The following is a 57,671-nucleotide window of genomic DNA, read 5'->3' as shown; positions in this document are numbered from 1 at the left end:
TCTTCAAAGAAGTTTTAGCATAAAAGAATACATTTAGAAAAGCCGTCTAAAAAACAGACGGCTCTTTTTTATAATATATCCTTAAACTTACTTGCTTTTATGTCTAGCTGGCGAGCTGCTGTTTCGATTCCTGTAAATTCTTCCATGGCTTGTGTAATAAGCTTTTGACTGTTTGCGATACCTAGCTGAGACCGGTGGGTTACATCACTGATTCTTTTTATTTCATTTGAAATACCTTCAATGTGCGAATTAACTTCCTGAATGGAATCCTGTACGCGGTTGGCTAATTTACGAACCTCTACTGCAACCACATTAAAGCCTCTTCCATGATCACCAGCGCGCGCTGCTTCTATAGCTGCATTTAAAGCTAATAGGTTGGTCTGAGTCGCAATTTCTCGAATCGTTTTAACAATATCCTCTATTGAAGCCGCTTGCTTTTTTAATGAAGTTAAAATTTCTAGGTTCTCAGTAGATTCATTAACAAGCTTCTCAGTAGCTGATGCTACTTCTCCGCTCTTATTGATCCCCTCTTCAGCGCGGTTAAGCAGTTCTGCCGCCATCTGTTGCAATTGAGAGACGACTTCTACCGTATTTTCTTCTCTCTCTGTTATGTCAGTTGCAATCTTAACAACAGCCATAACATTACCATCTTCATCTCTTACTGGTGTATAAGTTGCTTCCAGCCAGATCAACCGGTTTGATTTTGTAACCCTTTGTATCTTTTCCTGAAAAGTCTTTCCTTCACGCAAGCTTTTCCAAAAGGCATCATACTCTTTGCTTCTTGCAAACTCTTCTGTACAAAATTGTTTATGTAACAGACCTGGCATCTCACCCTGTTCATATTCCACGGTTTTTGCAAAATTGCTGTTAGCCCAAAGCACTTTTCCCTGCGGGGTGAATTCAATCATCGCAACCGATTTTTCGATAGCAGCAAGCACTGCACCTTCATTTAACACTTGTGTACTCGTAGTGTGATTTTTCTCCATGATCAATGCCATTTCGTTTCCCCATTTAAGTAGTTTTTATTTCTAATATTATACTATTTAGTTATTCATTACTAATTATATAGCTGATTTTGGATAAATAAAAAAACCTCTTAACAGAATTTCATTCGTTAAGAGGTTCAAGCTAGTGTTAATCTACTTCTTTTCCCATACTTTCTTGAAGGATATCAAACCATTGTTCACGTGTTAATGTGATATTTGCGGCATTGACCGCTGACTGAATCCGATTCATTTGTCCGCTGCCAACGATCGGCATTACTTGTGCCGGATGAACCAGAAGCCATGCATAAGCAACCTCATCTATCGATTCAGCACCTGTTTCTTTAGCTACTTTCTCAAGGACGTTCCTTGCTTTAAGGCTTTTTTCATCCTGTCCTTTAAAAAGTTTCCCTCCAGCTAAAGGAGACCAAGCCATTGGTTTAATATATTCTTTTTGGAGGTAGTTGATCGTGCCATCAAAGAATGGCTGTTCATGCAGCACTGATAGTTCGATCTGATTTGTCACCAATGGTCCATTGAATTCACGCTGCAGCATCTCCATTTGGGGCGGTGTGAAATTAGAAACCCCAAAGTGCCTTACTTTTCCTTCTTCTTTTAATTGATGAAAAGCTTCAGCCGTTTCGTACGGATCCATAAAAGGATCTGGACGGTGAATCAAAAGAACATCCAGATAATCTGTGTTCATCTTTTGCAAGGAATTCTCAGCAGACGAGATGATATGTTCTTTGCTTGTGTCGTAGGATTTTATCTTATGGTGAGGTCTGTTTTCCGATACCAGTTTAATCCCGCATTTTGTAACGATTTGGATCTCTTTTCTTAATGATGGTTTTAGAGCAAGAGCTTGTCCAAAGATTTCTTCACACATATAATTCCCATAAATATCTGCATGATCGAATGTCGTAATGCCTGCTTCTATACATTGCTCCATAAGATTCAGTAATTCTTCAGACGTTAAGTTCCATTCAGCTAATCGCCAGTGTCCATGAATGATTTGTGAGAAAGAAAGATCTTCTGCAATTTGAATTCTTTTCATGACCGCACATCCTTTTCCGTAAATAGAGAAGAACCCTATGTTAAAGGGTTCTTTCCACTATATATTTAGTATCTGATTAATGTGTACTTCTTCTTCCCTCTTCTGAGGATAACAAAACGGTTTTCGATTCTGTCTTTCGAATCAATCGTGTATGAGAGGTCTTGAACCTTTTCACCATTTACTGATACCGCACCGTTAGTTACGTCTTCTCTTGCCTGACGCTTAGATGGAGAAATCTTTGCTTCAACCAGAAGATCTACAATGTTCATGTCTGCTTGATTCTCTACAGAAAACGATGGAACATCTTTAAATCCTTGTTCAATTTCATTTGCTGTAAGGTCGCTAAGATTCCCGCTGAATAATGCTTCAGTAATTTTAACAGCTTGAAGGTACGCTTCTTCTCCATGAACAAGTGTTGTTACTTCACGCCCTAAAGCTTTTTGTGCTTCACGCTTTTCAGGAGCTTCAGCCATTGATTTTTCAAGTTCTGCAATCTGGTCCTGAGATAAGAATGTAAAGTATTTCAGCCAATTAATAACGTCAGCATCTGCTGCATTCACCCAGAACTGGTAGAACTCATATGGAGTCGTTTTGTCAGCATCTAACCAAATCGTACCTGATGCTGTTTTCCCAAACTTTGTGCCATCCGCTTTAGTAATCAAAGGAATCGTCAATCCAAAAGCCTTCTCTTCTTCTCCGGATCGTCTGATTAACTCCATTCCGGCCGTAATGTTGCCCCATTGATCACTTCCGCCGATCTGCAGCTTTATATCTTCTTTTTGGAAAAGATTTAAGAAGTCATATGACTGTAAAATCATGTATGAAAACTCAGTAAAAGAAATACCGCCTTCTAAACGTGAATCTACAGAATCCTTGGCAAGCATGTAGTTTATTGAGAAGTTCTTCCCTACATCACGCAAGAATTCAATCATTGTCAGCTGACTAAGCCAATCGTAGTTATTCACTGTATTTGCCGGGTTACCTTCTCTTTCAAAATCAAGAAGTCTGGAAAGCTGGCTTTTAATTTTTTCTGTCCATTGAACAACGATTTCAGCTTCGTTTAATGTTCTTTCTGTCTGTCTTCCGCTTGGATCCCCAATCAGACCTGTACCTCCCCCGACAAGAGCAAAAGGCTGATGCCCAGCTTCCTGAAATCTTTTTAATGTAAGAATCGGAAGTAAGTTACCAATATGGAGACTGTCAGCGGTAGGGTCAAATCCGCAGTAGAGCTTTACTTTCCCGCTTTCAAGTTCTTGTTCAAGTCCTTCTCGATCTGTAACCTGATTAAGAAGACCTCTAAATTCTAAGTCTTGTAAAATGTTCATCTCTTTCTTTCCTTTCTCTTTTTAATGGCATAAAAAAAGTCCCTTTCAAATTGAAAGGGACGTGATTACAATCTCGCGGTACCACCCTAATTAAAAGCTCGATAAAAAAAGCTTTTCACTTCATTTCGTAACGGTTTCTATCCGTTCCTTGCTACTTAACGGTTCACAAGGAAAGCTCCAGGAGGTAATTCACAAACTGCCTTTGTGCTGGTTTGCATCAACCACCAGCTTTCTGAAACAGGGAGACATCTGCTACTTATTCCTATCTTAGCTATATCATTATTATTGTTCTTTTATTTTTACCATATGGACGAAATTCATGTCAATCTTATAATTTCAAAAAAACTGCCCATTTTCACAATTCGACCGTATGTTATACTTATACACAGGGGGGGAGTACCAAATGATGTCTCATTTTGATGGACTTAAACAAAAATGGGAGAAATTTGTCCACTTTTTGAATGAAAAAAGTATTATTCGAACAGCACGAATTACATATAACGTTACTTGGAACATGTTTTTGATCGTTACCGTTCTTCTTGTTTTGGGTGGTGTTTTCGCAGCAGGAGTAGGAGCAGGATTCTTTGCCTCACTAGTAAAGGATGAACCCGTACGCGCTTACTCAGCTATGAAAGAAGACATCTATAATTACGAGGAAACAAGTACTGTTTATTTTGATAACGATCAATACATGGGTAAACTTCAATCAGACTTGGACAGGCAAGAAATTAAATTAAAAGACGTTTCTCCATACGTAATTAAAGCAATTATCTCTACAGAAGATCAATATTTTTATGAACATAAAGGCATAGTGCCAAAAGCGATTCTGCGTGCGATGTATGAAGAATTTTCAGGAGCCGCAATCGTAACAGGCGGAAGTACGCTGACACAGCAGTTAATAAAAAATCAGATTCTTACAAATGAAGTTTCATTTGATAGAAAAGCAAAAGAAATACTTCTAGCTATGCGACTTGAAAAAGTGTTAAAGAAAGATGAGATCCTTGAGGCATATCTCAATATCGTCCCTTATGGCCGGAATTCTTCTGGACGAAACGTGGCAGGAATACAGGCAGCATCTGAAGGTATATTTGGAGTAGAAGCTTCCAAGCTTAATCTGGCACAATCCGCTTACATAGCAGGACTTCCAAAGAACCCGTTCGTGTACACGCCTTTCAACAATGGCGGTGAGCCAAAAGAAGATATTTCAGCAGGATTAAAACGGATGAAAACTGTCCTAAACCGCATGCTATCAGCTGGCTCGATTACACAAGCTGAATACGATGAAGCGATTAAATATGACATTAAGAAAAATTTAACGACTAATAAGCAATCTTCTTTTGAAAAGTATCCGTTTTTAACCGTTGAAATACAAAAACGTACAGTTGAAGTTCTCACCAAATTAGAGGCTGAAAAAGACGGTAAAAAAGTAGAAGAACTAAGCCCTGAAGAATTAAAAGAATATAAAGACAATGCACGTACTCAAATCAGGCAAAAAGGAATTAAAATTCATACCACGATCAACCAAAAAATATATGATGAAATGCAGCAGGTAGTTAAGAATGATGGTTTATTCGGACCAGCAAATCAATATGTATACAACAATAAAGGTCAGCGAATTAAACTTGAAAAGCCTCAGCCTGAAGAAGTTGGAGCGACATTAATTGATAATAAAACTGGAAAGATAATCAGTTTTGTTGGCGGACGTGATTTTAATAGAGAACAAACGAACCACGCGACAAGCGCACCTAGACAAAACGGTTCAACGATGAAACCATTGCTTGCCTATTCATATGCGGTTGAAACAGGTAAAGTTCAGCCAGGAACAATCGTACCTGATACACCAATCGACATAAATGGTTGGAAACCTAACAACTACGATAAAGATTTCGATGGTCTAGTATCTGTTCGTCATTCACTTAAGAAATCTAGAAATATTCCTGCTATCAGATCTTATCAAAGAGTAGACCATGCGAAAGCTACTGAAAAGCTGATTCAAATGGGGGTTACTACTCTTACTAAAGGTGATAGAGCCCATACTGCAATGGCGCTTGGTGCTCTTGATATTGGGGTTACTGTTGAAGAAAACGTAAATGCTTTTTCTACATTTGCAAACAGCGGGAAATTTGTTGATGCTTATATGATTGATAGAATTGAAACAAATGACGGTGAAGTTATCTATCAGCACAAGAGTGAACCGAAACAGGTTTATAGCCCGCAGACGGCCTATCTAATGATTGATATGATGAGAGATGTACTTTCATCTGGTACTGCAGCAGGTGTACCTCGAAAACTTGCATTCCAGTCTGATTGGGCTGGCAAGACAGGAACTACCAATGAAGACAAAGATTCATGGTTTGTAGCCTCTAACCCTAATGTGACATTCGGAGTTTGGATCGGATATGACACACCTGCTGATTTAGCTGGTAACACAGGCCAAAGAAATCAGACCATATGGGCTCAGCTTATTAATGCAGCACATAAACATGCACCTCAATTAGTTGACCCAGAACAAAGATTTGCGATGCCATCAGGAATTGTGCGACGTGAAATCTGCGGAATCTCTGGCAAACTTCCATCAGATCTTTGCCGAAGTGCGGGTCTTGTGACAACTGATTTGTTCAATGCCAAGTTTACTCCTAAAGAAGTAGATGATACCTTAACAAAAGGCCGTTATGTAGTTGTCGGAGACGCAAAATATAAAGCACTGCCTACTACACCTGAAGAATTTACTAAAGAGGGTGTACTTATTAAAGAAGAGTTCTTAAAGGAACTCGGATTAGAAACACTGAATAAGCTAACTCAGAAAATTGATCTCTTGAGCAACATCGTTCCTGAGAAAGAATTAAAAGAGAATGGAAAAGTCCCTTCGCCTGTTGCAGGAGCGAAAATGTCCGATGGCGTATTATCATGGTCTGCTCATGGTGAGAATGATGTAATCGGCTACCGAATCTACCATTCAGCAGATGGCAAGTCCTTTAAGAAAATAGGTTCAGTTGCAGCAGATAAAACATCTGCGAAAGTCTCTAACGGAGTCGTCTATGTTACAGCGGTTGATATTGCTGGAAAAGAATCAGCTGCTCAGACAAAGGTTCAAGTCGGGGAAAAGAAACCGCCTGCAGAACCCGGAACTCCTCCGCCACCGCCTGGCGGAGACGGAGATAAACCAGACAAGCCACAGGACCCTCCACCGCCTCCAACTGATCCAGGCACAGGAGATCCACCTCCAGCAACGACACAAGGTAATAATAAGAAAGACAAAAAACCCTCGAATTGATTCGAGGGTTTTTGTTTTCTTTTATACTTTTAGTCTTCCATTGTTGAAAGGTCACCTGTTGGAAGATCAAGCTCCCAAGCTTTTAGTACACGGCGCATAATTTTACCGCTTCGTGTTTTAGGAAGCTTATCGCGGAATTCGATCTCACGAGGAGCCGCATGTGCTGCTAGTCCTGATTTAACAAAACTTCTAATCTCTTCAATGAGCTCGTCGTTCGGTTCATAGCCAGAACGCAAGGCGATGAATGCTTTGATAATTTCACCTCGCACAGGATCAGGTTTACCAATTACACCTGCTTCTGCTACAGCCGGATGTTCAACAAGCTTACTTTCCACTTCAAAAGGTCCTACACGTTCTCCTGAAGTCATGATCACATCGTCAATTCTACCCTGGAACCAGAAATATCCGTCTTCATCCATATAAGCTGAATCACCCGATACATACCAGCCACCAGGAGTAAAATAGGAATCATACTTTTCAGGGTTGTTCCAAATTTTGCGCATCATTGACGGCCAGCCCTTTTTAATCGCAAGGTTACCCATGCGGTAAGGAGGCAAGATATTATCTTGATCATCAATAATTGCCGCTTCAACACCAGGGAATGGTTTCCCCATTGAGCCCGGTTTAATCTCCATCGCAGGATAGTTACTGATCAATTGGCCACCAGTTTCAGTCATCCACCAGTTATCATGAATTCGAAGATTAAATACCTTCATTCCCCATCGGACGACTTCAGGGTTTAGAGGTTCTCCTACACTCAGGATATGACGCAGAGTGGACAGATCAAATTGTTTCACAACCTCATCACCAGCACCCATCAGCATACGGAAAGCTGTAGGGGCACTGTACCATACTGTTACGCCATATTTTGCAATAGTTCCATACCAGTCTTCCGGTGAAAAGCGTCCTCCTCTTATGACACTGGAAGCACCGTTCAGCCATGGTCCAAAGATGCCATAAGAAGTTCCAGTTACCCAGCCTGGGTCTGCTGTACACCAGTATACATCTTCCTCTTTTAAATCTAGAACCCATTTAGAAGTCTGATAGTGCTGCAGCATTGCGTTGTGTACATGCAGCACACCTTTCGGCTTACCTGTTGAACCTGATGTATAATGAAGGATTAATCCATCTTCACGGTCAACCCATTCAATATCGAGATCTTTAGAGGCTTTAGCCATGCGATCATAGTAACTTACATATGGACCTTCTTCTTTCACGTCTTCTCCAACAAGAATTACATGTTTTAAGTTTGGCAGTTCATTCACAGGTACACGTTCTAACAGCGAAGGAGTTGTTACCAGTACTTTCGCTTCACTGTCTTCAAGTCTGTCTCTTACCGCACCTTCCATAAATGCTTCAAAGAGCGGACCAACAATGGCTCCTAATTTGACAGAACCTAGGAATGCGAAATAAAGCTCAGGTGAACGCGGCATAAAAATAAAAACACGATCCCCTTTTTCTACTCCTAACTGGCGCAGCATGTTTCCTGCTTTATTGGACATTTCCTTCATTTCTTTAAACGTGTACTTCTCGTCCCTCTTTTGATCTGAAAAATAGAGAGCGACTTTGTTTTTTCGATGGGATGCAGCATGACGGTCAATGGCTTCATACGCCATATTTACTCGACCTGTCTTATGCCAGGAGAATTCTTTTTCAATGTCTTTCCAATCAAATGCTCCGTATGCTGCCTCATAATCTTGTAAATTAAAATCACCTTTTATTATCGGAAGCGCTTCCAGTTTCATTGCTATTTCTCCCTTCCCTATTGAATATCTCTTCAAGTATAACATATTATCAAAATTTTTTAACTTATTAGAACTATCTATAAAAAGGCTTATGAAACCCCTTACAATGCCCCGATATCATGTATAATAGAAGGTGGAAACAATCCTAGGTGGTGTAGACATGAAACACAATAAAACATATAACTGCGTAGCATTAAAAACATCTCATGGCACAATAACCGTTGAAGGACCCGTGTCAGCCGAAACACTGAAAGGTCTTTATTTTCATGAGGATCTAAAAGCGTTCAGACCAGCTAACGAGCAGAAAAAAGCGGTTACTGAAATCGCTAAGCTGGATGAAGGAAGAATTATTATCGCAAGAAATAAAGATACCGTTATCGGCTATGTTACATACGTGTATCCTGATCCTCTTGAACGATGGTCAGAGGGCAACATGGAAAATCTGCTTGAGCTTGGAGCTATTGAAGTAATACCTGATTATCGAAATTTCAAGGTTGGCAAAACACTTTTAAAAGTTTCGATGATGGATGATGCGATGGAAGATTACATCATTATCACAACTGAGTATTATTGGCATTGGGATTTAAAAGGAACGAAGCTTTCTGTTTGGGATTATCGAAAGATCATGGAAAAAATGATGAATGCAGGTGACCTGGAATATATGGCTACCGATGATCCTGAAATCAGTTCACATCCTGCAAACTGTTTAATGGTGCGTATCGGAAAGCGAATCGACATGGATAGCGTGCAGCGGTTTGATCGAATCCGTTTTAAGAATCGGTTTATGTATTAATTCTACTGAATATAGAGAGAGAATTTATTTGGGAGTGGTATATTGTGATCGTTCAAAATATGATGCAAAAGAACACAGTGACAATTCATGCGGAAGAAACGATTGGAACAGCCCTTAAACTTATGCTTGAAAAAGATGTACGTTACCTTCCTGTTGTGGATGACAGCCGCAATTTGTTGGGTCTAGTTACTGACCGGGAAGTAAAAGATGCAAGTCCATCGATTTTTCATCAAAATGAACATCCAGAAGACTTTCAGAAGCCTGTGTCCAAGATTATGAAAGATGCAGTTTTCACAGCACATCCATTGGATATTGCAGAAGAGCTCTCAACTATTTTTTACGAACATAACATTAGCTGCATTCCCGTTTTAGAAGATAACAAACTAGTAGGTTTGGTCACGGAACGTGAAATGCTTCATGCATTTATTCAATTAACAGGAACTCATCAGCCAGGCTCTCATTTGGAAGTTGCTGTACCTAACGAAGCAGGCCAGCTGGCGAAAGTTGCCAGTGTATTAAAGGATTTTCATTTAAATATCAGCTCTGTACTCGTTTACCCTTCTCATGATGAAAAAGAGAAGATCGTTGTTTTCAGAGTGGGAACAATGAACCCTCTCCCCGTGATTGAACATTTAATAGATCATGGCTATGAAGTAAAATGGCCTCCTGTTCCAGGTGAGAACAATGGCAAATGATTCTGTCTTTGTTTATTCACCAGACCTCTTAGGCTATAAATTCAATGATACCCATCCCTTCAATCAGCTTAGAGTTCAGCTGGCTTATGAACTATTAAGAGAATCAGGCTGTCTTGATGACAGCAAGATTGTCCTTCCTAGACAGGCAACAGACGAGGAAATCATGCTCATTCATGACAAAGGTTATGTGGAGGCCGTTAAAAAAGCGGGAGAAGGAAAGCTTAGTAAAGAAATCGGACTTAATTATGGACTTGGCACGGAAGATACACCGATCTTCCAAAACATGCATGAAGCAAGCAGCTGGATTGTTGGAGCTACACTTACGGCCGTCGATTGGGTCATGGAAGGTAAAGCAAAGCATGCACTCAGTTTGAGCGGAGGACTTCATCACGGGTTTAGAGGTAAAGCATCCGGTTTTTGTATCTACAATGACAGCTCAATCGCTATTGAATATATGAAGAAAAAGTATAAAGCACGTGTACTGTATGTAGATACAGATGCACATCACGGCGACGGTGTGCAATGGGCTTTTTATGACGATCCTGATGTATGCACGTTATCAATTCATGAAACGGGAAGATATTTATTCCCAGGAACAGGCTCCATTCATGAAAAAGGTGCGGGGAAAGGGTATGGCTATTCTTTTAACGTTCCTGTTGATGCCTTTACTGAAGATGATTCATTTTTAGAATGCTATGAAAAGAGCCTATGGGAAGTTGCTGACTTTTTTAAACCCGATGTTATCATCACCCAGAATGGGGCGGACGCTCACTATTATGATCCTCTAACCCACTTATCTGTTACGATGAAAACCTATGCTGAAATACCAAGAATAGCAAAAGAAGTAGCAGACAAGTACTGTGGCGGGCGCTGGATAGCAACAGGCGGAGGCGGATATGATATTTGGCGTGTCGTGCCGAGAGCATGGTCATACTTATGGTGTGTAATGAATGATCATTTACCTGCTGGTCCGATCGCAGAGGGCTGGCTTACACGCTGGGATGAAGAAGCCAAGCATCCATTGCCTCGTACATGGGAAGATGAAGCTAGCATCTATAAGCCGATTCCAAGAAAAGATGAAATCACTTCAAAAAACAGGGCAACACTTGAAAAAAGCCTGTATTCCATTCGAAAAAGCTCATAAGAAAAGGAGGTCTCCAGCTGGAGACCTCCTTTTTGAATCCTATTCAATGTCGATTGTTGATAATCGCACGTTAAAAGAAATATTCACACGTTATATTAGATAATCGCACGTTAGCGTATATTAATCGCACGTTATTTTAACAATAAGCGATTTTCGACAAAGTCTCTTATTCCCTCTGCAAAATAGCAGCATTCTTTATTAAAAAAACTGACTCAATCAGGCAGATATCTTCCTGCCTTGAGCCAGCCTTATTTTTATAGGGATTCTATAATAGATTCAACCATATCAGATGAACGTCTTGCTGCAAGTGCAGTAAATTCACCAAAGCTCGCGGGGGCTTCACCGTTCGCTTTATCCGAAATAGAACGGATAATAACAAACGGCACCTCGTTCAAGAAGCAAGCTTGAGCTACAGCTGATCCTTCCATCTCGATGCACGTTCCATTAAATGAAGTACCAAAATACTCAACTAGATCTCGATCCGCAATGAACTGATCACCGCTTAAAACTTTACCGACCTTCACTTGTGGTCCTGAAAGATTCTCAGCTGCTGCCTCTGCCAGTTTAACAAGCTTCTCATCTGCTTTGAACTCAGAATCAAAGGCGAACATAGGAATCGTTCCCTTCGGAAAATCAGGACTCAATGCAGATGCATCGATATCATGCTGCATCGCGCTTGAGGAAATAACGATGTCTCCAACTTCAAGAACAGGGTCAAGTGCACCAGCAACACCCGTGAATAGGACATGGGTAACTTGGAATCTGTCGATCAAAATCTGTGTAGTAATCGCTGCATTAACTTTACCTACACCAGATTTACACAGTACTACTTCTTTATTATGATGTGTACCTTCATAAAACTTATTTTGTGCGAAAGTGCTTTCCCCATATATATCAAGTGCTTCTTTCATATATACGATTTCTTCATCCATTGCACCGATAATACCAATTCTCAATTCTCCCACCTCATCAAATCGTCTTTACTTGGCTGTTTTAGCAAACTTTGTTGCTTTGAAAGAAGTTGATTTCCGTTCCAGATGCTCCCTTTCCGGGGGGCGTGCGGTGAGCCTCCTGGCACTCTGCGCCTTTAGGAGTCTCACCTGTCACACTCGTCCCCCAGGAGTCTCGCACCTTGTACTCCAATCAACTTTCAATGAAGAAGTAAAATGATCTCAAGCAACAATCTTTTTGAAAAAGAACCTTCTATTTTGTAGAATCTCTAAATTGAATACGATGAGGCAATACAACAGTATGTTCTTCCACCGTTTCTTTGTTCATTAACTTTGTCAGCAATCTCATGGCTACCGCTCCGATATCATACATTGGCTGTACGACTGTTGAAAGGGTTGGACGAACCATAGTCGCAAGTCTGGTGTTGTCAAATCCGATTACTTCAATATCTTCAGGAACATTCAAACCGCGATCTTGTGCGCCATGAATAACACCTAGAGCCATTTCGTCTGTTCCTACAAAAATAGCAGATGGTTTATTATCACTATCAAGGAAAGATTCAACAGCTTCAATACCAGAATCATACGTGTATTCACCAACAAAAACTTGGCTCTCATCCACTTTTTTTCCGTGCTCTTCCAACGCTTTGCGATACCCGTTAAATTTATAGTAGCCGTTAATCGGATCCTCAAGAGGTCCTGTCACCATAGCGACAGATGAGTGTCCCTTTTCCAGAAGATTTGTAACTGCTTCATAAACAGCATTTTCATAATCGATATTTACTGAAGGAACTTCTTCGTTCATGTCTACCGTTGCTGCCATTACAATCGGAACTGGAGCACGCTTGAACTCTTCTACATGCTCTTCTGTAATCTTTCCGCCCATGAACACAATTCCATCTACTTGTTTTCCAAGCAACGTGTTCAATAGATGGATTTCTTTTTCCTTGTTCTGATCAGAGTTACATAAAATAATATTGTATTTATACATCGTCGCAATATCTTCGATACCTCTTGCTAGTTCAGCAAAGAAGATACTTGAGATATCTGGGATGATAACCCCTACCGTTGTCGTTTTTTTACTTGCTAGTCCTCTTGCTACCGCGTTAGGACGATAGCCTAATCTTTCAATTGCTTCTAATACCTTTTTACGTGTAGATGGCTTTACGTTTGGGTTTCCGTTAACAACACGTGAAACCGTTGCCATAGAAACGCCTGCCTCGCGTGCCACGTCATAAATTGTTGTATTCAAAAAAAGTCCTCCTTTTTTACTGCATGTCCGACAGCTATGTAATGCTAATATCATACGATAAAGTAGTAAAGTAGGCAACGAATAGAAGCATGTTTCACGATTTATTCAATAATTGAAATGATTTTAAAAGAAAACATACCTATTTTGTTTATTTTTGGCGAAATTTGAGTTTATCATACTCTTTTTTAATGGCTGACCATAATAAATACCGGCAGCGATTATGCTGCCGGCTAGTGGAACCCTCTATACCATCTGATTGATTTTAATATAGCCTGTTTTAACAAGTTCACTAACGAACTTTTCAAACTCGTTAATGTTCATTTGCTGTGCTGCATCCGACAAAGCCACTGCAGGATCAGGGTGTACTTCTGTCATGACTCCATCAGCTCCAATGGCTAAAGCTGCTTTAGCTGCTGGGAGAAGCAGATCCTTTCTACCTGTAGAATGTGTAACATCTACGAATACAGGCAGATGTGTTTCCTGTTTTAAAATGGGAACAGCTGTTATATCAAGCGTATTTCGAGTTGCTCTTTCATAGGTACGAATCCCTCTCTCACAAAGGATGATCTGACCGTTTCCTTGGGACATGATGTACTCAGCTGAATTAATAAACTCTTCGATTGTAGCGGATAAACCTCTTTTTAATAGAATAGGCTTGTCTATTTTTCCAGCTGCTTTTAGTAATTCGTAGTTTTGCATATTCCTTGCACCGATTTGGATAATATCCAAATACTCAGAAGCCATTTCTAAATCATCTGGATGAACAATTTCACTGATGACTGCACAGTTGTATTCATCCGCAACTTTTTTTAAGATGTTCAATCCTTCAACACCAAGTCCTTGAAAATCGTATGGAGATGTACGAGGTTTAAACGCCCCGCCACGAAGAATTCTCAAGCCTTGGTCCGTTACAGCTTGGGCTACTTCTGCTGTTTGTTCATAGCTTTCTACAGCACAAGGACCGGCAATTAGAATTGGACTTCCGCTTCCGATCTCAGTCCCTTTAACCGATATAACAGTATCCTGTGATCGCTGTTTTCTAGATACGAGCAGGGCTTTTCTATGATCATCTTCTTGCAGTTCCAGACCTGCTTTAAATATTTCTTTAAAAAGATGCTGCATCGTAGCTGTTTCAAATGGACCCTCATTTTCTGAAGCAATTAGGTTCAGCATGTGTCTTTCTCTTACAGGGTCATATTTTTTCATGCCTTGTGCGGTCTTAATCTTTCCGATCTTCTGTACAAGTTCGCCACGTTTACTGATTAACCTTAAGAGCTCTTTATTGATTTCATCAAGCTCGGTCCGTAATGTGTTTAATTCTGGATGATTCATCTATATACACCTCTGTATTTATAAAATGTAAAAAATGTGATACATTTCTAATAATTAGGCTATAAAATTATCAGTTTAAAGCGTTTAAACAATTCCTTACGTCTATCGTATCAAAAAGAGGTGCCTTCGTGGACAAAAAACTTTTATTCGCATTGGATATCGGCACTCGGTCAGTTGTCGGTATGATATTAAAGCAGCATGCAGATGGAAAATATGAAGTTATGCATATGAAAGTTATGGAACATGAAGAGCGTTCTATGCTGGATGGACAAATCCACCACATACCTGCAGTTGCTAAAGTTATAAAGAAAATTAAAGAAGAGCTTGAGCTTGAAACAGGACCGCTCCAAAAAGTTTGTGTCGCAGCCGCTGGACGTGCCCTAAAGACAGTTAAAGGAAGATCCGAAAAGGATATATCTGCTGTTTCCGTAACCTTGCAAGAAGAAGTTATACATTTGGAGCTTGCAGCTGTTCAGCATGCGCAGTTTCAGCTGGCCAGCATGCTGGATGAAAAATCTAACCACATCTATGACTGTGTAGGATATTCGGTTCTTCATTATTACCTGGATGATCAAGAAATCGGAAGCTTCATCGGTCAGCAAGGGTTAACAGCTTCCGTCGAGGTAATCGCAACTTTTCTTCCAAGAGTGGTGGTAGAATCCTTAATTAGAGCTCTGCGAGAAGCCGGCCTGGAGATGGAAGCTTTAACACTTGAGCCAATCGCAGCAATCAATGTACTCATACCCCAATCTATGAGGAAATTAAATGTGGCTCTCGTTGACATAGGAGCAGGAACATCTGATATAGCTTTAACTGATGAAGGTACTGTTGTGGCTTATGGTATGGTTCCTGTTGCAGGAGATGAAATCACTGAAGCGATCAGCTCAGAATTCCTATTGGATTTCCCGGTGGCTGAAGACATGAAGCGATCTCTATATAAAAATGATTTCGTGGAGTATACCGATATTTTAGGATTTTCTTCAAAAAAATCTAAACTCGAAGTTTTGGAAAAAATACAGCCAGCCATTGAAAATCTTGCTGAAAAAATAACGAAAGAAATTCTTCATCTGAATGCAAAGCCACCGCAAGCTGTCATGCTTGTAGGCGGAGGAAGTATGACACCAGGTCTGCGTGAGAAGATTGCAGAAAAGCTTGATTTACCAACAGAACGTGCAGCTATTCGAGGTATTGATGCTATAACATCACTTACTTCATCCATTGAACAGACGGGTCCTGAATTTGTTACCCCTGTTGGGATTGGGATAGCCGCAAGAGAAAATCCTGTAAAATATGTAACCGTTACTGTTAACGATAAAACGATAAGGTTATTCGAAGTAAAAAAACTTACGATTGGGGATGCACTGATAGCTGGCGGCGCTGACCTTTCTAAGCTATATGGAAGACCCGGTATGGGACTTATGATCAAGGTCAATGGTGAAGTAAAAATAATTAAGGGCAGTCTTGGCACCCCACCGCAAATTATTATGAGCGGAAAGGAAGCTTCTCTTTCGGATGAAATTTTTGATGGAGCTTTTATCTCCTATATTGCGGGTGTAAATGGAGCAAATGCCTCGATTGCTGCTAAAGAAGCGGTTAAAGAACATGTAGTGAAAACGATTTTAATTGATGGCGAATCAACAATTATCGAAACACAGTATTATGTTAATCAACAGCCTGTTTCTCCTGAAACTTTATTAAATGACCGGGATGAACTCATTTCTTATTTTCCTGATACGATAGAAGAAGTGATGGAGATACAAGGGTTATACCGAAAAGAAGACACCCCCACTTTCTCTGTAAAAGTTGATGGCAAGCCCGTTCAATTGATCCGCAATAAAAATAATAACATTTATTTAAATGGCATAGACATTGATAGAGCATCAAACTGGGACGATGGGGATCATCTCACATTTGAAGCAGCTGGAGACAAACAGGTAACCTTAAACGAATTACTTGATGTTCTTCAATTAAATCTCCTGCAATCCTGTTCGGTAACATTTAATAATGAAGAAGTTTCACTGACAAAGCCTTTATTCAAGTTCTATCGCAATGGTGAGTCTCTAATGGAAGATTCTATTCTGTTTCTGAATGACGAACTCAATATGGAAAGAACAAAACAGCAGCCTTTTATTTTTCAGGATATTTTTACAAGGGTTGATATTGCAATTTCCCCACGGCCGGGTGAAACATTAATTATTTTAAAAAACAAAGAAAAAGCAGGCTTTCAAACTGAGATTGAAACAGGAGATTCATTAGAATTGAAGTTCGAGGTTCTTATTTAATGGCTGATTTCTATTATCAATTGTTTTTGACACCCTTCGTTGACAAGTTGATTAGAGTGTAAGGTGCGTGCCTACCACCTGAGATGCTTCTCGCAAAGCATGCGACGAGGAAGCTGACATCGCTAGCATTTTACTTGTATACACAGGAGCAAGGGTACTTCCATTAAGCGGGACAGGTGAGACTCCGTCAGCGCGAAGCGATAGGGAGGCTAACCGCACGCCCCGCGGAAAGCGAGCATCCTGGAGTGGAAATCAACCACTTTCAAGGGCAATAAAGTTTGCTAAAACAATCTTAAAGAAAAAGCGCAGCAGTGATCTGCTACGCTTTTGTTTTTTCATTTGCCTGAGTCAGTTTTTTATTTGTGATGTTCCAATGAGAATCATGCCAAACGACTGTGTCATTTGCAAGGATCAAAACTTGTGGTGATTCATGCTTCACTCCTGTTTGTTCTGCAATTAGATTAGAGAGCGGTCTGGAGTCCTGAACATTTAAGTAATATAGCGTTTCTTCTTCATTATCAGATGCGAATTTTTGATATTCTTTAAACGCTTCATGACTAACAGGGCATGTTGTGCTGTTTTTCATAATAATGATCCGTTTTTTTTGTTCTTTAACTAAATTCCAATCCTGTTCATTCTGCAGTTGAATAAGTGACATAAATAATCTACCTCCATAATAAAAAGACAAGAAAAAAGAATCAGATTCTTTTTTCTTATCTTTTCATATTTGTTAATTACTTATCAATATTTTTGCTCTACTAATTCTTGCTCATTTGCTGGGTCATAATCTAATTGCTTCTCTTCTTGAATATCGTCTGTAATTTCACCATACAATTCAGACGCATTCTCTTCTTCTTTTGCACGCCATTTATCAATGTCTTTGCGCAGGTTAGAAGTTAAATCTTTAACCTTTGTAGCTACTTGATTCGATTGCTCGGAAACAGTACGTACAATATTTGAGGATTTCTCACGAGCTAAATGAGAAAACTCGTTACTTTTATCCTTTAAATACACAGCTTGTTCATTTAAATCACTTCGCAACTCTTTTCCTGCTTTAGGAGCTAGTAATAATGCTGCCGCAGCCCCTAACATTCCGCCAACGAGAGCACCGATCATAAAATCTTTGCTGTCAATGTTTTGATTGTTGTTATTGTTGTTGCTCATTTACACTCCTCCTCTTGAATATTGGTTTGTTGCTGAATCAACATTGGATTTTTTGAGCTTATATTTCTCCCATAAATTCAATGCTGCATTTCCCCATTGAACCGCTTGCGATATTTGCTTTGACTGCCGCTCTGTTTCTACCGTGATTTGGTCGGTAACTTTACGGACAGATTGGTTCACCTTTTGAACAGATTGACCAAAATCCTGTACTGCAGAAAAAACGTGGTTTAACGAATCAGATTTCTTTTGAACATCCTCGGCTAACTGGTTTGTTTTATGTAACAAATCGGTTGTCTCGCGCGTCACGCCGTCCAGTTGTTTTTCCAGACTTCCAAGCGTTACCGCGACATTATCGAGGGTTATTTGCAAGGACTTTAGAGCTCTTGACAAAAAATAAACGAGTACAACAAATGCTACTGCAATAATAGCTACACTGATTGAAATAATAGTTTCCATTATACGAGACACCTCCTGAAAGTATATTATTAGCTTTTCCCGAGTTTAAATCAAAGGAAACGTGTTTTATTAAGTATTCTTGGCTTAAAGCTAAATTCCTTTAATAGAACATTACAAATTGTTTAAATTAAGTTAAAATAAAGAAGATATTAAAAATATAGGGGGATTATTCTACATGAGAGATCCGCGAATTCAGCAACTCGCAAAAAACTTAATTACATACTCGGTAAACTTACAAAAAGGTGAAAAGGTTCTTATCGAAAACTTCGGACTACAAAAAGAACTAGTAAATGCATTAGTACAAGAAGCTTATACCGCTGGTGGATATCCTTTTGTATTGCTAAAGGATCATTCAGTAATGCGTGCACAGTATACGCAAGCATCAGAAGAACAAATGGAGATGATCGCAAAGCATGAAGGTGAACTGATGAGTCAGATGGATGCTTATATTGGGCTCCGTTCAGGCGATAACATCAACGAAATGTCAGATGTTCCTTCTGAAAAGATGGCACTTTATGAAAAAACGATTTTTGCTATGCACCGCAAGATCCGTATTAAAAAAACAAAATGGTGTGTTCTTCGTTATCCAAATGCTTCTATGGCTCAATCAGCCAGCATGAGTACTGAAGCATTCGAAGACTTCTATTTTGAAGTCTGCAACCTTGACTATGGCAAGATGGATGAAGCAATGACTGCCCTTAAAGATCTAATGGATAAAACAGATAAAGTTCGTATTACAGGACCTGGAACAGACCTGTCGTTCTCTATTAAAGATATTCCGTCTATCAAGTGTTCGGGCCAGAATAACATTCCTGACGGAGAGGTATTTACAGCTCCTGTTAAGGATTCAGTAAACGGAACGATTTCTTATAATACTCCATCACCTTACAATGGATTCACATTTGAAAATGTACAATTAACTTTTGAAAATGGGAAAATTGTAAAGGCTACTGCAAACGATTCAGAGCGTATCAACAAAATTTTTGATACTGATGAAGGTTCGCGTTATGTGGGTGAGTTTGCGATTGGAGTAAATCCATTTATTAAGCATCCGATGAAGGATATCTTATTTGATGAGAAGATCGACGGAAGCTTCCACTTCACACCAGGTCAAGCGTATGAAGAAGCTTATAACGGAAATGAATCTAACATTCACTGGGATATGGTAATGATTCAGCGCCCTGATTACGGCGGTGGAGAAATTTATTTTGATGATGTTTTAATCCGTAAAGATGGTGTATTTGTATTGCCGGAACTTGAGCAGTTGAATCCAGAAAACTTAAAGTAATATAAGTAAGACCGCCTAATAGTCAATTTAGGCGGTTTTTTCTTATAAATAGCTGCGTTTTAAAGTTTTACGGTACGTGTTCTTATATTTTATTACACGTTAACGCAGGAACATGTACTTTTCACGCAGAAATACTCTAGTTTCACGCATACTATCGCAGGTTTCACGCAGAACACTCCACGTTTCAAACAAATGCTTTTAGTTCCACGCAACCCCTTAAATTTCAGCTTTAAACAGTGTTTCAATTACTCAATATCTGCTAAAAATGAATCAAAAGAAGCTGACACCATAAATTTTATGGGTCAGCTTCTTTTTGCTCTTATGGAGTTGCTGTAAGTGCTTCTTCGTATGCTCTTTGGAACTTCTGGATGTCGCCAGCTCCCATAAATAGAAGAACACCATTATCGAATTTCTTAAGAACATCGATGTTATCTTCTGATATGAGCTGCGCGTTCGGAATCTTTTCTTTTAGATTATCGATTGATAGATTACCTGCATTTTCCCTTGCTGAACCAAATATATCACAAAGGTATACATGGTCAGCTTCACTTAGGCTCTCTGCAAATTCATCCAGAAAAGTTTTAGTGCGGGTAAACGTGTGCGGCTGGAAAATAGCAACCACTTCACGATTTTTATACTTATATTTTGTAGCTTCGATCGTAACTTTAATTTCAGTCGGATGATGTGCATAGTCGTCAATCAAGATTTGATCGCCAACTGTCTTTTCTGAAAATCTGCGCTTCACACCTGTAAAGCTCTTCAATTGCTCTTTAATAATATCCATTGGCAGTGTTTCGTAATGACAGATCGCGATAACCGCTAGTGCATTCAACACATTATGAGTTCCGTATCCAGGAATCTGGAACGTACCATAAAACGTATTGCGCACAAACACATCAAAAGTCGTTCCCTCATCACCGCGTTGAATATTTTTAGCCTGAAAATCGTTATGATCTTCAAATCCGTAAAATACAACCGGTACTTGAGCATGAATCTGCTGAAGATTGGCATCATCACCACATGCGATAATCGCCTTTTTCACTTGCATCGCCATCTGCTGGAATGCGCTGATTACATCATTTAAATCAGAAAAGTAATCAGGATGATCAAAGTCGATGTTTGTAATGATAGCATAGTCGGGTTCATACGAAAGGAAATGTCTTCGGTATTCACATGCTTCAAACACGAAGTATTCGCTGCCCATGCTACCTTTTCCAGTTCCATCACCGATAAGGAAAGAAGTCGGCTTTGCGGCACCAACTACATGCGCAAGCAGTCCTGTCGTTGAAGTCTTTCCGTGTGAACCTGTAACGGCAATAGAAGTGAAGTTAGATAGAAATTCCCCAAGAAAATGATGATACCTGTGAATCGGTATATTCTTTTCATTTGCTGCTTGGATTTCTTCATGTTGTTCACCAAATGCATTACCTGCAATAATGGTCTGACCTTCTTGAATGTTACTTTTGTCAAACGGTAAAACAGGAATGTTTCTCTCTTCCAGCGCTGACTGTGTAAAAATGTATTGAGTAATATCAGATCCTTGTACATCATGACCCATGTCATGAAGGATTTGTGCCAACGGGCTCATCCCTGTCCCTTTAATTCCAATAAAATGGTATTGTGTCATGTAAAGCCCTCCACAAAAAGAACACCTTCTAAAAGGCCTATTTGTATTATTATATGCCTGATTACTTGAATGGTTATATCTTACAAATTACAGGCTGATTCAAATACTTGAACCATTATAGCAAAAATAGAGTTTCATCACCATGATAGACAGATGATAAGATTCTAATAGTCCGATATTAAAAGAATACCTTCCTAATAACTTCACCAAAAGAATGAATATTTAATCCAAACCTATTCTACACGTTCAAGTCTTGGATTATGTCGATAGATTCTTCCTGCTTTTGCTTGATGGTTATCGTGCATCAGGACATTGTCGCCTGTAAATCCGATATTGATCTTTAATAGATTACTGCCTACCCCATATATATCTACAGGAACTTTTTGCTCTTCAAATTGTTCGATTCTTTCTTTTTTGAATCCTCCGCTTACAACGATTTTCACATGATGAAAGCCTTCTTCATCCAGAGCATTGCGAAGTGCAAATATCAACTCAGGGTTAACGCCTCTTGGGTCAAAAGAACCGAGCACATCTGGGTTTCTGAAAAAGTATTGATCGACCATCGTACGTGAAGTATCAACCCTTACCCCTTTTAGCGTGTCCCCAAACTCTCTTGCAACTTTTAGAGCATCTGTAATAACATCGTTGTTGTAATCGACAAGAGAGATAAGATCATCTTCAGGATATTTCGCATGATATGCTTTCGTAGCCTCAACAATATCGCCATTAAAAATCTGTATAAGAGCATGTGGCATCGTACCCATACCTTTTTTGCCCCACCATTCGTTCATTGCATGAGTAGCTTGTGCGGTTGAGCCTCCGATATAGGATGCATACCCATCTCCAGCCTGCTGAGCAAAGTGATCGTCTCTGTCACCCATAAAAATCACAGGCTTTTGAATACCGGATTTACTCGCAGCTTTGACTACATTATAAACATTCGTAGCTACCGACGTTCTTCTGGCTAGGATTCCATCAATCATCCCCTCAAGGAAGCCAAAATTCTGATAGGGTCCTTTTATAGTGAGTACTGTTTCAAAAGGTGAAATTTTATCTCCATCTTTCAGCGAATAAATTTCTAGCGACTCAGGATCTTTTGCAAATGTCTTTATAAGAGCGATCGCCTCATCCGAACCGCATAAAACTGCATCACTTTTTTGGAAAAACTGCATGGTAACCACATTATCAGGTTTAAAAGATTCTACTATTTCACATGTTTTAAGAAAATAAACAGCAGAGAACCAACCTTCTCTGATCCGTTCATCAAATTTAAATGTTTTATTCGTCAGCCGCTTGATTTTTCCCTGCAGCTTTAATTCTATTTCTTTCATCTATTTACTCCTCATGACTTTTTCATGGTTAATAACAGAAGGGAACTATTCCCCACATTATAATAGCCGACAAGTCCCAATAACTCAAGGAAATCATTTATGATGAGCTTTTCAGTGGATGAGCCCTTCATCAGAAAATAGAAAAACTGGCGGACAATCCGCCAGTTTATTCTTTCTTTAATACTCTTTATAAAAGATTGTTGCTTATGTTTTTTTTCTTTCACTTCATTGACAGGTTGATTGGAGTGCAAGGTGCGAGACTCCTCGAAAATGAAAATCACATTTTCTTCGTGCGATGTATCGCTGCTCAAGCGTTCCTTGTCCTGCGGGACGAGTGTTGCAGGTGAGACTCCTAATGGCGCGTAGCGGCAGGAGGCTCACCGCACGCCCCGCGGAAAGCGAGCAACCTGGAGCGGATATTAACCACTTTCAAAAGCATTAGAACATCAGCTAACTTTAATCTACTTGACTGTATAAACGATTCTCTAATTCTTCTTGTGTAAGAAGAACATGTCTCGGCTTGCTTCCCATCGCCTCAGAAACTAACCCGAAGCTTTCCATCATATCAACAAGTCTAGCTGCTCGGTTATAGCCGATTCTAAACCTGCGCTGCAGACTGGAAGAAGATGCTGCCCCTACTTCGATCACATAGTAGCAAGCTTCTTCAAAAAGCTCATCTTCAACCTCCGTTGTTTGCTGATGCTGAATGAGTTCCTCGCGTGTAAATAGATAATCTGTTTTATATTCTTCTTTCACATATCGCGTAACTTCTTCAATCTCTTCATCTGATACGAAGGTACCTTGAATACGGACTGCTTTATTCGATCCGTTTTCCATGAATAGCATATCACCGCGGCCCAATAAACGTTCTGCACCGCTCATATCTAAAATCGTTCGTGAATCGATTGCAGATGAAACTGCAAATGCTGTTCGTGTTGGTACATTCGCTTTTATCAGACCAGTAATTACATCTACTGACGGACGCTGAGTCGCAAGAAGCAAGTGAATGCCGCAAGCTCTCGCCTTTTGGGCAATTCGGCAGATGGCTTCTTCAACTTCCTGTGGAGATACCATCATTAGATCCGCAAGCTCATCAATTACGACTACAATATAAGGCATCTTGTTCTGATAGAGTCTCTCTTGCTCCATCTTTTCGTTATAGCGTTTGATCTCTCTGACACCCTTTTTTGCAAACTCTTCGTAGCGTCGTTCCATTTCTTCAACAGCCCATTTTAACGCGGCAGTTGCTTCTTTTGCATCGGTTATTACCGGTGTAACAAGATGAGGTATATGATTATAAGGCGCAAGTTCAACCATTTTAGGATCAACAAGCAGCAGCCTTACTTCATCTGGTTTTGCTTTGTATAGCAAGCTTACTAAAATGGAGTTAATACAAACACTCTTCCCTGATCCTGTCGCACCAGCAATTAAACCATGCGGCATCTTTTGGAGATCAGTTACAACAGGCGCTCCTGAAATATCAAGACCTAAGGCAACTGTTAAAGATGAAGCTGAGTCTCTAAAAACCTCATGCTCAATAATTTCTCGCAAGAATACCGCTCTGCTATGCTGGTTCGGCACTTCAATACCTATTGCGTTCTTACCAGGTATTGGCGCTTCAATACGAATATCTCTTGCGGCAAGGCTTAACTTAATGTCATCCGTTAAATTTGTGATCTTATTAACCTTGACTCCAGGTGCTGGTTGAACTTCAAATCTAGTTACTGCGGGACCTTTCGTCATGTGAACAACTTTTGCATTCACATTAAAATTATCCAATGTTGACTGAAGAGTATGTTTTTGTTCGTTCAGCCAAATATCGTCGTCTTCTAGGGATACAGCCGACTTGTTTAAGAAAGACAATGGAACATATAACTGCTTGTTCTCATTTACCGTCTTTTCTGGTCTTGATTGAAAAGCAGACGGTTGTGGTCTCACTGTTGTTTGTTCTTTTATAGGCTGGGACATGCTTGTCTGTCTGTCCTTTTTAAGCATCAGTACATTAAAAGGAACATACTGTCCGCCGCTTCTTGGTGTTTCACGTTTTATAACTGGAGCTGTTTCTTGTTGTACTTCTCTTTCTTGTTCAATTTTTTCTTGGTGCACTGGTTCAGTTGAAGATACATCATTTAAGTTGTGTCTTTTATCTTCCTGCTGAATTGGCTCTTCGAAGATCTCTGGCTTTTCTTCCTGATGGAAAACTTCTGCTTCCTCAGTTAGCAGTTCTTGTTCTTGTTCTAAGTCTTGCTCTGGTTCTAATTCAAATAGAGGTTCTGCTGCAAAAGTTTCTTGAACAATGAGTTCTTGATCCACAAAATCTTCATCAGGAGCTACAGGTTCCAATACAACATTTTCTCCTCTTTCTTCTGAAACCGAAACAATTTCTTCAGTTGCTGCAGGAAGTGCTTCGTCTACTGACTTCAAAAGTTCTTCCGCAATCGAGTTTTTTGGAGGAATGTCTCTTCCGATAAATAAAATCCCCTCAGGTTTCCGCTTTCCATAGCCATAAACAGGTGATGGAACATCAGTAGGAGTAAACCGTGATTTATTCTCTGAAAACGAATCTTTAGCATCGTATGCTGGCTTCTGTGAGCTATTATTCTTTTTCTCAAAACCATAAACCGGCGATGGAACGTGTGAAGCCTTAAATGCAGGACGTTTAGGTTCTGGTTTCTTTTGATTCGGAGCCGTAGAAGATGACCTTCTGCTTTCACTTCTGGCTGATCTTTCTTCTCTGCGGACTACCTGCTCTTTCTCAAAATTATTTTCTCTTGGCTGATATGTATTTCGCTGGATCGGAGCTTTTTTACTCGTTTTTTCATCTGGTATGACCGGGAAACGGAAAGGAGCATTCTCTGGATACTTATGCAGCATTTTAGCTGAATGCTGATTGTTAGGTTGAACAGGCTTTCTCCCATTTTTAAAAGCTGGTGTTCTGGCCGGCTTAGGAGATGGCGTGCCTTTCTCATCCGCAGGCTGCTTTTTTACAGACTGCTCTTCTTTTTCATATAAGGATTCATCCTCATTATCATCATCAAAAAAAGTATTCATTAATTTTTTTATCCAACTCATTTTCTCACCTATTTCTGTTGGTTGTTTCTTTATTGTAGCGAAAATAGAAGAGAAACAATAGTATAAATATTTATTTGAGCACATGCGACTCAAAAAGAAGAATAAAAACCACTAGAATGTTCTAGCGGCTTTTATTTAGCAACTGCATTTACTGATTACTCGTTCGTTTCATCTTCTACGGGCTTATTTTTCGCTAAAATAAAGACGGGTTCAAGTTCTTTATTCTCATAAATAAATGGTAAAGCAGTTACAGGTACGCGGCCGTTCATGAAAAATTGCATAGCCATTTGGGCTAAAATGTCATATCCTTGCTTATTTTGAATATCTGCAACAATTAATACATCTTGATGAGGGACAGCTAAAGCCATCTCACCTGATATTAGCTTCTTCATCTCTTCTAAGAAACTGATATTCAGAATCCTGCTCGCATCATATCCATCATTGTGATTTAAAAAGAAAAAAGTATTTCCGGCTACCTGGTCCTGTTTATAGTCTGTTGACAGACGCTTCACGTTAAATCTTGCAGCATCAACAACCTGAGATTCCTCTATGTTTAATTCCCTTATCTTATGATTCGTCAAAAGTTTATAAGTTTTGCCTAGGTCTAAAGCATAATAAATTCTGGTTTCTGCAGTGTGTTCTTGATAGAAGAGCTTTTCTCCTTCTGGTGTTTCAGCAGGAAATGATGCTGAACGTATAACAGGGAAAATACGTGACAGAGACTCTTCGTCAGCAGATAGACGAGGGTCATTTAAACCTTCTTCAACATAATAGACGAGCTCCTCTAACAGCTGGTCTTTTTCTTTATCCCATTTGGCACTAAGGCCGCCTAAAGAAAGAGTGACGCCTTTACCTGTTTGCGTATCTTGTATTCTCAACGTTTCTTCTTCTCTCATATACGTTATTTCTCGTTCAGGATTTGAGAGTTTTTGTTCTAATGCTTTTTTTAGCTTAATTGTATTACTCAAACCGACCGCCTCCATTCAAGCGAAAAAGTATTTCAACGTGAAAAACCTCCAAAAGGAGGTTTTCATTTAGTTAATGCTATCTTCTTTATATTCTACTACTACTTCAGTTCCTAGTCCGCCGCGCGCATTCCAGTTTCCTGTAACTTTTAAATATTTAGGCTTTAAAAGTTCTACCAGATCTTCTTTAATGCGGTTCGTTGCATGTTCTTGATAGATTCCTACGTTTCGGTAAGAAGTTAAATAATATTTCAAAGACTTCATCTCAACTAAATCTTTGTTCGGAATATAGCTAATAATAATATCTGCAAAATCCGGAAGTCCTGACCAAGGACAAACAGAAGTAAATTCTGTTGTCGGAATTGTAACCATTGTTTCTTTACCTTCATATTCAAACGGAATTGTTTCTAAGATATCAACTAAAATAACGTTCTCATCTTGTATATCAAAACGAATTCCTTCGTATTTACTGTGGTTCACTTCAACTTTTGCCATTCTGAGATACTTCCCTTCAATTATAAAAATAACTATATCGCTATTATAACATACACTTTTATACTATTAGTTTTGGATATTTAATTCTTCTAAAAAGGCTGTGATCTGCTCTTTTGTTTTTCTTTCTTTATTCACATAACGGCCGATCTCTTGCCCGTCTTTAAAGGCCACAAAACTAGGAATTCCGAAGATATCCAGTTCCTGGCATAGTTCGATTAGTTCATCCCGGTCTGCATAGACGAAGTTATACTGTGAATATTCCTCTTCAATCTCAGGGAGGATTGGTTTAATAACAACACAATCCGGGCACCAATCTGCAGAGAAAACAGCTACAGTTACACCCGATTTTATGATTTCGTGAAATTGTTCGATTGACTTTATGTTCTCCATAATAAGCAGCTCCTTATTGATTCAGTTTCATATCACCGAATTTGATCCGGCCTGTCTTTCTTAGCCACTCTGATAATAGCAGACTAATGATTATTGGGCCTGCAAAATGCAAAATAAATATAGCAAGAAATGTTTCAAAGGTAAAGCCCATAGTCCTGAGTGTCATGATCTGACCGACCAGTCCGCTCGTCCCCATCCCAGCACCAGCTGGAATATTCTCCATTTTAAAATACAGTGTTCCGATCGGAGCCATGATTATTCCTGCAACTGTTGGAGGAATGAGGATGTAAGGGTTTTTTACGACATTAGGAAACTGAAGCTTTGATGTACCGATTCCTTGTGTCAACCAACCCCCAAAGCCATTCTCTCGATAACTACTCGTTGCAAAGCCAATCATTTGTGCAGCACATCCGATTGTTGCCGCACCAGCTGCAATCCCTTCGAGTCCTAACATCATCGCGATAGCTGCAGATGATATGGGTCCAGTTAGAGCAAGGCCTAATAATAAGGCTACTAATATTCCCATTATTAATGGCCGTTGCTCAGTAGCCCACATCACAAGCTGTCCAAAAGTTTTCATAAACTGATCGATTCCCGGTCCTACAAAAGCCGCCACAGTATAACCGGTTAAAATGGTTACAGCAGGCGTGACCAAAATATCAAATTTGGTTTCACCAGATACTAGTTTTCCGATCTCAACTGCAAATAGAGCCGCGACAAAACAACCCGCGACACTTCCAAGCTCAGCACCGGCTGCTCCTGCAATTCCAGCTGAAAAGAGGACAAGTGGAGGTGCTTTTAATCCATAAGCAACTGCCGTACCAATAACCGGCCCCATCAACGTCATAGCTAATTGTCCCATCTTAACAAAAAACGGAATAGACAGCTGCTCACCTATGGTTTTAAAAATCAGTCCAACGATAAGAGAAGCCATCAAACCGAGAGCAAAATATTGAAAGCCTGTTATAAAATAAACTTTTGGTGACAAACTTATCCCTTTTTTATGTAAAAAACTCCTCATGATCTTACTCCTTTAATCCTAGTTGTAAAACATAACACTATCACATTATATCTTCTTTCCCTCAGGTGTAAAGACACATGTATACAATAGTGAATCTCTTTCATTATCTTTTATAGAAAAACTTCAAAAACTGTAAAAAAAGCCGATAAAATTGCAGGGGGGAATACATATGAACATGACAATTCGAAAAAGAGTCCAACTGATGCTTCTTATCAGTTTAGCCGGAATGATAGTATTACTTGCATTTATTGGTTTATTTTTATGGCAGAATTCTAAAATGGAGAGCGAAAGAGAAAGTGTGCAGAGTGCATTTCTTTCGAGCAGCAATATTCGAAGTTCTTTTAATGAAGTACGGAAAATGGAACAAGAATACCTGCGTTCTCCTAGTGCAGACTCTAAACAGAACGTTCTAACTTATCTAAAAGCATTGCAGACTGAAACAAGCAAGCTGGCAAAAGACACTGGTAACAAATCCATCAAAGGTATTGAAAGTGATCTCACTGCTTATCAAACCTCATTTGAATCTGCAACGGGTCTAACCAGCCAGCTGAACTCATTAAAACAGATGATGGCAGATACTTCTGATGAATTTGCGGAAACAGTAAAGACAATGAATGATCAGGCTTTACTCGTAAATCTGCTGCAAATGCAAACATATGAAAAAGATGTTCATATTAAATACGATAGTACTTCCGTAAAGAGCTTTAAAGACAGCGCATTTGCATTCGACCAAATGCTGGATACAAAAAATATACCTGCAGATCAATTATCAAGCATGAAATCAAAACTATTAAAGTACACAAACTCTGCAGATTCCATACAAACGATCACAAAGCGAATTGAAGATGACATAAAAACATTTGAAAAAATTGCTGGAGTAGTAGACCAATCTACTTCAGATGCTGAAAAATCCTTACAAAAGGAGAATACAGCTCTCTCAGAAAAACAAAAGTCGGTTAAATTCTGGCTGACAATCTGCTTAATTGCACTTAGTGTAATCATTCTTGCTATTTTAGGCGTTATCGGTGTTTGGCTACTGCGCTCCATACAATCTTCTATTTCTGTACTTAAAGAAGGTGCTACCATTATCGGTGAAGGAGATCTCTCTTACCGTGTACATACTTCAGCCAAAGACGAAATGGCAGACCTTGCCCAAACCTTTAATGCCATGGCAGAAAAGATGCAGAAATCTATGAACGAAGTAAAGCATGCTGCTGAAAAGCTTACGAGTTCTTCCCAAAATCTGGCAGCTGTATCTGAAGAAACAACTGCCCAAAGTGATGAAGTAACAGAAGCTATCTCCCAAGTAGCAACAGGTGCTCAAAGCCAGGCAGATCACCTTCATGAATGTACGGTTCTATTATCTGGAGTCACAGAATCTATTAAAGAAACAGCAACAATAAGTGATGAGATTTCACAGGATGCCCAAAAAGCTGAAAACGACGGTAAGGCAGGCTCAGATACTGTACAGCGTCTTAATACCCATTCCGAACAATTCTTGGAACTGGCTCAGAGCTTAATTTCTGAAATTCAGCATGCTTCTCAGCAGTCTAAACAAATCAATTCTATCGTGGAAACGATTCAAGAAATTGCGGGAAGCACAGACTTACTTGCATTAAATGCTGCCATTGAATCGGCAAGAGCAGGTGAAGCGGGCCGAGGATTCTCTGTAGTAGCTAGTGAAGTTAGAAAACTTGCAGAACGATCTAAAAATGAGGCCCTTAGAATCCAGCAGCTTGTAAAATCAATGACAAGTCAGATGGAGTTATTATCAAAAGAAACAGTTCGTTTTGAACAATACAGAAATGATCAGCAAATATCTGTACAACAAACAGAACAAGCTTTCACTAGTATCATTCATAATGTTTCAAAGATAAACGGCAGAATCACTCAAGTAAAAGGTGCAATCGGCCGTGTGGAATCGGCAAATGAAAACTTATCGGAAAAGTTGTTCGAGGTAAGTGCCATTTCAGAGGAATCTGTTGCGACAAGTGAACAAGTAAGTGCTTCAAGTGTCCATCAAAAAGAAGCGATTCATCAAGTGAACCTGGCTGCTACCGAATTACAGGAAATTGCTTTGACGCTTCAGCAAGAAGTCGATCAATTCCGTTTAGGTGAAACGTCGGATTCTGAAGAAGAAATCAATTTTATGGATGATTACCAAGAAGCTGCAGCAACAATAGAAGAAGAATACGAAGAAGATGATTTTTCTAATGAAGAAGCAGTTTACGAAGAAAGAGAAAACATGGAAGAAACTGATTCTGTTGAAGAAGAGATAGATAAAGAGGAACCTATTACAGAAAGTGAGATACCTACAGAGTTTAAGGATGAGGATCAAAAATAGTAGGTTTTAAACAAAGAGGTTGACTCAAAAGTAAAAACTTTTGAAGTCATACCTCTTTTTATTTGAGTTTGCATCTTTGTAGGAGAAAACAACGCGACAGAAGGTTTACGGTACGTGTTCTTATATTTATTACACGTTCGCTCAGAATTATTGAGTTTCGCTCAAAAACGCTGAGTTACGCTCAAAATGCGCTCGTTCCGCTCAAACTAGCTCTAGTTTCGCTCAAAATCCTCTTTTTCCGCTCAAAGAACCGCTTCTTTACACGTGCGGGTTGAAATTAATCACGTATATTTAATAATTCCCGCTCAAATTAGTATATTTTCGGTGTTCCTTATACGTTTTCGAAAAATAATGACTCCATGTACCGTCCTGTTTAGCAACGAAATAATAATAATCGTGTTCCTCAGGATCAGCTGCAGCTTTTAAGGAATGAAGATCAGGGCTGGCAATCGGTCCAGGCGGGAGTCCTGCATTTAAATAAGTATTGTAGGGGCTTTTTATTTTCAAGTCCTTTCTCCGCAATGTAGCTTTAGGTTTGTCCAGCAAATATTGGACTGTTGAACAGGATTGAAGCTTTTTGCTATCTTGAATTCTGTTCATAAAAACACCTGCAATTACAGGTTTCTCTTTATTCAACAATGCTTCTTTTTCAATAATCGAAGCAAGTGTTATCCACTCATATGGTGTTTGATCGGTCTTTATTGCAATAGAATGTGTTTTTTCAATAAAACGATCTGTCATTTGACGGATTACTTCTTCAGCATCAAGCTGTTTTTCAAAGAAATAAGTGTCTGGAAACAAAATGCCTTCCATCGCATACTTTGTTCCCTTCTTTAGTTTCTTTTCTTCTAATTGTAAACTCTTCAATTGATCTTCTCTTAAGCTATCCCACGTGCTGGCCTTTTTAATAAATCCATCTCTTGATGTGATACCCTTTTTACTTAACCTGTCAGCAATTTCTATGACCGTTATACCTTCAGGGATTACAATTTCTACAGCTTCGGTTTCTTGGTCTAGTGTAGAGAGATCTGCAAATAAATCTTTGTAATCCGAACCATATTTTAATGTGTGTTCACCTGCAGCAATCTTGGACTTTTTGCCTGTTAAGGTTCCATATATAGAAAAAAGAAACTTATTTCTTATAAATCCTTCTTTCTCTAACTTCTCAGCAAGCTTGGGGAAATCGGTCTGCTCTTTAAGAATAAAAGGTTTTTCTGCCCTTCCTGCGACCGGTCTTGTCTCATATCCTATCCAAACGGAGAAACAGGCAACAACGATTAAGGTGACTAGTAAAATCCTCTTCAACAATGTATTCAAAGTAATCCGCCTAACATTTTTGTTTCTAATCTGCCCAGAACACTGCAAATCATTCTATTCTCATATGTTTTTCTGCAGTCAATTCATACTAAAGTTTAAGCGAGAGCTGCAAAAAGTCAGCACATGAAAAAGACACTGTCACTTTAAAAGAGAAGTGTCAATTTCAGGCGGACATATTTTGATGTGATTATTTTTTTGTTCGGTTGAGGTGAAAAATTGTTCGGTTACACCATTTTTTTGTTCGGTCAGCTCTAATTTTTGTTCGGTTACCAGCCATTTTTGTACAGTCACTAATTTTTTTGTTTTTTTCACAAAAGAACTAGATTGTAAAATCCAAAGTGCGTGCGAAATGCCGCTAGAACGGCGCGTAAGCTCCCTAAATATCCTTCTCACAATATTTTGCTTACTAACAGACTCAGGGACAGCAAATTATACAATAACACCCAAAAGAAAAAGCGCCTCTAAACGAGACACTTCTTTTACTTATTATTCATATACACATACTGACCTAACAGGATTGTTGCAATATGAGAAAACATTTCACCTCTGGATAGATGTCCAGCTGTAAACACGCCGATTGCCCCATCCTTTTTCCTGATTTCCGGATCATTTGTCAACTCACCCATTAACTGTCCGAGTTCCTTGCCATGGCGCAATCCCTCAACTATAGAAGATGGGAGCAAGATTCTGGCTCCAGCGGCAGTAAGAATGTTACCTTGACTGTCCGCAACTGCTCCCCAATTACTTAAATACATACCATCTTCCATTTCCATTACTCCACCCTCAAACCCAAAACCGATTGCAGCACCTTGCTTTACACAATCTTTTGCACGATTGACTGCACCAGTTTTTGTTTCTTCATCAGTAAACGGCTGTGAGGAAACAAGGGAATCAGAAGAAAAGACAGCGAGCTCTGCATTCTCAAAGTAATTTAAGAAAACATCAGCCGCTTTGATTTTTGCGGGATTCGATGATCCAATTCCAATTTTCATTGTACATTCAACCCTTAACTGTTTTCTAAGATTGTTTGAAGCGTAGAAGCATCTGCAGTTTTAATTAATTTAACCAGCAGTTCTTTTGCAGCTGCATAATCGTCAATATGAATAATTGAAGCATGTGTATGAATATAACGGGAACAAATCCCAATGACTGCAGAAGGTACACCGTTTCCTGATACGTGTACACTTCCAGCATCTGTTCCGCCCTGCGAGATAAAATATTGATATGGAATATTATTTGTTTCAGCCGTATCTAAAATAAACTCTTTCATGCCTCTGTGTGTAACCATTGTTCGGTCTAGAATTCTTAACAATGCACCTTTTCCTAGCTGGCCAAACTCACTTTTATCACCCATCATGTCATTTGCAGGACTCGCATCAAGTGCAAAGAATAAATCTGGCTGAATTAAATTGGCAGCTGTCTTTGATCCTCTAAGTCCTACTTCTTCCTGCACTGTTGCACCGCTGTATAGTTCGTTCGGAAGAGTTTCGTCTTTCAGTTCTTTTAATAATTCGATCGCAAGCCCGACACCATAACGGTTATCCCAAGCTTTTGCCATAATCTTTTTAGGGTTCGTCATTGGAGTGAAAGGACAGATTGGAACGATTTGCTGACCCGGTCTGACTCCCATGTTAAAAGCATCTTTATCATCATCTGCTCCGATATCAATATACATATTCTTAATGCCCATCGGTCTATTTCGTTGATCCTCTGAAAGAAGGTGCGGAGGAGTTGATCCAATAATCCCTGTAATCACTTCTCCAGAATCTGTGTATATATTTACCCGCTGTGCCAAAAGAACTTGGCTCCACCATCCTCCCAGTTCCTGAAACTTCAGCATCCCGTTCTTCGTGATCTTTGTAACCATAAAACCGACTTCATCCATATGGCCTGCAACCATGATCTTAGGACCGCCGTTACCTTTTTTTACTCCGAAAATACTCCCTAGTCCGTCTTGAATAATTTCATCAGAAAAAGGTTCGATCTCTTGGCGGACAAACTTGCGAAGATCTCTTTCAAATCCTGGTGCGGCAGGCATCTCCGTCAATGTTTTAAACAATGCGAGTGTTTCTTTATTCATAATAAAAACAACCCCTTCTAAATAATCCTATGTACATGTTTATTGTACACTTTATCAGAAGGGGTTTTCTAGGTTTATGAATATGGTTTAGTTTTCATATACGATCGGATCAAAAGAACCTGCTTCTTTAAACCCTTTAAGACGGAGCAGACAGCTGTCACATTTACCACATGCTGATTCTTTTCCGTTGTAACAAGAGGTTGTTAATTCGTAAGGCACGTTAAGAGATAAACCTGCTTCGATCGTTTCCTTTTTGGAAAGGTTAATCAAAGGGGTTTTCACAAGGATGTTCTTTCCTGTAACACCCGCTTTCGTCGCGAGGTTAATCGTCTCTTCCATGCTCTGAATAAATTCTGGCCTGCAGTCTGGGTATCCGCTGTAATCAACAGCAGATACTCCTGTATAAACGGCTGTTGCACCTATTACTTCTGCATACGCACTCGCTAATGCCAAGAATATCATATTTCGGGCAGGAACATATGTGACCGGAATGCCGTCTTCAGCCTCAGTCGGAACATCTAAAGTCTCATCTGTTAAAGCACTTCCGCCTATATCTTTTAAGAAAGTCAGGTCAACGATTCTATGATCAGCAACGTCATAGTACTTACCAACTTCAATGGCCTGTTCTACTTCGCGATTGTGACGCTGTCCATAATGAAACGTAATAGGATAAAGATCATAGCCTTCCGCTTTCGCGATGCCCATACATGTTGTGCTATCAAGTCCTCCGCTAAGGACAATAACTGCCTTTTTACTCATGCAATTAAACCCCTCTCTCTTCTGGGTGCCAGATTACTTTATGAAGCTGCAAACTTAGCTTAGCATTCGGCAAATGGCTTTCTAATAAAAGTTCCACTAGTCTTCTTGGCGGCATACTTTCCCAAACCGGACTCACACAAATTTGCCCTTTCCGATAATGCTGCTCCACCACTTGCTTTGTAATTTCAAAATCTTCTTCTGATCCGATTACAAATTTAATCTCATCCTGATTTTGAAGTTCCTTAAAGTTATCCAGATTCATTTTCTCCATCTCTCCAGAGGCAGGAAGCTTGTAATCCATAACAAACCTCATTTTCCTTTGAAGTTCGGGGTGAGAATTACGAAGATTTTCAAAAGGTTCTAAATCAATAGCACCATTTGTTTCAATATGAATATCTTCGATGTGATCTAAATCAGCCATTGCCATAAGCAAAGCTGCAGACTTTTCTCGATGAATGAGCGGTTCTCCTCCGGTGAAACAAATACGGGAGGATCGGAAAGATTTTATAGTTGAAATTATCTCATCGATCGTTGCTTCAAATTCAGGCTTTGCAGGTGCATAACTGTAAGTTGTGTCGCACCAAGTACACCGCAGATTACAATGGAAGACTCTAACAAATACAGTGGGATAACCTGCCTGGAGTCCTTCACCTTCTACTGTTTCAAAGATTTCAACCATCGGTAGTTTCCAATTTCTCCAGATGTCTTTAGACGGCAGAACAAATGATTTCATTCTCCCACCATCCATTCTCTTTTTATAACGGCATAACTTGTTGGCGTTTCATACAGTTTTAATTCTTCGATTCTGTGCCCCTGTGCAGATAATCCTCTTTCTTTTAATTCAGCATCAATCTGTTCCCAGATCCATACAACCATATTTTCAGCCGTGGTATTCATTGGAGGAAGCACTTCGTTTAAGTATCTATGATCAAGCTTTTCATCAATTGCTTTTTTAAAAATTTCTTTAATTTCTCCAAAATCCACTGCTATACCGATCTCATTCACATAGCCACTCATCGTGATAACAAGTTTATATGTGTGGCCATGAAGGTTTTTACATTTACCCTCATAACAGTGAAGATGGTGGGCTGCATCAAACGTAAATTCTTTGCAGACAGCAACACGTTTGTTGTGATATTTTAATTGCTCACGCTGTATATCACGGTCAAGCATTTGAACATCTTTTGGAATTTTATAAGTCATTCCAGTTCATCCTTTCAATGGAGAGCACGAAAACAAAAAAATCTCTGCACATGCAGAGAGTGTGGAAAATCATTCTTCACGCTCCCTAGTTTTGTTTTAGGAGGGGTGGGAATCGCGAACCCTCCATCTGTATCATGAGTATCTTAACAAAAACAGAGAAGAAAAAGAAGGCTTTTCTTTGTTATACTAAAAAATAGAAGAAATGAAACTCTACATAAGGTGGTTAATGATTATGAATTGGAGAAACCTGATCTTTGCTGGACTTGCAGGTGCTGCAGTAGGATATGCAGTCACTAAAAAACAAACAGAGTGGCTCTCACCCGAGAAAGCCTTAAAAATGTTAAAAGAAAAAGCAACTCAAACCTATAATATTTCAGGCTCATGGATTTTAGTAAATCGGGAAAGCACTTCTGTTTTTGGTCTTCCATACACAGTTTATAAAGGCGGCTTTTCTGATTCAAGTTATGGAAATGCCCCCGTACATTATGAATTTCTGATTGATGCAAGAACAGGAACACTTCTACAATTGGAAGAAAAATAAAAAAACAAGCCCCGTATCGGTTATTCGGCCGATCGGGGCTTTGTTCTTAACGATAAAGACTATCTTGGTTGTAAAGATTGTTCTCTATCTTGAATTTTGTAGTAAGGTACTGACGCTTTTCCCAAACAGTCAGAATAAATAACGGTACAATGATTAAGACAAACAATAATGCCGTAACAACAATAACATCCATATGAGTACCTAGATCAGATTCATGCTTCTTTTTATAATCTTTAATCTTATCATTAGCTTTTGCAACTGCACCTTCGGCTAATAATTCATTCTTGTCTGCATCGTAAAAAACAACTTCTGTATGATCGAAATAAAAAATATTATCTCTTACAGTATCGTAATTTGCAATGGCAACTGTAACCTCAGAAGCCTCTAACTCAGGGTCTTCATTTGGAAAAGATTGAACGTCAGACAACGTTAGTGAACCTGATTTTAAATCTTTGTGCTTACTTTTAATTCCTTTTTCAATCGTCTTCTTCATTTCATCAGTTGCAGTGTCTGCGGATGCAAAAGATCCTATAGACAAAAACAGCGCAAAAACGGTAAACATGGCAATTAACTGCTTTTTCATTTTTTAATCCCCTTTCAATTCACCTCTAAAATTGCTTAAAGAAAATATATAATTTCATACCTTTCATATTTTAACATATCCTGTCGATTTCGACATTCACTTGAAAATGGAAATTGTATGACTTTTTTTTCACATTTTTGGAGAACGAGGTACTCTTTCCAATAAGTTCCCATCTACATCCCACTTTACTGCTCTGTAAATGCAATCATGATAAAAGAAATACCATGTATCTGGTTTGATCCATTCCTGCTTTGCAAAAATAGATGTCATGGGATAATCATCATAGGCTAAAACCCAAAGTGGATTATGATGAGCGTGAGTTGGCATGATATCACCTAAATGATAGATCTTTTCGCTGCCAACAGTCAGCTCGATGATCGAATGGCCATCACTATGACCGCCGGTATGAATCATCTTAATTCCATCTAAAGGTATTATCTCTTTTTCAAAGGTCTTAACTTGGTGGGCAATCGGCTCCCAATTTTCACTCCAGTATGTATTTTTAGAACGTACATTAGGGTTTTTAAGCTCTTTCCATTCTATTTCCGATGTGTAGATGACAGCGTTTTCGAAAACAGGTACCAATTTATCTTCTTTCCACATGGAAAGTCCGCATGCATGATCAAAATGCATATGTGTCATGAGGACGATATCAATATCACCAGGAGTCAGACCTTCTTTTTCAAGGCTCTTATGAATTAGAGACTCTTCAGAAACACCATAGTTTCTTAGTTGCTTATCCGTTAATTTACCAGCCCCAATTCCAGACTCAATTAAGATATTTTTACCTCCAAGTCCTTGAATAAGAATGGGCTCTGTTCTTAACTCAATCTGGTTTTTTTCATTAACGGGATATCTTTTTTCCCACAAAGGTTTTGGAACAACACCAAACATTGCACCGCCATCCATATGCGTTACTCCGCCATCAAGCCAAGTTAATGTGATCTCGCCAATTTTCCACTGATCCATATCAAGTCTCCTTTCTCTTCACTCCTTTTACAAGTGTATCATAAGAACTTGATTCGGAATAAAAGAAAAACCCGGTACCATCACCGAGTTTTTCATGAACGAAATTGAGCTTCCATTCGGTATATACGAAATCCTTTTTCGGAAAACTTTTCTTCATATTCAGTCATTACGTTATCTTCCATGCCGCTTTTATGGAGATCAAGACTGACATCCTGAAAAATCATGCCGTATTTAGACATACTGTGAAGTGAATATTCAAATAGACCTTGGTTATCCGTCTTAAAATGAATCTCACCCTGTTTTTTTAGGATGGTTTCATAACGTTCTAAGAAGCTTTCATGTGTAAGTCTTCTTTTTGCATGTTTTTTCTTTGGCCATGGATCAGAGAAATTAAGATAAACACGATCAATTTCTCCCGTTTCAAAATAATCTAAGATATGGGTGGCATCTGCACGAATTAATTTAACATTGGACGTCCCATCTTCTAGAATTCTGTCCAATGCAGTAATAATGATGCTGTCATAAAGCTCCATTCCCAAATAATTAATCGATGGGTTCTGTTTACCCATGCCTTTAATAAACTGACCTTTACCAGTTCCAACTTCTATATGAATCGGATGATCATTCCCAAAGAAAGAACTCCACTTTCCTTTCATGGATTCAGGTTCAAGTGATACTACTTCGGGGTTGTCCAATAATTTTTCTTTAGCCCAAGGCTTATACCGTTGACGCATAACAATTTCTCCCGTCTTACTTTATGTTTTTTACATGGATGATATTTATTAAAACCGTTTTATATTTCAAGGATATTTTTTTCTTAACTCCATAACCTATGCAATGAAAGGATGTGCAGCAAAATGCCATTAAATCATAATGATCAATTGCATATAATCAGAGATCTACTGCAAGACCATTACACGGATTGTGCCGGTTCACCATCAGAATGTGCACAAATTGAACGCTTAGCTGCACATTTGATTGAAAATGGTGAAATTCACGAAGAAGTTAGGAATATTCTAGCAAATATTAATGAATACAGTCATACTGGTTCCTCGCATCAACACCTGGAAGAACATATCTCTAATCATCTTCCACATCTGGAATCTTGGATTAATACGATTCAGACACACCATCCATATTAAGACACTATTCCCTAGGAAATAGTGTCAGATTTACATTTTAATTGTCAGATCGTACCCGCAAGCTCCTTAATACTTTCAGCTAACTGGGCAGTTTCCTTTGACTGCCCTTTTTCTTTATACCAGAAAAAAGAGCTAATTGTTTGTGCAAGTACATACCAATGCATTCTGCGTTCTAGATCATCGTCTAAGGTCTGGCCATAGATTCCAAGCCAGTTATCCCATTCTTCATAAGGAATATAGCTGTATAGCAACATTCCCAAATCCAAAGCAGGGTCTGCAATCATTGCACCATCCCAGTCAATTAAAAACAATTCATTCGTATCACTTAGCAGCCAATTGTTATGGTTTACATCACAATGACACACAACCAAATTCTCAACTTCTACTTCTGATGCAGTTTCCATTAGATAAGCGAATGAATCATTAATTATTTCGAGATAATCTTTTTCTTTCCGCATCTGTTTTTGGATATCGTTAAGCATGTCAACTGGTGTCAGTCGCTTTTTTTCCAAACGGTTCATCATTCCCAGCAACTCTTGAGACTGATGGATTTTTGCTAACAGTTCTGCAACGTTTTTGCTCTTCATATCAGCTGCTTTTAGTTCCCGTCCATTAAGCCATTGCTGTGCAGTAATAACATCACCGTTCCCAAGTCTTTTTGTCCATAACAATTTGGGTACAATGCCTTCAGCCGAAAGAACAGCTAAAAAAGGAGAGGAATTACGCTTTAAGAACAGTTTTTGGTTCCCGTATTCAGCTATATATGCTTCTCCTGTTGCTCCGCCAGCAGGGGAAACCTGCCAATCTTCTCCCAAAATCTGTTCCAAAATGTTCACCTTCTTGTCTAGTTAGATCCGTATTTCATTTATGTTCATTCACCAAAGAGAATAAATTTCCGTATCAAAATAAAATACTGCGAAGTCATTATTTTAACACAAAAAATCAATAAAAGCACTTGAATATTACGACTTCAAACATCATCCTATACAAATAATAAAGAAAACGATAATGGATGAATGAGATACTTATTTGAATCCAAATTTCTTACAGCATATTTCTCGTTTTCAACTGCTATTTTCCAAGAACCCTGAGGGATTGGTATTTCTACGGCTTTTAGAGATTGATTAAATAGAAGTAATACTTTTTCCCAATTGAAACACTTTACTTTTTTATCGGTCAAAGAATGATTAATTTCCACTCCAAAAACACCATCTGGAAGTTCGTGCAATCGATTAATCCTGCTTTCTTCCTCACGAAAGACAGGCTGTTCGTTGCGAATTTTTATTAACTCTTGAAAGTATTTAACATCGTTTTTGTGTTTTTCACAATCGTGCCAATTAAAAGCATTGATTCGATCAGACATATTGTAGCTGTTCTCAACTCCATACTTCGTACGGTAAAATTCTTGCCCTGAATGAATAAATGGAACTCCTCTTGAAAACAGGGTAAATGCCAGCGCAAGCTGCTGCCTTTTTTTTCGTTGCCGTTCATTTTCATTCGGGTGACGAATTTTCAATAGATCAAATAGAGTATGGTTATCATGGCATTCAGTATAATTAATGCTTTGTTCTGCAGATAAAAACCTGTCATTTGTACCAGAATACCCTTTTACCGATCTCAAAATTTGATCCTTAACAGAATGTTCCTGATTTCCATTAATAAACCCTGCAGTACCTCCAGTAAATATACTTCCTTTTACACTATCTCGAAAAGAATCGTTAAAAAATGAATAGTCAGGAAGAACTTTAGCTGAAGATAAGGTTGCTCTCTTCTCCGGCTCGAGATTCGTATTCAGATCCCAACCCTCTCCGAGCAAAAAGATTCCAGGGTTTAATGATTTTAGTTTTTGAGCAGCGATATTCATCGTTTCTACATCATGTATTCCCATTAAATCAAAGCGAAAACCGTCAACTTTATACTCATTTAGCCAATATAAAAGCGCATCTATAATGAACTTTCTTACCATTTTACGTTCTGAAGCTGTGTCGTTACCAACACCTGTACCGTTCACAGGATTGCCGCCAGCATCATATCGAAAATAATAACCTGGAACCAGCTTTTCAAAAGATGACTCTTCCAATTTATAAACATGATTAAATACGACATCCAAGATAACAGAAAGCCCATTATCTTGCAGTGTTCGAATTAAAGTTTTCAGCTCTTGAATCCTCAAGACCGGATTACTTGGTTCGGTTGCATACGATCCTTCTGGGGCAAAGAAATGAACAGGATCATAACCCCAGTTATATTGGGAATCTGGTTTTGTTTCATCTACACTTCCAAAATCTGCGACCGGCATTAATTGAACATGTGTAATACCCAATCTTGTTAAATAATCTAACCCCGTAATAGTCCCTTTTGATGTTGTTGTGTTTCTTTCCGCCATTCCAAGATATTTACCTTTATGTTTCACACCGCTATCAGGATGTATCGTAAAATCTCTAATGTGGAGTTCATAGATGATACTGTCAGTTTTCGAACGAAGATTCATTCTTTTTTCGGATCGCTGCCATTGGTCAGGATCTGTTTTCTGCAGATCAATTATGACCGACCTCTCACCATTAATTGTTACGGAGCGTGCATATGGATCTGTTATCTCTACCCAAACGTGATTCACTCTAGCTTTGTAAATGTACTCTGTTAAATGGTGATCACCTTGTAAGGTAAAGTGCCAAACTCCTCTTTCTGTTCTTTCCATGCTTGCTTCTAAAAAATCGAATTCACCTGTTTTTTTATACTTAACCTGCATTTCAACAGCTACAGGAGACCATACTTTAAAAACAGTGGAATCTGGTGTATAAAGAGCACCAAGAGGACCATCATCAAAAAAAAGCGAATCAAATTGTTCTGTCCGGACAATACTGCCTATTTGAAGGGGAATCTGGTTTTCGTTTATTTTTATCCAATAATCTTTCCCCATAACTAATTGAATAGGAGATTTACACTTGTAGATATATCTCTGGTTATAATTTTCTTGTTTAAATAACGTTAAGGAATGCACGATACCATCCGTTTGTAATAATCCAAACGATGGTACGATTGAAAAAGGCTTTTTAGCTACTATTGTTATTAGGGAAAAGTCATCCATATAAGCTATTGCTTCAAAGTTCTTCAACCTGTTTTCACACTCCTTCAGTCAGCTATTACATCATATTGAACTTAATTTCATTTTGTTATTCGCAAATATGAAAAAGAGAGAGGGATTACCCGCTCTCATTAATCATTTAAGTATTTATTTTTTAGAACTCTTCCTGCAATCACTAAAGCTGCATAAAGGATGATCGGTATGATGATACCCCACATAAGATTCCCGTTAGTTACGTCTGTCACCCATTCTTTTATACCTGGTTTTTTTTGAATCAGCGCAACCCAAAGGATCGAAAAAAGTGCCATATTAAAAAAATCGGTCCATTTCATTCTTTTCACCACTCAAGTATTCATAGATTTTAAACTTTTATCGGTACAGACAGAGGATTGATTTCAATGGAAACTGGTGTTGTTCCTTTATATTCACCGTCAGCATGAATCGCAACTGGTCTGTTTGTTTTCACTGTAATATTCCGGCATGTAAACTGTGATACTCCTTGCACCTTTACGTGTCCGCCCCAAAAGACTGAAATAAAAAGCATAAGAAGTTTTGCTAAAGAGATCGTATGTACAACACAAACATCGAGTCTTCCATCGTTGTAACGAGCCTCCGGGCAAATTTTCATGCCCCCTCCATAATAGGGCATGTTCCCGACAGCTACAAGCCAAACCGTGTCAAAAGTATGAACCTGCCCATCGACCTCTAACTCTATAGAAGCTAGTTTATAGGATTTCAAAACTTTAAACAATGTTATAACGTATGCAAAAGTCCCTAATCTCATCTTGTGAAGCAATTTTTTGTAACGGGCTTCATTTGTATATCTCGCCACTTCTCCGTCAAGACCTATTCCGATCGCACTTAAAAACACCTGATCCTTCATGCTTCTTCCGATCATATGAATAATTCCTGCATCACTTTTGATCAGTCTTTTCCGTTTTAAATAAGAAATTTGGCTTTTAACACCTTTTATTTTGGAGGCAAGTACACGAACAATATCATTTCCTGAACCGCCCGATATAAAGCCGAGTGGAATTTCAGGGTGATCTTTTATTCCATTGAACACCTCATGAATAGTCCCATCCCCGCCTACCGCGATGATTGCTTTAATGGAATCCTTGTTTATGTATATAATTTTCTTAGCTATTTCAATAGCATGACCTTTGTGCTCAGTATAGAAAGTTCGATAGGATATCTCTTCTTTATCTAATTCTTTTTTTAAGCGATTGAATGCTCTCACTGCTTTTGAGTTATTCGTATTAATTATAAAAAAGTATCTTTTCATCAAATGAGTCCTCGATTGTTTGTTTTACATTCAATTCGACAATATGTATCAAATTCCTTCAAAACTTAACTCAGACTCGTTTTGTAGAGGATCTTTTCTATAAAGAGAATTTGTCACACCAATACTTAAAATTTCTGAAACAAATTTTAATTGCTGACTCTTCACAGGAGCTGGCTCATTAACGATTCGCATATGCCATTCTTTAAAATTCCGTTTATCAACGAAGTTTATCTTTCTCCAGTCGTTCGAAAGATCAATAAATGCATTAGGTGCTATTATGGTTTGCTGAATTGAAAGCTGTTCTTTATATGGTTCAGCCCATCCTTTGATTATGCTGTTCATTCTTTCAAGTCTGATAACCGGACTTAATCTTGTTTCCTTTTGCTCAGAGCTGCCATTTTTCCAAAAACGTTTATTCTCCGCTTCCTGCCAGATCCCTTCACCTTTCATCCAGACAATAAGTGATATCGTTGCCGGGCCCACTAAGATTACATCGAGTTCAACTGGCGCACTTTTAACCCGTAATACAGGCTCATAAAACAAAAAATAATTATCAGGAATTTCCTGTGTCAGAAATTGCAACTGCTGGTCTCTATTATATTTCTGATCAACGTTCGAAACTTCTCTCACTGTGGAAGTTGCCCATTTCATCTGGTTCTGAAAAAGGGTTTCTCTGAATTCCTTTTGCAAGAGTTTACGGCCATCTTCTCCAATATCAGTCTTAAACCCTTTTCTGCGATTTTCCTTAATACGCATAAATAGAGATTGATAATGATAAAGGTTCTTTTCATAACGTGAAACATAATCTTGTATTTTGACTAGTTGTGCCATTCTTTTCTTCCCCTCCTCCTTTTACTGTCTATCTTATTAATGAAAAGGACTGTACAATCTGATATTTCGGCTGCTTTTCAAAATGTGTTTCATATAGAACAACATTTTCCGCTTGAAATTGAACTTCTTTCCCATAGATATCCCACCAATTCTCTGAATCAACAGGCAGTGCTGAGGAATCCAATAGTTTTCGTGCAAGCGTAATATGCGGGGAGTAAGACCTCTTCTCTAAGATGAAATCAGCACGTTTGCATGCATATGCCACTTGTTTTTGCAGACTATATAATTTAACCTGTTCTTCAACACCAGCCCAAAAGATCCTTGGGTTCTCTTTGTTTCCAAAGAAACCTAGATGGTTGATATTTAATGCAAAAGCTTCAAACCCTTGCACGCTTTCCTCCAATAACGGAGTCAGATGCTTTAATTGATCCCTTGATGCTTTTCCTAAAAATGCGAGTGTAATATGATAATCATCGGGGTGAACCCATGTTTTAAATGAGTTCTCCTTTTTTATTTCTTGGCACATTTGATCAAGTGTTGATTTCACACCAGCCTGAAGCTGTAAAGCAACAAATAAATGCCTTTCCATAAAATTCACCGCTTTCCATAATTTATTTTATCAGATAATCGTATCCCCCTATCTGCTTTTTTACCGAATGGATTATTTGTTATACTAAAGACAGTAATAAAAAAGGAGTGCAAATTATGAGAGTCGTAACAAACATCGCGGATCTGATCGGAGATACACCTGTTGTTAAATTAAACCGCTTGCCTCATTCAGAAGGTGCAGATGTGTACGTTAAGCTGGAGTACTACAATCCGAGCCGAAGTCTGAAAGATCGAGCTGCATATAATATGATTATTGAAGCAGAGAAAAAAGGCGATTTAAAAGAAGGCTCTACCATTATAGAACCGACCTCTGGAAATACAGGTATCGGTCTTGCTATGAATGCTGCAGCAAGAGGATATAAATCGATAATCGTCATGCCAGATACGATGACGGAAGAAAGAATAAATTTGTTAAAAGCTTATGGAGCAAAAGTTGTACTGACTCCGGGAGATGAAAAAATGCCTGGGGCGATAAAGAAGGCAAGAGAGCTTGCAGCAGAGATTCCAAACAGCTTCATGCCTATGCAATTCGAAAACCCTTCTAATCCAGATGCTCATCGTCATAGTACAGCGATTGAGATAAAAGAAGCTATTGAAGAAATAGGGAAACCATTTTCTGCATTTATTGCACCCGCTGGAACTGGCGGAACGATAACAGGTACAGGTGAAACCCTGAAGTCAATGTTCCCTGATCTTACCGTACATGTTGTAGAACCAAAAGGATCTCCTGTACTCTCAGGCGGGAAACCTGGAAAACATAAGTTAGTGGGAACTAGCCCCGGCTTTATTCCATCGATTTTAAACCAAAACGTCTATGATGAAATTGTTCAGGTAAATGATGAAGACGCTTATAACATTACAAGACGTCTTGCTTCAGAAGAGGGCATCCTTGTTGGCCCGTCTTCGGGTGCTGCTGTTTTTGCAGCTTTAAAGATTGCTGAAAAACGTAAAAAGGGAGAAGTTGTGATCTGCATGACTTGTGACTCTGGGGAACGCTATCTCTCAAGCGATCTGTTTCAGTTTAATTCATAAGAGATACAAAAGACATCCCGAGATACGTTCGGAATGTCTTTTGTAATCCAATGATGTCACACCTAATTTGCGGTCTATGAAATTCTTTGTGATAATACAAAGGATTTGGGAACCGAACAAAAATGACTGCTAACCGTACAAAAATTAACCTTGACTGTACAAAAAAGCGGGACAACCGAACAATTTCCCTCCTATAAGAATGGTATTACATCTTCAACTCATAAATGGAACTTTATATAGATCTGTGTACGAGAACGGGTTCTTGTTCCATTTTTGAGAGAATAATAACCATCATTAGACCGGCAAACGAAAGTACACCGAAGAACAGGTACGTATAAAAGATTGAGTATTTATCAAAAATTACCCCTCCAACAAACGTACAGAACCAAGAACCTAGTCCGTTCCCTACAGCCGAATATAAAGAGACTGCAGTCGCTCTTACTTCACTAGGTGTATACATCCGTACATACTCCATAGCTGCAGGAATGAATAGACCTACCGAAAATCCTTGTGCGATAGTTGTAGCCAAAACTACCGGAAAAGATGGTTCGAAAAAGTAGAACGTCCAGCGGACAGCAGAGACCGCTGCTGCAAACATCATGATCTGCATCATGCCCCATTTTTTGATCGTAAGTCCTGCGAACTTCATAAAAGGAGCTTCACTTCCCGCCGCCAACAAAAACGCTAACCCTACTCCAGCTAAAGTGCCACCCGTTTCTTGAATATAAAAACCAAAATAAAAGTTATTGGCAAAAATCGGGCCGAAAACAAGAAATGTAGCGATAAGGAAAATAATAAATGATGGCATTTTTATCAGCTTATCAACACCCTTTTTCATATCCGTTTTAAGTGACTGGTTTTCTTTAGGCATATTAAATACAAACAAAATACATACGAAAAGAACGGCTGTAAACATATAAAATATCACTTGTGTACCAAAAGATTCAGCCAGTCTTCCTGCGATATATACCGCTATCGCGAACCCGACAGCTCCGAACAGCCGATAGTTTCCATACTGCTTGTTCTCTTTTTGAACATAATTCAGCAATATACTATCTGATACAGGTACAAGAGCACTCTGCATGAATGAGAATATGATAAGCAGTAATAAGAGCCACAAATAAGAGTCCAGCAATAATATACTGTATCCCAATACTGCTGTTAAAAATAAGGTCAAGCCCAGTACTGACCTTGGACGTCTGGAAAAGTCGGTGATCATCCCCCAAAGCGGCTGTGCAAAAATCATTACCACAGGACTGATTGACATCAACGTACCGATTTCTGTACCGCTGAGTCCCACTTCTTCTTTAAAGTAAACACCCAATAAGGGAAATAAGCTTCCAAGACCAAAAAAGAAAAGCAGATAAAATCCTTTTAAACTAATTGAGGTTTGATCAAAAGTTTTGTTCATGATGATTCCCTCTTCTCTTTCTTACCTATTTTGCCAGTTCATAAATAGCTTGAGCGTAAATAGCAGAAGCGCGCAATAAATCTTCAATATACATATACTCATCTTTTTGATGAGCCACATCTTCTCTGCCTGGGAATAATGCACCAAAAGCAACTCCGGTATTCAGAGATCTGGCATAAGTACCGCCTCCGATTGCAATCAATTCACCCTTTTCTCCAGTCTGTTCTTCGTACACTTTTTGAAGCGTTTTAATCAATGGGTGTTGATCATCAACATAATTTGGTGGATTATTTTCGATAATTCTGAGGTCCCACTTATCGTCCTTTGCTCTCTTAAATAATGTCTCTTCAATTTGTTCACTGTTATGAGTTACAGGGTAACGGATGTTCATTCCAACTTTGCCGCCTTCAGAATTAAATTTCATTACCCCTGGGTTTACAGTTAATTTTCCACTTGCTTCATCCTCGGCTGCGATCCCTAGTTTATTTCCAGTGTGTTCCCCTGTTACTGCTTCAAGTAAGGACAAAAACGCTTTCCCCTGACCAGCAAAAGTATATCCACTTAAAAATTTTGCAAGTTCTAAACCTGCATTAATCCCGATTTCCGGTGTACTGCCATGTGCAGATTTCCCTTCTATCTGCAGAGTTAATGTCCCTTTTTCAATAAAAGAACGACATTCCATGTTCTTTTTTTCTGCATATTGGGTAAATGCTTTTTCCATGTTTTCGAGATCGGTGCCTTTTACTTTTGCAGAAGCACGGTCCGGAACCATATTCAAACGCTGACCAGATTCAAATGACATGAGTTGAAGATCCCCATTGTTCCCATTGTCCCCTGATAAGGTGAATTCGACATCAAAGATTCCTTTTTCTGCATTTATGATCGGAAAGTCTGCATCAGGAGCAAATCCGAAATTGGGCATTTCTTCATTTTTAAAATAATGCCTTACACATTGCCAATTGCTTTCTTCATCACAGCCTATAATCATACGAACTCTTTTTGACAAAGGAAGCTTTAATTCTTGAATAATCTTCATTCCATAAAAAGCAGCCATCGTTGGGCCCTTGTCATCGATCGCGCCTCTCGCAAAGATCTTTCCGTCTTTTACTTCAGCTCCAAAAGGATCGACCGTCCAACCTTCTCCTGCAGGCACAACATCCACATGACAAAGAATACCGACCAACTCTTCTCCGCTTCCAATTTCCAAGTGTCCCGCATATCCATCAACATCTTTGGCTGACATTCCGGTTTCTTTTCCTAGACTAAGCAAGTACATTAATGCCTGATGAATTTCAGGACCAAACGGAGCCCCTTTCGTCCCTTTTGTTTCATCCAAGAGACTCGGAATTCTTAATAGACCTTTTGTATCTTCTATAAGCTGTTCTTTTCTCTTTTCCACTTCTTCTGTCCAATTAATAGTTGACACGCGTTACACCCTTTCATTTTTGAGCCTATGTAAGAGATTCGTACACTTCTTTACTGCAAATAATATAAAGTCTTGCATCCTCACGTATAGGTTCATTTAATTTCTTATTTATACCAAGATCACTTCCATCAGAAATCAGTGTTGCCCCTTCCATTAAAAGACCTTCAAAAGCATCTTTATATGTCTTCCACTCTCCTCTTTTCCTTACTTCAAAAAGGTTTTCCCCTTCTTTATAAGATAAAAGCTGTGTATAAATCTCAGTAATACCTCTTGAGAAAGCAGACCGTACGGCCATTCGAGAAACGGTTTCGTGACTCAAAACAAACTCATCAACTTTAGCATGCCTGAAATTTTTAATATTTTCCTCTTTTTTTATCTCAACGGTACTATGTATTTGTTGATTAAGCCTTTCAACGGATGTTACTACTAATAGTGTCTTTCCATCAGCTAATGCTGAATCTTGGATAGAATCATCCGAGAAAACCAGAACGGATTTAGCATCGTTAATGTTAGCCTGCATCAGCACAGATTCACTCGAAGGATCGCCTTGAATGTAATGTACATTTTTATGTGTTATAGGGGTTACATTTAATTGATCAATAAGTACGATGTCTATTTCCGGGTGAGTTTCTATAATCTCAGAAATCGCATACTTTGCCTTCTCAGACCATCCAATAATAACAAAATGACCTTTTCCTTTAAAGTTCAACCTTCCTTCCTCCTTACGTTTTCGGTGAGCTCCTAAAGCTTCAACCAATTTTCCAATTGCTAAACCCGCAATACCAATTCCAATTAAAAAGATAAAAATCGCATAAATTCTCCCTGCGACACTTACCGGATAGAAATCCCCATAACCTACAGTTGTAACGGTTGTCATCACATACCATAAAGCATCAAACCAGCCAGGGAAAGTTTCGGGTTCTATTAAACGCATAACAATTGAAGAAAAAATGACGATAAAAAAGGTAAAGGAAAAAATCCCTAGTTTGTTTACAACTAACTGCTTAAAAAATTTTTGCAAGATATACATGATCTATCCCTCCTAACTGTAAACGGTATTATAACTTTTTCATTGTACCGTATATCAAAGTTATTTGTTATCGTTCTTTTTCAAAGTATTGGAAAATAAAGAGTATTGACTTTTTCGGATTTTCGTGTATAATGATGCGTAAATGGGAGGTGTGGTGTGTTACCTGAACTGACAAATATTCCTTAAATGAGGATTATATGTTCGTTACAAAGGTTTTGCTGCATAGCCGCACAGACATCTTTTTGAACTCACGCATTATTTACAATTGGCTTACGCAGCGAAGAAACCGATATGGATTCTTCGCTTTTTTATATGGTTCTGTAAACGACGAATCTTCACTAAGAACAGAGCTTTTGTTAAAATGGATGGGTCTTACAAATTAAAGAGATTGTAATTTAACATTCATACTTCATTAACTTTTGATTGCTATCATATAGTATGTTAACAACTAATTAAACAAGGAGTGGTTTTTTGAGTCCTTCAACTGACAGAATGTTGAATCGTGTGAAAGCCCTGTATTTGTTTATACGCAAGAAAGGTACTGTAACAACACGAGAATTAGTTGAAGAATTTGGAACTACGCAGCGAACAATCCAGAGGGATTTGAATGTACTTTCTTATAACAATTTAGTAACAAGTCCTGCCCGTGGAATGTGGGAAACAACAGCAAAAAAAGTAAAAGTATCTTAAACAGATTAGTATCTTAAATGAATAAGCATAAAAAAAGTTCCCGCTGAATGAGTGCGGGAACTTTTTTGTTTCTTTTATTTGTTCATTCCTAAAAGATTGTTGCTTTTAGGTTATTTTTTCATTCTCTTCATTGTCAAGGTGATTGGAGCGCAAGGTGCGTGCCTCCTACATGAGAAGCTTCTTGCTGGGCATGCGACGAGGAAGCAACATCGGTAGCATTTACTTGTAGACGCAGGAGCAAGGGTACTTCCATGAAGCGGGACAGGTGAGACTCCTAACCGCGCAAAGCGCGAGAAGGCTCACCGCACACCCCTCGGAAAGCGAGCAGCCTGGAGCGGAAATCAACCACTTTCAAGAGCTATTTATAACTCTTCAGGTGAATTTTTGAGAAGCAAATCAGGAGTACGTTCAATTTTCCACTCTTGTGTTTTCCAATCTGGCTGACCTGTAATCGGCATATATTTTTCATCGTGGCCTAATAAACTTTTCCAGAATCCTTCAGAAAGGACAAAACCAACAGCCTGTTTTCGTTCTGTATCCATGACAAGATCTTTAATCTTTCCTACTTTTTCACCACTCTGGTCTATTACTGGCCAATCCTTCACCGCGAGATAAGAATAGCATTCAATCGGTTCTTCCTTCTGCCGTTCATTACCCTCAAACACGAGCTTATCTTCATTAATATCTACGATTTGGTGCCAAGGAATAAAGTAAGTTTCTTTAGCATCGCTATAATTCGTTTCAGGGTATGCACTGCCGGTCATAGGTGTGTTTTGTGTTCCAATCCCTGATGTTGCTGCCACAACAGATTCCATATGCCGGTCGGCAGGCATTTCCTCACGTTCAGGACTTCTGTTTTCAATCGTGAAAGTAAAATAACATAAACGATGATCATACATGTTGAAAAGAATATCGTTTACTTTATGTTCATCAAGAGGAGCGGCATCATGTTCAGCTTTTGCACCAATTATTTTATCAGCATACAACCTCATTAGGAATCATCCTCCTTTTTATTGGAAGATACCCCTAATAATTTATTCAAAAACATTCCTTCTTTCGGAAAGAAGAGTGAGCTCTTCTTCTGTTAAATCTCTATATGTCCCTAATGGCAATGTATCATCAAGTTTTAAGTTACCCATTTGAACCCTTTTAAGATAGGTGACTTTTCTGCCCACCGCTTCAAACATTCTTTTTACTTGATGAAATTTCCCTTCAGTAATCGTTAAGTAAATTTCTGATTCATCCATCGCGTTTTGAACGACTTCTAATTTTGCAGGCTGCGTATGATAACCATCTTCTAAGACAACACCTTCTTTAAATTTTTCATAAGTATTTTCAGGAATTGATCCATTTATTTTTGCAAAATATGTTTTAGGCACATGTTTTTTTGGTGACAGCAAGGAATGTGCCAACTGGCCATCGTTCGTTAGGATAAGAAGCCCTTCTGTATCTTTGTCCAATCTCCCAACTGGGAACGGTTCAAAACCTTGATCCTCCATTTCAATTAGATCGATCACCGTTTCATGCCGTGAATCTTCAGTAGCAGATATGACACCCTGCGGCTTATTCATCATTAAGTAAATAAACTCTTTGTAAATGACTTCCTCACCATGCACGACTACATGATCTTTATCAGGATTCGCTTGAGTTTTCGGATCTTTAATTACAGTTCCATTTAGTGTAACTGCACCAGATTTTAATAATTGTTTCACTTCTTTTCTGCTTCCAAAGCCTGTATTGGAAAGCCATTTATCAATTCTCATAAGAACCTCCAGTTATATGATCTATTCTTCCTATATTATTGTAAAAAATTGATTGAATTTTATATAAACGGGGTAATTTAGTACTATAGGAGGAATTGGAATGAAAAGGAAAATAGGTCTTCTAGCCACTGCACGGAAAAAAGCTTCAACCCCTTCGGCAGCTATAGAATTATACATAAGCCCGTTATTCGTTAAGTCCGTTCAATACGCACAGAATCATTATGATGATTTCTATTTTTATAGTGCAAAAGAAGGGCTTTTAACGAAAGACCAATACATCGAACCATATAATGTCTCCATCAAAAATTTTTCTACTTCTGAAAAACGGGAGTGGGCAGCACAAGTAATAAATGCTTTAGAACAACATGTTAAACCTTCTCAAAGCAGAATTTTCATTCATGGCGGCTGGGTATACCGCGAGTATCTTCAGCCTGCATTAGAAAAAGCCGGCTTCGAATACGAAGTGCCGCTTGAAGGCTACAGCATAGGCAATCAGCTTAAATGGTACGACGAACAACAGCAAGAGGTAAAGAAATAATAATCCTCATGGGAAAAGAAGGCTGATCAGCCTTCTTTTTTGCTACCCTTATTTCTTTCGTTTAAGAAATGAAATCCGGTCTCCTAATATAATCGTCAGCAGTCCTGAACGATAACTTAAGAAAAGGTATACCGCTCCTCCAGTAAGTATTCCCACTGTCAGCTCAATAATGGTATCCAGTCTCGTTTCCGGCTTTCCTAAAAGTGATGTTATCACAACAACTGCTATCGACATGATGGCGATAAAAACTGTCATCAAGACCGTTCTTCGATAAACCCATTTAAATGAAAATCCGCTGTATTTTTTGATGATATACAGGTTAAACAGTATAGATAAGGTATATCCGATATTGGTTGCGATGATGGAACCTGTTCCGGCAAATACTAATAGAAGAGGTTTGTTCAGCAGCAGTTTAGCTAAAAATCCAGCACTTAAACTAATAAAGGCAAAACGCTGCTGGTTCAAACCTTGTAAAATTGCTGCTGTTACAGTAAACAACGCAAACCAAATGGCTGTAGGCGCATACCATCTAAGGTAGAAACCACCCGTTTCCATCGTTGGCATGCCGAACAGTGCTCCATATGCAGGATATGCCAGCACAGCTAAACCAATTGCTGCAGGTGCTGTTAAGAACAGTACCATCTGAAATGTTTGGGTGATCTGTTTATGCAATAGATCTTGGTTGTTTTGCGTAAATGATTTAGTGATGACAGGGATCAAAGTCAGTGCAAGTGCAGTAGCAAGAGATACAGGAATCATAACTAGTTTATGTGCAATCTGGGTAATAATCGCGAAAACAGACTCGGACTCTATTTGTGTATAACCATAATCTCTAAGTGTATTTACAATCGTAAATTGGTCGATCATTTGATAAAGCGGAATAGCAAGGCCGACGGCGACAAAAGGTATCGCGTATTTGATCGTTTCTAAATAGATATCTTTTAACGAAATATCTGCAACAGGTTTACTTTTATCATACATCTTCTGCAGATGAGGCTTTCTTTTTGCCCAATACCATATGAGTACGATAAGTCCTGCAACAGCACCGAGTGTAGCTGCAAATGTAGACAACGCAACCGCGGTCGTAGTCTCTCCGTTTAATATGTTCATAACTATAAAGCTGGCTATCAGAATGAATAGGATTCTGACAATCTGTTCCACGACCTGTGAGACAGCTGTAGGTCCCATCGATTGAAAGCCCTGGAAATAACCCCGGATTAAACTCATGGACGGTACGATTATTAAAGCCGTACTAACCATCCTGATGACCAGTGTTATATCTTCGATGCTATTCCCTTTCCCCCCGCGTTCATCAATAATCTGATGGGCAAGGACAGGGGCTAGCATGTACAGAATAAGAAATGCTAGAAAACCAGTTAAGGTCATTACTAGCAAACCAGATTTAAGCAGTTTTCTTCCTGCAGCATAATCACCCAGCGCGTTATATTTAGAAACAAATTTAGAAACAGCGAGCGGTACTCCCATTGTGGAAATACTAAGTAAAATCGTATATGGAATATAAGCATAACCGTATAAAGCCATGCCTGGTTCTCCTACTAAATTGGTAAACGGAATAACAAAGATCAATCCAATAAATTTCGAGAAAAATGTAGCTGCAGATAAGATCAATGTTCCACGAAGTAATCGCGACAAACTTTTTCAGCTCCTACTAAAATCAATAAAGAGATTCCCTGACAGCTTAGTCTTCGGTCAGGTTTGATACATTAACTAAAAAACATTATTAGTATTGTATCACATAAAAAGCTCGTGTAACCTCATTTAACTTTTTGCAAAAAAGTAAGGAATTGAAAATACATAGCCTTTTTTATAAAGCTATGCTATTGTATGAAATGATTTTTAACTGAACGATTAAGAAGGTTGGGATGTTATGATTTATGATTGTATTGTCATAGGAGGAGGTCCATCAGGGCTAATGGCCAGTGTTGGAGCTGCATCGAATGGTGCTCGTGTTCTTTTGATCGATAAAGGAGAAAAACTTGGCCGAAAACTTGCTATTTCTGGCGGTGGACGGTGCAATGTGACAAATCGTTTACCTGTAGAAGAGATCATTAAGCACATTCCTGGCAACGGCCGCTTCCTTTATAGTGCTTTTTCTGTATTCAACAATGAGGATATTATTTCTTTCTTTGAAAATCTAGGTATTAAACTTAAAGAAGAAGATCATGGCCGTATGTTCCCTGTTACAAATAAAGCAACGGATGTTGTACAAGCACTTTTAAATAAGATTAGAGAACTAGGTGTTCAAATCAGGACGAATACACCAGTAAAGACTATAAATTATAATGAAGAATTTCACGAAGTTATTTTACAGAATGGTGAAGTACTAAAAACAAAATCCATCGTTATCGCTGTTGGAGGCAAGTCTGTTCCGCACACAGGATCAACAGGTGATGGTTACGCATGGGCAAAAAAAGCTGGTCATACAATTACCGAACTGTATCCGACAGAAGTTCCGATCACGTCAAGTGAAAGCTTCGTAAAACAAAAAACATTACAAGGGATTTCACTAAGAAACGTAGCGCTCTCTGTATGGAATCCTAAGGGCAAAATGATTAAAGCCCATCAGATGGATATGATCTTTACCCATTTCGGAGTATCCGGACCAGCCGCATTGCGCTGCAGTCAGTATGTTGTAAAAGCTCTAAAAAAATTCGGTGTCCCTTCCATTGAAATGAGAATTGACTCATTCCCAGAAGAAAATGAAGAGGCTCTTCTTTCCGCTATTCAAAAAAGAATGGATGAGGAACCAAAAAAGGCTGTAAAAAACGTTCTGAAAGGAATGCTCCCTGAGAAGTACCTTTTATTCTTGATTGAAAAGGCAGGCATTGATGGTGACATTTCAGCTGATCAAATCCCTAAGCAGTCATTGCGTAATCTAGCTCAGCAAATGAAAGGATTTTCGTTTCAAGTTAATGGAACGTTATCCATCGAAAAAGCCTTTGTAACAGGCGGTGGTGTCTCTGTAAAAGAAATTGCACCCCAAACAATGGCTTCAAAAATACAAGAAGGTCTATTCTTTTGTGGAGAAATCCTGGATCTGCATGGCTACACAGGTGGTTACAATATAACAGTAGCTTTTGTTACCGGTCATATAGCAGGTACAAATGCCGCTTATCGTGCTCTTGGATAATCTATTTCTTATAAATAATCATGGCTGAGAATGAAAACATGGTTTCGTTTTCTTCATGTGCATTTTCACAAACCGCGATCTGATATTTAATATCAATAACTTGATCATGAGAAATTCCGCTTAAGAATTCATTGACACTTTCTTCAAGGTCATCTTCATGTTCTTCATCAAAAACTTTAACCTGTATCATAAAAAAGCATCCTCCTAACGAATGAGTCTCTGCATGAGCATTCGTTCAGCGAGGATGCTTTTCCTTTGTTGGACTTTGACTAGTTTTGTCTATATGTTTTCGATTGCGTTCTGAATTGGCGTTTCTCCTTCTATCAGTTCAAAAACTTTGCGGTACATATGCTCATTTCCTAAACATGCTGCTATTGTTCTCGCTACATCAGCCCGTGGAATTGATCCTCGTTCATTTAATTTTTTCTGTGCATTAACTAACCCCATGCCGTCTTCATCTGTCAATGCACCAGGACGCAAGATCGTGTAGTTTAATGAGCTGTCCATCAGTGCTTCATCCGCATTTCCCTTTGCTTTTAAATAATGCTGAAGACTTTCCGGCCCTTTTTCTGGTGTGTCTGCTGCTAGCGAGCTCACCATGATAAATTGCTGAACAGAATGCTTTTCAGCAAGCTTGATCGATTTTACGGCTCCCTCATAATCTACTGCTTCTGTTTTCTCCGGACCTGTATGCCCACCAGAACCGGCAGTAAATATAACAGCTTCAACCCCTTCGAATACATGTTCAAAATCTTGTTCCAAGTCACCCAGTACAGCCTCAATATTTTCATGTTTAAAATGCTCTCGCTGCTCTTCTTTTCTAACCATCGCTTTGACTTTATGACCTTGTTCAGCGAGCATGACACTTGTTAGTTTTCCTATATTTCCATTTGCTCCAATAATAAGAACGTTCATTTTCATCCACTCCTTCAACTTAAGTACTTATGTATTGTTTCACTAAATGGCTATTGTAAAACATCGCCAGTAAGGAAATGGGTGCTGAGGAGAGAGGTGAGTTTGTAATTCCAGGTGAAGTGCTTATAATTCCGGAGTACCGTTCGTAAATCTCAAGAACCGCTCGTAAATCTCAAGAACCGCTCGTAATTTCCAATAACCGCTCGTAAATCTCAAGAAACGCTCGTAATTCCCAAGAACCGCTCGTAATTCCCAAGAACCGCTCGTAATTCCCAATAACCGCTCGTAAATCCCAAGAACCGCTCGTAAATCCCAAGAACCGCTCGTAA

The 57,671-nt window shown here is 38.9% G+C and carries 56 protein-coding genes and 1 other annotated feature; of the genes, 14 read left to right on the top strand and 42 right to left on the bottom strand.

Going from position 1 to position 57,671, the window contains the following annotated elements; all coding sequences use genetic code 11:
- Positions 1–68: 68 nt before the first annotated feature.
- The 3 genes from EV282_RS05390 to tyrS form a co-directional block, all read right to left on the bottom strand.
- Entirely contained in the window at positions 69–998 is a 930-nt protein-coding gene (locus EV282_RS05390) for a methyl-accepting chemotaxis protein (protein WP_130294426.1), read from the bottom strand.
- 136 nt (positions 999–1,134) lie between these two features.
- Positions 1,135–2,037 (bottom strand): aldo/keto reductase, encoded by a 903-nt coding sequence (locus EV282_RS05385; RefSeq protein ID WP_130294424.1) that lies wholly within the window; start codon positions 2,035–2,037, stop codon positions 1,135–1,137.
- A 65-nt stretch (positions 2,038–2,102) separates the two neighbouring features.
- A complete protein-coding gene (tyrS, locus tag EV282_RS05380) occupies positions 2,103–3,362 on the bottom strand; it encodes a tyrosine--tRNA ligase (RefSeq protein ID WP_130294423.1) in 1,260 nt (419 codons plus the stop codon).
- Between the two features lie 52 nt (positions 3,363–3,414).
- Positions 3,415–3,640, bottom strand: a binding site (T-box leader).
- Between the two features lie 125 nt (positions 3,641–3,765).
- Here tyrS and EV282_RS05375 point away from each other — a divergent pair.
- Entirely contained in the window at positions 3,766–6,636 is a 2,871-nt protein-coding gene (locus EV282_RS05375) for a transglycosylase domain-containing protein (protein ID WP_242611836.1), read from the top strand.
- A 29-nt stretch (positions 6,637–6,665) separates the two neighbouring features.
- Here EV282_RS05375 and acsA read toward each other — a convergent pair whose 3' ends face one another.
- Positions 6,666–8,381, bottom strand: coding sequence for an acetate--CoA ligase (gene acsA / locus EV282_RS05370; RefSeq protein WP_130294419.1), 1,716 nt, complete (start codon positions 8,379–8,381; stop codon positions 6,666–6,668).
- A gap of 160 nt (positions 8,382–8,541) precedes the next feature.
- Here acsA and EV282_RS05365 point away from each other — a divergent pair, with 160 nt between their 5' ends.
- From EV282_RS05365 to EV282_RS05355, 3 genes are read left to right on the top strand one after another with little or no spacing between them, the layout of a single operon-like run.
- Positions 8,542–9,174 carry a GNAT family N-acetyltransferase gene (locus EV282_RS05365; RefSeq protein ID WP_130294418.1) on the top strand — a complete coding sequence of 211 codons (633 nt, stop codon included), beginning with the start codon at positions 8,542–8,544 and terminating at the stop codon, positions 9,172–9,174.
- A 44-nt stretch (positions 9,175–9,218) separates the two neighbouring features.
- Positions 9,219–9,869, top strand: a complete 651-nt coding sequence (locus tag EV282_RS05360; protein ID WP_130294416.1) for an acetoin utilization AcuB family protein — start codon at positions 9,219–9,221, stop codon at positions 9,867–9,869.
- Entirely contained in the window at positions 9,859–11,013 is a 1,155-nt protein-coding gene (locus EV282_RS05355; protein WP_130294414.1) for an acetoin utilization protein AcuC, read from the top strand. The genes EV282_RS05360 and EV282_RS05355 overlap by 11 nt, the downstream gene beginning before the upstream one ends.
- Positions 11,014–11,267: 254 nt before the next feature.
- Here EV282_RS05355 and EV282_RS05350 read toward each other — a convergent pair whose 3' ends face one another.
- The 3 genes from EV282_RS05350 to EV282_RS05340 all read right to left on the bottom strand — a co-directional run bounded on the left by EV282_RS05350 (position 11,268) and on the right by EV282_RS05340 (position 14,547).
- Positions 11,268–11,969, bottom strand: coding sequence for a 5'-methylthioadenosine/adenosylhomocysteine nucleosidase (locus EV282_RS05350; RefSeq protein WP_130294412.1), 702 nt, complete (start codon positions 11,967–11,969; stop codon positions 11,268–11,270).
- A 247-nt stretch (positions 11,970–12,216) separates the two neighbouring features.
- Positions 12,217–13,215, bottom strand: a complete 999-nt coding sequence (gene ccpA, locus EV282_RS05345) for a catabolite control protein A (protein WP_130294410.1) — start codon at positions 13,213–13,215, stop codon at positions 12,217–12,219.
- 243 nt (positions 13,216–13,458) lie between these two features.
- Entirely contained in the window at positions 13,459–14,547 is a 1,089-nt protein-coding gene (locus EV282_RS05340) for a bifunctional 3-deoxy-7-phosphoheptulonate synthase/chorismate mutase (protein WP_130294408.1), read from the bottom strand.
- Positions 14,548–14,675: 128 nt separating this feature from the next.
- On the opposite strand from EV282_RS05340, the gene EV282_RS05335 reads away from it, so the two are divergent.
- Complete coding sequence (locus tag EV282_RS05335) at positions 14,676–16,829, top strand: cell division protein FtsA (protein WP_242611835.1); 2,154 nt, start codon at positions 14,676–14,678, stop codon at positions 16,827–16,829.
- A gap of 319 nt (positions 16,830–17,148) precedes the next feature.
- Here the strand turns inward: EV282_RS05335 and ytxJ are convergent, their stop codons facing one another.
- From ytxJ to EV282_RS05320, 3 genes are all read right to left on the bottom strand, one after another.
- Positions 17,149–17,487 carry a bacillithiol system redox-active protein YtxJ gene (gene ytxJ / locus EV282_RS05330; protein ID WP_130294406.1) on the bottom strand — a complete coding sequence of 113 codons (339 nt, stop codon included), beginning with the start codon at positions 17,485–17,487 and terminating at the stop codon, positions 17,149–17,151.
- Positions 17,488–17,570: 83 nt separating this feature from the next.
- Positions 17,571–17,993 (bottom strand): YtxH domain-containing protein, encoded by a 423-nt coding sequence (locus EV282_RS05325; RefSeq protein WP_130294404.1) that lies wholly within the window; start codon positions 17,991–17,993, stop codon positions 17,571–17,573.
- Positions 17,994–18,449 (bottom strand): DUF948 domain-containing protein, encoded by a 456-nt coding sequence (locus EV282_RS05320; protein ID WP_066291735.1) that lies wholly within the window; start codon positions 18,447–18,449, stop codon positions 17,994–17,996.
- A 175-nt stretch (positions 18,450–18,624) separates the two neighbouring features.
- On the opposite strand from EV282_RS05320, the gene EV282_RS05315 reads away from it, so the two are divergent.
- Entirely contained in the window at positions 18,625–19,737 is a 1,113-nt protein-coding gene (locus tag EV282_RS05315) for an aminopeptidase (protein WP_130294403.1), read from the top strand.
- Between the two features lie 319 nt (positions 19,738–20,056).
- Here the strand turns inward: EV282_RS05315 and murC are convergent, their stop codons facing one another.
- From murC to EV282_RS05280, 8 genes are all read right to left on the bottom strand, one after another.
- A complete protein-coding gene (gene murC, locus EV282_RS05310; protein ID WP_130294401.1) occupies positions 20,057–21,364 on the bottom strand; it encodes a UDP-N-acetylmuramate--L-alanine ligase in 1,308 nt (435 codons plus the stop codon).
- 233 nt (positions 21,365–21,597) lie between these two features.
- Positions 21,598–22,695 (bottom strand): nicotinate phosphoribosyltransferase, encoded by a 1,098-nt coding sequence (locus EV282_RS05305; protein ID WP_130294400.1) that lies wholly within the window; start codon positions 22,693–22,695, stop codon positions 21,598–21,600.
- A gap of 11 nt (positions 22,696–22,706) precedes the next feature.
- A complete protein-coding gene (locus EV282_RS20160) occupies positions 22,707–23,006 on the bottom strand; it encodes a hypothetical protein (RefSeq protein WP_165389368.1) in 300 nt (99 codons plus the stop codon).
- Positions 23,007–23,151: 145 nt separating this feature from the next.
- Complete coding sequence (locus EV282_RS05300) at positions 23,152–25,767, bottom strand: DNA translocase FtsK (RefSeq protein ID WP_130294398.1); 2,616 nt, start codon at positions 25,765–25,767, stop codon at positions 23,152–23,154.
- A gap of 155 nt (positions 25,768–25,922) precedes the next feature.
- Complete coding sequence (locus EV282_RS05295; protein ID WP_319005295.1) at positions 25,923–26,735, bottom strand: DUF1444 family protein; 813 nt, start codon at positions 26,733–26,735, stop codon at positions 25,923–25,925.
- 66 nt (positions 26,736–26,801) lie between these two features.
- Positions 26,802–27,227, bottom strand: a complete 426-nt coding sequence (gene queF / locus EV282_RS05290; RefSeq protein WP_130294394.1) for a preQ(1) synthase — start codon at positions 27,225–27,227, stop codon at positions 26,802–26,804.
- Between the two features lie 66 nt (positions 27,228–27,293).
- Positions 27,294–27,617 carry a thioredoxin family protein gene (locus EV282_RS05285; protein WP_130294392.1) on the bottom strand — a complete coding sequence of 108 codons (324 nt, stop codon included), beginning with the start codon at positions 27,615–27,617 and terminating at the stop codon, positions 27,294–27,296.
- A 13-nt stretch (positions 27,618–27,630) separates the two neighbouring features.
- Entirely contained in the window at positions 27,631–28,638 is a 1,008-nt protein-coding gene (locus EV282_RS05280) for a PTS transporter subunit IIC (protein WP_130294390.1), read from the bottom strand.
- 169 nt (positions 28,639–28,807) lie between these two features.
- On the opposite strand from EV282_RS05280, the gene EV282_RS05275 reads away from it, so the two are divergent.
- Positions 28,808–30,982, top strand: a complete 2,175-nt coding sequence (locus EV282_RS05275) for a methyl-accepting chemotaxis protein (protein WP_130294388.1) — start codon at positions 28,808–28,810, stop codon at positions 30,980–30,982.
- Between the two features lie 291 nt (positions 30,983–31,273).
- On the opposite strand, the gene mltG is transcribed toward EV282_RS05275, so the two are convergent.
- The 6 genes from mltG to queD all read right to left on the bottom strand — a co-directional run bounded on the left by mltG (position 31,274) and on the right by queD (position 36,341).
- Positions 31,274–32,299, bottom strand: coding sequence for an endolytic transglycosylase MltG (mltG, locus tag EV282_RS05270; protein WP_165389367.1), 1,026 nt, complete (start codon positions 32,297–32,299; stop codon positions 31,274–31,276).
- 479 nt (positions 32,300–32,778) lie between these two features.
- The gene (locus EV282_RS05265; RefSeq protein ID WP_130294384.1) at positions 32,779–33,291 is read right to left on the bottom strand and encodes a DUF84 family protein; all 513 of its coding nucleotides are present in this window, start codon (positions 33,289–33,291) and stop codon (positions 32,779–32,781) included.
- 14 nt (positions 33,292–33,305) lie between these two features.
- Positions 33,306–34,379, bottom strand: coding sequence for a M42 family metallopeptidase (locus EV282_RS05260; RefSeq protein ID WP_130294382.1), 1,074 nt, complete (start codon positions 34,377–34,379; stop codon positions 33,306–33,308).
- 87 nt (positions 34,380–34,466) lie between these two features.
- Positions 34,467–35,138 (bottom strand): 7-cyano-7-deazaguanine synthase QueC, encoded by a 672-nt coding sequence (queC, locus tag EV282_RS05255; protein WP_130294380.1) that lies wholly within the window; start codon positions 35,136–35,138, stop codon positions 34,467–34,469.
- Between the two features lie 4 nt (positions 35,139–35,142).
- Entirely contained in the window at positions 35,143–35,871 is a 729-nt protein-coding gene (locus EV282_RS05250) for a 7-carboxy-7-deazaguanine synthase QueE (protein ID WP_130294378.1), read from the bottom strand.
- A complete protein-coding gene (gene queD / locus EV282_RS05245) occupies positions 35,868–36,341 on the bottom strand; it encodes a 6-carboxytetrahydropterin synthase QueD (protein WP_130294376.1) in 474 nt (157 codons plus the stop codon). Before queD ends, EV282_RS05250 begins: the two co-directional genes overlap by 4 nt.
- A gap of 232 nt (positions 36,342–36,573) precedes the next feature.
- On the opposite strand from queD, the gene EV282_RS05240 reads away from it, so the two are divergent.
- Positions 36,574–36,882: a PepSY domain-containing protein gene (locus EV282_RS05240; RefSeq protein WP_130294374.1), complete on the top strand. Its 309-nt coding sequence runs from the start codon at positions 36,574–36,576 to the stop codon at positions 36,880–36,882.
- A 46-nt stretch (positions 36,883–36,928) separates the two neighbouring features.
- Here EV282_RS05240 and EV282_RS05235 read toward each other — a convergent pair whose 3' ends face one another.
- The 3 genes from EV282_RS05235 to trmB all read right to left on the bottom strand — a co-directional run bounded on the left by EV282_RS05235 (position 36,929) and on the right by trmB (position 39,168).
- A complete protein-coding gene (locus EV282_RS05235) occupies positions 36,929–37,465 on the bottom strand; it encodes a hypothetical protein (protein ID WP_130294372.1) in 537 nt (178 codons plus the stop codon).
- Between the two features lie 129 nt (positions 37,466–37,594).
- The gene (locus EV282_RS05230) at positions 37,595–38,434 is read right to left on the bottom strand and encodes a YtnP family quorum-quenching lactonase (RefSeq protein WP_130294370.1); all 840 of its coding nucleotides are present in this window, start codon (positions 38,432–38,434) and stop codon (positions 37,595–37,597) included.
- 92 nt (positions 38,435–38,526) lie between these two features.
- Entirely contained in the window at positions 38,527–39,168 is a 642-nt protein-coding gene (gene trmB / locus EV282_RS05225) for a tRNA (guanosine(46)-N7)-methyltransferase TrmB (RefSeq protein WP_130294368.1), read from the bottom strand.
- Between the two features lie 123 nt (positions 39,169–39,291).
- Here trmB and EV282_RS05220 point away from each other — a divergent pair, with 123 nt between their 5' ends.
- Complete coding sequence (locus tag EV282_RS05220) at positions 39,292–39,576, top strand: YtzH-like family protein (protein ID WP_077359367.1); 285 nt, start codon at positions 39,292–39,294, stop codon at positions 39,574–39,576.
- Between the two features lie 44 nt (positions 39,577–39,620).
- Here EV282_RS05220 and EV282_RS05215 read toward each other — a convergent pair whose 3' ends face one another.
- The 6 genes from EV282_RS05215 to thpR form a co-directional block, all read right to left on the bottom strand.
- Positions 39,621–40,403, bottom strand: coding sequence for a phosphotransferase family protein (locus EV282_RS05215; RefSeq protein WP_130294366.1), 783 nt, complete (start codon positions 40,401–40,403; stop codon positions 39,621–39,623).
- 155 nt (positions 40,404–40,558) lie between these two features.
- Positions 40,559–42,691 (bottom strand): type I pullulanase, encoded by a 2,133-nt coding sequence (gene pulA / locus EV282_RS05210; RefSeq protein ID WP_130294364.1) that lies wholly within the window; start codon positions 42,689–42,691, stop codon positions 40,559–40,561.
- A gap of 101 nt (positions 42,692–42,792) precedes the next feature.
- Positions 42,793–42,993: a hypothetical protein gene (locus EV282_RS05205; protein WP_130294363.1), complete on the bottom strand. Its 201-nt coding sequence runs from the start codon at positions 42,991–42,993 to the stop codon at positions 42,793–42,795.
- Positions 42,994–43,022: 29 nt separating this feature from the next.
- Positions 43,023–43,946 (bottom strand): diacylglycerol/lipid kinase family protein, encoded by a 924-nt coding sequence (locus tag EV282_RS05200; RefSeq protein WP_130294361.1) that lies wholly within the window; start codon positions 43,944–43,946, stop codon positions 43,023–43,025.
- Between the two features lie 48 nt (positions 43,947–43,994).
- Positions 43,995–44,777: a hypothetical protein gene (locus EV282_RS05195; RefSeq protein ID WP_130294359.1), complete on the bottom strand. Its 783-nt coding sequence runs from the start codon at positions 44,775–44,777 to the stop codon at positions 43,995–43,997.
- Positions 44,778–44,805: 28 nt separating this feature from the next.
- Entirely contained in the window at positions 44,806–45,366 is a 561-nt protein-coding gene (thpR, locus tag EV282_RS05190; protein ID WP_130294357.1) for an RNA 2',3'-cyclic phosphodiesterase, read from the bottom strand.
- Between the two features lie 116 nt (positions 45,367–45,482).
- On the opposite strand from thpR, the gene cysK reads away from it, so the two are divergent.
- Positions 45,483–46,418, top strand: a complete 936-nt coding sequence (gene cysK / locus EV282_RS05185; RefSeq protein ID WP_130294355.1) for a cysteine synthase A — start codon at positions 45,483–45,485, stop codon at positions 46,416–46,418.
- A 232-nt stretch (positions 46,419–46,650) separates the two neighbouring features.
- On the opposite strand, the gene EV282_RS05180 is transcribed toward cysK, so the two are convergent.
- The 3 genes from EV282_RS05180 to EV282_RS05170 are packed head-to-tail and all read right to left on the bottom strand — an operon-like array spanning position 46,651 to position 50,285.
- Positions 46,651–47,829, bottom strand: a complete 1,179-nt coding sequence (locus tag EV282_RS05180; protein ID WP_130294353.1) for an MFS transporter — start codon at positions 47,827–47,829, stop codon at positions 46,651–46,653.
- 25 nt (positions 47,830–47,854) lie between these two features.
- Positions 47,855–49,255 (bottom strand): dipeptidase PepV, encoded by a 1,401-nt coding sequence (gene pepV / locus EV282_RS05175; RefSeq protein ID WP_130294351.1) that lies wholly within the window; start codon positions 49,253–49,255, stop codon positions 47,855–47,857.
- A gap of 25 nt (positions 49,256–49,280) precedes the next feature.
- A complete protein-coding gene (locus EV282_RS05170; protein WP_130294349.1) occupies positions 49,281–50,285 on the bottom strand; it encodes a potassium channel family protein in 1,005 nt (334 codons plus the stop codon).
- 197 nt (positions 50,286–50,482) lie between these two features.
- Here EV282_RS05170 and EV282_RS05165 point away from each other — a divergent pair, with 197 nt between their 5' ends.
- Positions 50,483–50,668, top strand: a complete 186-nt coding sequence (locus EV282_RS05165) for a hypothetical protein (RefSeq protein ID WP_130294347.1) — start codon at positions 50,483–50,485, stop codon at positions 50,666–50,668.
- An 88-nt stretch (positions 50,669–50,756) separates the two neighbouring features.
- Positions 50,757–50,975, top strand: a complete 219-nt coding sequence (locus EV282_RS05160) for a DeoR family transcriptional regulator (protein WP_066291818.1) — start codon at positions 50,757–50,759, stop codon at positions 50,973–50,975.
- Between the two features lie 362 nt (positions 50,976–51,337).
- Here the strand turns inward: EV282_RS05160 and EV282_RS05155 are convergent, their stop codons facing one another.
- Positions 51,338–51,967 carry a PRC-barrel domain-containing protein gene (locus EV282_RS05155; RefSeq protein WP_130294345.1) on the bottom strand — a complete coding sequence of 210 codons (630 nt, stop codon included), beginning with the start codon at positions 51,965–51,967 and terminating at the stop codon, positions 51,338–51,340.
- Positions 51,968–52,009: 42 nt separating this feature from the next.
- Entirely contained in the window at positions 52,010–52,738 is a 729-nt protein-coding gene (locus EV282_RS05150; RefSeq protein WP_130294343.1) for a pseudouridine synthase, read from the bottom strand.
- Between the two features lie 100 nt (positions 52,739–52,838).
- Here EV282_RS05150 and EV282_RS05145 point away from each other — a divergent pair, with 100 nt between their 5' ends.
- Positions 52,839–53,276, top strand: a complete 438-nt coding sequence (locus tag EV282_RS05145; RefSeq protein WP_130294342.1) for a DUF6884 domain-containing protein — start codon at positions 52,839–52,841, stop codon at positions 53,274–53,276.
- Positions 53,277–53,324: 48 nt separating this feature from the next.
- On the opposite strand, the gene EV282_RS05140 is transcribed toward EV282_RS05145, so the two are convergent.
- Entirely contained in the window at positions 53,325–54,929 is a 1,605-nt protein-coding gene (locus EV282_RS05140) for a putative polysaccharide biosynthesis protein (RefSeq protein WP_130294340.1), read from the bottom strand.
- Between the two features lie 235 nt (positions 54,930–55,164).
- Here EV282_RS05140 and EV282_RS05135 point away from each other — a divergent pair, with 235 nt between their 5' ends.
- The gene (locus EV282_RS05135; protein ID WP_130294338.1) at positions 55,165–56,427 is read left to right on the top strand and encodes an NAD(P)/FAD-dependent oxidoreductase; all 1,263 of its coding nucleotides are present in this window, start codon (positions 55,165–55,167) and stop codon (positions 56,425–56,427) included.
- Position 56,428: 1 nt separating this feature from the next.
- On the opposite strand, the gene EV282_RS05130 is transcribed toward EV282_RS05135, so the two are convergent.
- The 3 genes from EV282_RS05130 to EV282_RS20155 all read right to left on the bottom strand — a co-directional run.
- On the bottom strand, positions 56,429–56,617 hold the full coding sequence (locus EV282_RS05130; protein ID WP_130294336.1) for a sporulation protein Cse60: 189 nt from the start codon (positions 56,615–56,617) through the stop codon (positions 56,429–56,431).
- Between the two features lie 89 nt (positions 56,618–56,706).
- Positions 56,707–57,342 (bottom strand): SDR family oxidoreductase, encoded by a 636-nt coding sequence (locus EV282_RS05125; RefSeq protein ID WP_130294334.1) that lies wholly within the window; start codon positions 57,340–57,342, stop codon positions 56,707–56,709.
- Positions 57,343–57,465: 123 nt separating this feature from the next.
- The coding region (locus EV282_RS20155) for a hypothetical protein (protein WP_165389366.1) at positions 57,466–57,671 on the bottom strand (206 nt) is incomplete at its 5' end.

Origin of the sequence: Fictibacillus sp. BK138, from assembly GCF_004216955.1 — a bacterium.
Lineage (GTDB): Bacteria > Bacillota > Bacilli > Bacillales > Fictibacillaceae > Fictibacillus.
Note: the sequence above shows the minus strand (reverse complement) of the source record. Positions and strands in the feature narration are given on the sequence as shown.

Bases quoted from the DNA above. Each gene is read 5' to 3' on its own strand.
- EV282_RS05170 (WP_130294349.1), bottom strand. From the start codon at position 50,285: ATGTATATCTTGCAAAAATTTTTTAAGCAGTTAGTTGTAAACAAACTA.
- EV282_RS05240 (WP_130294374.1), top strand. From the start codon at position 36,574: ATGAATTGGAGAAACCTGATCTTTGCTGGACTTGCAGGTGCTGCAGTA.
- ytxJ (WP_130294406.1), bottom strand. From the start codon at position 17,487: ATGTCACTTATTCAACTGCAGAATGAACAGGATTGGAATTTAGTTAAA.
- EV282_RS05195 (WP_130294359.1), bottom strand. From the start codon at position 44,777: ATGGCACAACTAGTCAAAATACAAGATTATGTTTCACGTTATGAAAAG.
- EV282_RS05180 (WP_130294353.1), bottom strand. From the start codon at position 47,829: ATGAACAAAACTTTTGATCAAACCTCAATTAGTTTAAAAGGATTTTAT.
- EV282_RS05320 (WP_066291735.1), bottom strand. From the start codon at position 18,449: ATGGAAACTATTATTTCAATCAGTGTAGCTATTATTGCAGTAGCATTT.
- murC (WP_130294401.1), bottom strand. From the start codon at position 21,364: ATGACACAATACCATTTTATTGGAATTAAAGGGACAGGGATGAGCCCG.
- EV282_RS05325 (WP_130294404.1), bottom strand. From the start codon at position 17,993: ATGAGCAACAACAATAACAACAATCAAAACATTGACAGCAAAGATTTT.
- EV282_RS05280 (WP_130294390.1), bottom strand. From the start codon at position 28,638: ATGAGGAGTTTTTTACATAAAAAAGGGATAAGTTTGTCACCAAAAGTT.
- EV282_RS05300 (WP_130294398.1), bottom strand. From the start codon at position 25,767: ATGAGTTGGATAAAAAAATTAATGAATACTTTTTTTGATGATGATAAT.
- queD (WP_130294376.1), bottom strand. From the start codon at position 36,341: ATGACTTATAAAATTCCAAAAGATGTTCAAATGCTTGACCGTGATATA.
- EV282_RS05340 (WP_130294408.1), bottom strand. From the start codon at position 14,547: ATGAATCATCCAGAATTAAACACATTACGGACCGAGCTTGATGAAATC.
- EV282_RS05355 (WP_130294414.1), top strand. From the start codon at position 9,859: ATGGCAAATGATTCTGTCTTTGTTTATTCACCAGACCTCTTAGGCTAT.
- EV282_RS05155 (WP_130294345.1), bottom strand. From the start codon at position 51,967: ATGAGGTTGTATGCTGATAAAATAATTGGTGCAAAAGCTGAACATGAT.
- EV282_RS05125 (WP_130294334.1), bottom strand. From the start codon at position 57,342: ATGAACGTTCTTATTATTGGAGCAAATGGAAATATAGGAAAACTAACA.
- EV282_RS05235 (WP_130294372.1), bottom strand. From the start codon at position 37,465: ATGAAAAAGCAGTTAATTGCCATGTTTACCGTTTTTGCGCTGTTTTTG.
- EV282_RS05230 (WP_130294370.1), bottom strand. From the start codon at position 38,434: ATGGATCAGTGGAAAATTGGCGAGATCACATTAACTTGGCTTGATGGC.
- trmB (WP_130294368.1), bottom strand. From the start codon at position 39,168: ATGCGTCAACGGTATAAGCCTTGGGCTAAAGAAAAATTATTGGACAAC.
- thpR (WP_130294357.1), bottom strand. From the start codon at position 45,366: ATGGAAAGGCATTTATTTGTTGCTTTACAGCTTCAGGCTGGTGTGAAA.
- cysK (WP_130294355.1), top strand. From the start codon at position 45,483: ATGAGAGTCGTAACAAACATCGCGGATCTGATCGGAGATACACCTGTT.
- EV282_RS05165 (WP_130294347.1), top strand. From the start codon at position 50,483: ATGTTCGTTACAAAGGTTTTGCTGCATAGCCGCACAGACATCTTTTTG.
- EV282_RS05205 (WP_130294363.1), bottom strand. From the start codon at position 42,993: ATGAAATGGACCGATTTTTTTAATATGGCACTTTTTTCGATCCTTTGG.
- EV282_RS05250 (WP_130294378.1), bottom strand. From the start codon at position 35,871: ATGAAATCATTTGTTCTGCCGTCTAAAGACATCTGGAGAAATTGGAAA.
- tyrS (WP_130294423.1), bottom strand. From the start codon at position 3,362: ATGAACATTTTACAAGACTTAGAATTTAGAGGTCTTCTTAATCAGGTT.
- EV282_RS05275 (WP_130294388.1), top strand. From the start codon at position 28,808: ATGAACATGACAATTCGAAAAAGAGTCCAACTGATGCTTCTTATCAGT.
- EV282_RS05375 (WP_242611836.1), top strand. From the start codon at position 3,766: ATGATGTCTCATTTTGATGGACTTAAACAAAAATGGGAGAAATTTGTC.
- EV282_RS05130 (WP_130294336.1), bottom strand. From the start codon at position 56,617: ATGATACAGGTTAAAGTTTTTGATGAAGAACATGAAGATGACCTTGAA.
- EV282_RS05260 (WP_130294382.1), bottom strand. From the start codon at position 34,379: ATGAATAAAGAAACACTCGCATTGTTTAAAACATTGACGGAGATGCCT.
- queF (WP_130294394.1), bottom strand. From the start codon at position 27,227: ATGGCAAAAGTTGAAGTGAACCACAGTAAATACGAAGGAATTCGTTTT.
- EV282_RS05220 (WP_077359367.1), top strand. From the start codon at position 39,292: ATGCCATTAAATCATAATGATCAATTGCATATAATCAGAGATCTACTG.
- EV282_RS05135 (WP_130294338.1), top strand. From the start codon at position 55,165: ATGATTTATGATTGTATTGTCATAGGAGGAGGTCCATCAGGGCTAATG.
- EV282_RS05390 (WP_130294426.1), bottom strand. From the start codon at position 998: ATGGCATTGATCATGGAGAAAAATCACACTACGAGTACACAAGTGTTA.
- EV282_RS05265 (WP_130294384.1), bottom strand. From the start codon at position 33,291: ATGAAAATTGGAATTGGATCATCGAATCCCGCAAAAATCAAAGCGGCT.
- EV282_RS05365 (WP_130294418.1), top strand. From the start codon at position 8,542: ATGAAACACAATAAAACATATAACTGCGTAGCATTAAAAACATCTCAT.
- EV282_RS05285 (WP_130294392.1), bottom strand. From the start codon at position 27,617: ATGGAGAACATAAAGTCAATCGAACAATTTCACGAAATCATAAAATCG.
- EV282_RS05385 (WP_130294424.1), bottom strand. From the start codon at position 2,037: ATGAAAAGAATTCAAATTGCAGAAGATCTTTCTTTCTCACAAATCATT.
- EV282_RS05200 (WP_130294361.1), bottom strand. From the start codon at position 43,946: ATGAAAAGATACTTTTTTATAATTAATACGAATAACTCAAAAGCAGTG.
- queC (WP_130294380.1), bottom strand. From the start codon at position 35,138: ATGAGTAAAAAGGCAGTTATTGTCCTTAGCGGAGGACTTGATAGCACA.
- EV282_RS05305 (WP_130294400.1), bottom strand. From the start codon at position 22,695: ATGAAAGAAATAGAATTAAAGCTGCAGGGAAAAATCAAGCGGCTGACG.
- acsA (WP_130294419.1), bottom strand. From the start codon at position 8,381: ATGAAACTGGAAGCGCTTCCGATAATAAAAGGTGATTTTAATTTACAA.
- EV282_RS05145 (WP_130294342.1), top strand. From the start codon at position 52,839: ATGAAAAGGAAAATAGGTCTTCTAGCCACTGCACGGAAAAAAGCTTCA.
- EV282_RS05150 (WP_130294343.1), bottom strand. From the start codon at position 52,738: ATGAGAATTGATAAATGGCTTTCCAATACAGGCTTTGGAAGCAGAAAA.
- EV282_RS05315 (WP_130294403.1), top strand. From the start codon at position 18,625: ATGAGAGATCCGCGAATTCAGCAACTCGCAAAAAACTTAATTACATAC.